The organism is Stenotrophomonas sp. 59, assembly GCF_030291095.1.
GTDB classification, from domain to species: Bacteria; Pseudomonadota; Gammaproteobacteria; order Xanthomonadales; family Xanthomonadaceae; genus Stenotrophomonas; species Stenotrophomonas maltophilia_Q.
Genome location: NZ_CP127408.1, coordinates 114,193 through 171,863 on the forward strand (window position 1 = coordinate 114,193; position 57,671 = coordinate 171,863).

The 57,671-nt window shown below is 67.1% G+C and carries 49 protein-coding genes (2 of these 49 only partly in view); 34 read left to right on the plus strand and 15 right to left on the minus strand.

Translation table 11 applies throughout. The annotated features are described in order from the left end of the window. The 9 genes from QP552_RS00465 to QP552_RS00505 all read left to right on the plus strand — a co-directional run. Positions 1 to 537: the 3' portion of a ParA family protein gene (locus QP552_RS00465; RefSeq protein WP_049446080.1), read on the plus strand. The gene continues 93 nt to the left of window position 1, outside the view; 537 of the gene's 630 nt are visible here — the last part of the coding sequence; its start codon lies beyond the left edge, outside the window; it ends in the stop codon at positions 535 to 537. A gap of 49 nt (positions 538 to 586) precedes the next feature. After that, positions 587 to 1,063 (plus strand): histidine phosphatase family protein, encoded by a 477-nt coding sequence (locus tag QP552_RS00470; protein WP_005407539.1) that lies wholly within the window; start codon positions 587 to 589, stop codon positions 1,061 to 1,063. Between the two features lie 4 nt (positions 1,064 to 1,067). Then, positions 1,068 to 1,685, plus strand: a complete 618-nt coding sequence (locus QP552_RS00475; RefSeq protein ID WP_286074663.1) for a YceI family protein — start codon at positions 1,068 to 1,070, stop codon at positions 1,683 to 1,685. Next, a complete protein-coding gene (locus tag QP552_RS00480) occupies positions 1,682 to 3,733 on the plus strand; it encodes a phospholipase D family protein (protein WP_111113340.1) in 2,052 nt (683 codons plus the stop codon). The genes QP552_RS00475 and QP552_RS00480 overlap by 4 nt, the downstream gene beginning before the upstream one ends. 10 nt (positions 3,734 to 3,743) lie before the next feature. Continuing rightward, on the plus strand, positions 3,744 to 4,178 hold the full coding sequence (locus QP552_RS00485; RefSeq protein ID WP_032128719.1) for a hotdog fold thioesterase: 435 nt from the start codon (positions 3,744 to 3,746) through the stop codon (positions 4,176 to 4,178). Between the two features lie 119 nt (positions 4,179 to 4,297). Continuing rightward, entirely contained in the window at positions 4,298 to 5,089 is a 792-nt protein-coding gene (locus QP552_RS00490) for a lysophospholipid acyltransferase family protein (RefSeq protein ID WP_111113339.1), read from the plus strand. Between the two features lie 52 nt (positions 5,090 to 5,141). Next, complete coding sequence (locus tag QP552_RS00495; protein WP_181454010.1) at positions 5,142 to 6,131, plus strand: alpha/beta fold hydrolase; 990 nt, start codon at positions 5,142 to 5,144, stop codon at positions 6,129 to 6,131. A 56-nt stretch (positions 6,132 to 6,187) separates the two neighbouring features. Further along, positions 6,188 to 8,257 (plus strand): tetratricopeptide repeat protein, encoded by a 2,070-nt coding sequence (locus QP552_RS00500; RefSeq protein WP_286074665.1) that lies wholly within the window; start codon positions 6,188 to 6,190, stop codon positions 8,255 to 8,257. Between the two features lie 10 nt (positions 8,258 to 8,267). Continuing rightward, positions 8,268 to 8,879 carry a YbhB/YbcL family Raf kinase inhibitor-like protein gene (locus tag QP552_RS00505; protein ID WP_286074667.1) on the plus strand — a complete coding sequence of 204 codons (612 nt, stop codon included), beginning with the start codon at positions 8,268 to 8,270 and terminating at the stop codon, positions 8,877 to 8,879. A gap of 74 nt (positions 8,880 to 8,953) precedes the next feature. Here QP552_RS00505 and QP552_RS00510 read toward each other — a convergent pair whose 3' ends face one another. The 3 genes from QP552_RS00510 to QP552_RS00520 all read right to left on the minus strand — a co-directional run bounded on the left by QP552_RS00510 (position 8,954) and on the right by QP552_RS00520 (position 11,253). Continuing rightward, the gene (locus tag QP552_RS00510; protein WP_286074669.1) at positions 8,954 to 9,415 is read right to left on the minus strand and encodes an META domain-containing protein; all 462 of its coding nucleotides are present in this window, start codon (positions 9,413 to 9,415) and stop codon (positions 8,954 to 8,956) included. A 142-nt stretch (positions 9,416 to 9,557) separates the two neighbouring features. Continuing rightward, entirely contained in the window at positions 9,558 to 10,385 is an 828-nt protein-coding gene (locus tag QP552_RS00515) for an META and DUF4377 domain-containing protein (protein WP_111113335.1), read from the minus strand. A 73-nt stretch (positions 10,386 to 10,458) separates the two neighbouring features. Next, positions 10,459 to 11,253: an undecaprenyl-diphosphate phosphatase gene (locus tag QP552_RS00520; protein WP_049429858.1), complete on the minus strand. Its 795-nt coding sequence runs from the start codon at positions 11,251 to 11,253 to the stop codon at positions 10,459 to 10,461. Positions 11,254 to 11,476: 223 nt separating this feature from the next. Between QP552_RS00520 and glnA the strand changes: the two genes are divergently transcribed. The 9 genes from glnA to QP552_RS00565 all read left to right on the plus strand — a co-directional run bounded on the left by glnA (position 11,477) and on the right by QP552_RS00565 (position 34,866). After that, positions 11,477 to 12,886 carry a type I glutamate--ammonia ligase gene (glnA, locus tag QP552_RS00525; RefSeq protein ID WP_106548709.1) on the plus strand — a complete coding sequence of 470 codons (1,410 nt, stop codon included), beginning with the start codon at positions 11,477 to 11,479 and terminating at the stop codon, positions 12,884 to 12,886. 375 nt (positions 12,887 to 13,261) lie between these two features. Beyond that, entirely contained in the window at positions 13,262 to 13,600 is a 339-nt protein-coding gene (locus QP552_RS00530; RefSeq protein ID WP_004134334.1) for a P-II family nitrogen regulator, read from the plus strand. A gap of 21 nt (positions 13,601 to 13,621) precedes the next feature. After that, positions 13,622 to 15,052, plus strand: coding sequence for an ammonium transporter (gene amt, locus QP552_RS00535; protein WP_106548710.1), 1,431 nt, complete (start codon positions 13,622 to 13,624; stop codon positions 15,050 to 15,052). A 361-nt stretch (positions 15,053 to 15,413) separates the two neighbouring features. Further along, complete coding sequence (locus QP552_RS00540; protein ID WP_286075955.1) at positions 15,414 to 17,081, plus strand: ShlB/FhaC/HecB family hemolysin secretion/activation protein; 1,668 nt, start codon at positions 15,414 to 15,416, stop codon at positions 17,079 to 17,081. Positions 17,082 to 17,187: 106 nt separating this feature from the next. Continuing rightward, complete coding sequence (locus QP552_RS00545; RefSeq protein ID WP_286074671.1) at positions 17,188 to 32,004, plus strand: hemagglutinin repeat-containing protein; 14,817 nt, start codon at positions 17,188 to 17,190, stop codon at positions 32,002 to 32,004. 5 nt (positions 32,005 to 32,009) lie between these two features. Then, complete coding sequence (locus tag QP552_RS00550; RefSeq protein ID WP_146260355.1) at positions 32,010 to 32,330, plus strand: hypothetical protein; 321 nt, start codon at positions 32,010 to 32,012, stop codon at positions 32,328 to 32,330. 131 nt (positions 32,331 to 32,461) lie between these two features. After that, the gene (locus QP552_RS00555; RefSeq protein WP_106548715.1) at positions 32,462 to 33,208 is read left to right on the plus strand and encodes an N-acetylmuramoyl-L-alanine amidase; all 747 of its coding nucleotides are present in this window, start codon (positions 32,462 to 32,464) and stop codon (positions 33,206 to 33,208) included. 67 nt (positions 33,209 to 33,275) lie between these two features. Further along, positions 33,276 to 34,442 (plus strand): MltA domain-containing protein, encoded by a 1,167-nt coding sequence (locus tag QP552_RS00560; protein ID WP_111113345.1) that lies wholly within the window; start codon positions 33,276 to 33,278, stop codon positions 34,440 to 34,442. 109 nt (positions 34,443 to 34,551) lie between these two features. Continuing rightward, positions 34,552 to 34,866, plus strand: coding sequence for a hypothetical protein (locus QP552_RS00565; protein ID WP_111113329.1), 315 nt, complete (start codon positions 34,552 to 34,554; stop codon positions 34,864 to 34,866). Between the two features lie 63 nt (positions 34,867 to 34,929). Here the strand turns inward: QP552_RS00565 and QP552_RS00570 are convergent, their stop codons facing one another. Both QP552_RS00570 and QP552_RS00575 read right to left on the minus strand, forming a co-directional pair. Further along, a complete protein-coding gene (locus tag QP552_RS00570; RefSeq protein ID WP_106548717.1) occupies positions 34,930 to 35,226 on the minus strand; it encodes a HigA family addiction module antitoxin in 297 nt (98 codons plus the stop codon). A 13-nt stretch (positions 35,227 to 35,239) separates the two neighbouring features. Beyond that, on the minus strand, positions 35,240 to 35,521 hold the full coding sequence (locus tag QP552_RS00575) for a type II toxin-antitoxin system RelE/ParE family toxin (RefSeq protein ID WP_106548718.1): 282 nt from the start codon (positions 35,519 to 35,521) through the stop codon (positions 35,240 to 35,242). 139 nt (positions 35,522 to 35,660) lie between these two features. Here QP552_RS00575 and QP552_RS00580 point away from each other — a divergent pair, with 139 nt between their 5' ends. The 4 genes from QP552_RS00580 to QP552_RS00595 all read left to right on the plus strand — a co-directional run bounded on the left by QP552_RS00580 (position 35,661) and on the right by QP552_RS00595 (position 39,478). Further along, entirely contained in the window at positions 35,661 to 36,722 is a 1,062-nt protein-coding gene (locus QP552_RS00580) for an ATP-binding protein (protein WP_106548719.1), read from the plus strand. Next, positions 36,715 to 38,163, plus strand: coding sequence for a nitrogen regulation protein NR(I) (gene ntrC / locus QP552_RS00585; RefSeq protein ID WP_111113328.1), 1,449 nt, complete (start codon positions 36,715 to 36,717; stop codon positions 38,161 to 38,163). Before QP552_RS00580 ends, ntrC begins: the two co-directional genes overlap by 8 nt. 93 nt (positions 38,164 to 38,256) lie before the next feature. Continuing rightward, positions 38,257 to 38,826 (plus strand): superoxide dismutase family protein, encoded by a 570-nt coding sequence (locus tag QP552_RS00590; protein ID WP_106548721.1) that lies wholly within the window; start codon positions 38,257 to 38,259, stop codon positions 38,824 to 38,826. A 31-nt stretch (positions 38,827 to 38,857) separates the two neighbouring features. Next, a complete protein-coding gene (locus tag QP552_RS00595; protein WP_106548722.1) occupies positions 38,858 to 39,478 on the plus strand; it encodes a superoxide dismutase family protein in 621 nt (206 codons plus the stop codon). Between the two features lie 134 nt (positions 39,479 to 39,612). Here QP552_RS00595 and QP552_RS00600 read toward each other — a convergent pair whose 3' ends face one another. Further along, positions 39,613 to 40,500 carry a hypothetical protein gene (locus QP552_RS00600; RefSeq protein ID WP_106548723.1) on the minus strand — a complete coding sequence of 296 codons (888 nt, stop codon included), beginning with the start codon at positions 40,498 to 40,500 and terminating at the stop codon, positions 39,613 to 39,615. Positions 40,501 to 40,593: 93 nt separating this feature from the next. On the opposite strand from QP552_RS00600, the gene QP552_RS00605 reads away from it, so the two are divergent. Continuing rightward, positions 40,594 to 41,889 carry an acetyl-CoA C-acetyltransferase gene (locus tag QP552_RS00605; protein ID WP_099551602.1) on the plus strand — a complete coding sequence of 432 codons (1,296 nt, stop codon included), beginning with the start codon at positions 40,594 to 40,596 and terminating at the stop codon, positions 41,887 to 41,889. A 93-nt stretch (positions 41,890 to 41,982) separates the two neighbouring features. On the opposite strand, the gene QP552_RS00610 is transcribed toward QP552_RS00605, so the two are convergent. The 3 genes from QP552_RS00610 to QP552_RS00620 all read right to left on the minus strand — a co-directional run bounded on the left by QP552_RS00610 (position 41,983) and on the right by QP552_RS00620 (position 45,175). Continuing rightward, a complete protein-coding gene (locus QP552_RS00610) occupies positions 41,983 to 43,278 on the minus strand; it encodes a heme biosynthesis HemY N-terminal domain-containing protein (protein WP_286074676.1) in 1,296 nt (431 codons plus the stop codon). Between the two features lie 6 nt (positions 43,279 to 43,284). Beyond that, positions 43,285 to 44,262 (minus strand): uroporphyrinogen-III C-methyltransferase, encoded by a 978-nt coding sequence (locus tag QP552_RS00615; RefSeq protein WP_106548725.1) that lies wholly within the window; start codon positions 44,260 to 44,262, stop codon positions 43,285 to 43,287. Between the two features lie 103 nt (positions 44,263 to 44,365). Continuing rightward, on the minus strand, positions 44,366 to 45,175 hold the full coding sequence (locus QP552_RS00620; protein WP_286074678.1) for a uroporphyrinogen-III synthase: 810 nt from the start codon (positions 45,173 to 45,175) through the stop codon (positions 44,366 to 44,368). Between the two features lie 35 nt (positions 45,176 to 45,210). On the opposite strand from QP552_RS00620, the gene QP552_RS00625 reads away from it, so the two are divergent. The 5 genes from QP552_RS00625 (at position 45,211) to QP552_RS00645 (ending at position 48,295) form a co-directional block, all read left to right on the plus strand. Beyond that, positions 45,211 to 45,678, plus strand: coding sequence for a YiiD C-terminal domain-containing protein (locus tag QP552_RS00625; RefSeq protein ID WP_008266702.1), 468 nt, complete (start codon positions 45,211 to 45,213; stop codon positions 45,676 to 45,678). Positions 45,679 to 45,710: 32 nt separating this feature from the next. Next, positions 45,711 to 46,136, plus strand: a complete 426-nt coding sequence (locus tag QP552_RS00630; protein WP_286074679.1) for a hypothetical protein — start codon at positions 45,711 to 45,713, stop codon at positions 46,134 to 46,136. A 57-nt stretch (positions 46,137 to 46,193) separates the two neighbouring features. Continuing rightward, complete coding sequence (locus QP552_RS00635) at positions 46,194 to 46,631, plus strand: rhodanese-like domain-containing protein (protein WP_004153552.1); 438 nt, start codon at positions 46,194 to 46,196, stop codon at positions 46,629 to 46,631. A gap of 99 nt (positions 46,632 to 46,730) precedes the next feature. Continuing rightward, positions 46,731 to 47,249: a protein-export chaperone SecB gene (gene secB, locus QP552_RS00640; RefSeq protein ID WP_004153553.1), complete on the plus strand. Its 519-nt coding sequence runs from the start codon at positions 46,731 to 46,733 to the stop codon at positions 47,247 to 47,249. A gap of 20 nt (positions 47,250 to 47,269) precedes the next feature. Continuing rightward, positions 47,270 to 48,295 (plus strand): NAD(P)H-dependent glycerol-3-phosphate dehydrogenase, encoded by a 1,026-nt coding sequence (locus QP552_RS00645; protein WP_005407597.1) that lies wholly within the window; start codon positions 47,270 to 47,272, stop codon positions 48,293 to 48,295. A gap of 142 nt (positions 48,296 to 48,437) precedes the next feature. Here the strand turns inward: QP552_RS00645 and QP552_RS00650 are convergent, their stop codons facing one another. Beyond that, positions 48,438 to 48,893, minus strand: a complete 456-nt coding sequence (locus QP552_RS00650; protein ID WP_286075957.1) for a nuclear transport factor 2 family protein — start codon at positions 48,891 to 48,893, stop codon at positions 48,438 to 48,440. 135 nt (positions 48,894 to 49,028) lie between these two features. Between QP552_RS00650 and QP552_RS00655 the strand changes: the two genes are divergently transcribed. After that, a complete protein-coding gene (locus tag QP552_RS00655; RefSeq protein WP_286074680.1) occupies positions 49,029 to 49,697 on the plus strand; it encodes an Ivy family c-type lysozyme inhibitor in 669 nt (222 codons plus the stop codon). Between the two features lie 60 nt (positions 49,698 to 49,757). Here the strand turns inward: QP552_RS00655 and QP552_RS00660 are convergent, their stop codons facing one another. After that, on the minus strand, positions 49,758 to 50,093 hold the full coding sequence (locus QP552_RS00660; protein ID WP_286074682.1) for a hypothetical protein: 336 nt from the start codon (positions 50,091 to 50,093) through the stop codon (positions 49,758 to 49,760). A gap of 467 nt (positions 50,094 to 50,560) precedes the next feature. On the opposite strand from QP552_RS00660, the gene QP552_RS00665 reads away from it, so the two are divergent. Next, positions 50,561 to 51,799 (plus strand): helix-turn-helix domain-containing protein, encoded by a 1,239-nt coding sequence (locus QP552_RS00665; protein WP_286074683.1) that lies wholly within the window; start codon positions 50,561 to 50,563, stop codon positions 51,797 to 51,799. On the opposite strand, the gene QP552_RS00670 is transcribed toward QP552_RS00665, so the two are convergent. Continuing rightward, positions 51,785 to 52,474 (minus strand): DUF2306 domain-containing protein, encoded by a 690-nt coding sequence (locus QP552_RS00670; protein WP_286074685.1) that lies wholly within the window; start codon positions 52,472 to 52,474, stop codon positions 51,785 to 51,787. The two genes, QP552_RS00665 and QP552_RS00670, sit on opposite strands and share 15 nt — an antisense overlap. Before the next feature lie 250 nt (positions 52,475 to 52,724). Between QP552_RS00670 and QP552_RS00675 the strand changes: the two genes are divergently transcribed. The 3 genes from QP552_RS00675 (at position 52,725) to QP552_RS00685 (ending at position 55,511) form a co-directional block, all read left to right on the plus strand. Beyond that, positions 52,725 to 53,096, plus strand: coding sequence for a glyoxalase superfamily protein (locus tag QP552_RS00675; RefSeq protein WP_286074686.1), 372 nt, complete (start codon positions 52,725 to 52,727; stop codon positions 53,094 to 53,096). A 102-nt stretch (positions 53,097 to 53,198) separates the two neighbouring features. Further along, the gene (locus tag QP552_RS00680; protein ID WP_286074688.1) at positions 53,199 to 54,161 is read left to right on the plus strand and encodes a GlxA family transcriptional regulator; all 963 of its coding nucleotides are present in this window, start codon (positions 53,199 to 53,201) and stop codon (positions 54,159 to 54,161) included. A 171-nt stretch (positions 54,162 to 54,332) separates the two neighbouring features. Next, entirely contained in the window at positions 54,333 to 55,511 is a 1,179-nt protein-coding gene (locus QP552_RS00685) for a M23 family metallopeptidase (RefSeq protein WP_286074689.1), read from the plus strand. 115 nt (positions 55,512 to 55,626) lie between these two features. Here QP552_RS00685 and arsB read toward each other — a convergent pair whose 3' ends face one another. Genes arsB through QP552_RS00700 form a run of 3 tightly spaced genes read right to left on the minus strand, consistent with a single transcriptional unit; the run spans position 55,627 to position 57,542 of the window. Continuing rightward, positions 55,627 to 56,658 carry an ACR3 family arsenite efflux transporter gene (gene arsB / locus QP552_RS00690; protein WP_286074690.1) on the minus strand — a complete coding sequence of 344 codons (1,032 nt, stop codon included), beginning with the start codon at positions 56,656 to 56,658 and terminating at the stop codon, positions 55,627 to 55,629. Between the two features lie 13 nt (positions 56,659 to 56,671). After that, positions 56,672 to 57,175 carry an arsenate reductase ArsC gene (locus QP552_RS00695; protein WP_286074691.1) on the minus strand — a complete coding sequence of 168 codons (504 nt, stop codon included), beginning with the start codon at positions 57,173 to 57,175 and terminating at the stop codon, positions 56,672 to 56,674. 37 nt (positions 57,176 to 57,212) lie between these two features. Next, positions 57,213 to 57,542: a metalloregulator ArsR/SmtB family transcription factor gene (locus tag QP552_RS00700; RefSeq protein WP_180851066.1), complete on the minus strand. Its 330-nt coding sequence runs from the start codon at positions 57,540 to 57,542 to the stop codon at positions 57,213 to 57,215. Between the two features lie 17 nt (positions 57,543 to 57,559). Here QP552_RS00700 and arsH point away from each other — a divergent pair, with 17 nt between their 5' ends. Next, positions 57,560 to 57,671: the 5' end (the start) of an arsenical resistance protein ArsH gene (gene arsH, locus QP552_RS00705; RefSeq protein WP_286074692.1), read on the plus strand. It continues 617 nt past the right edge of the window; 112 of the gene's 729 nt are visible here — the first part of the coding sequence; it begins with the start codon at positions 57,560 to 57,562; its stop codon lies beyond the right edge, outside the window.

Genomic DNA, 57,671 nt, shown 5'->3' on the forward strand with positions numbered 1-57,671 from the left:
GCCACGGTGATCGCCGATGCCGACCCGCAGGGCTCCAGCACCCGCTGGGCACAACGGCGTGCCGGGCTGGAAAGCGCGGTGCTCCCCATTGATGTGTATCGGAAGAAGCAGTGGGCACAGAAGCTGCCCGACGGCACCGAAACCGTCATCATCGACGCACCGGCCGGTGCGTTGGCCGACGATATCCCCCATTTCCTTGACGCTGCCGACGCGGTGGTGGTGCCGGTGCTGCCCTCGGCGCTGGACATCGAAGCCATCGTCGGCTTCCTCAACAGCCTGGCCCAGAACCCGCGGGTGCACAGCCGCAAGCTGCCGGTCGGGCTGGTCCTGAACCGCACCAAGCCCTGGACCCAGACCTCGCAGCAGGCGCTGCAGATGCTGGCCGAATGGCCGTACCCGGTGGTCGCGCAGCTGCGTGACAGCCAGAGCTACGTGGTCATGACCGGCCTCGGCCGCAGCCTGTTCGACTACCGCTCCGCCCAGGTGCGCGAGCACCAGGCCGACTGGGAGCCGCTGCTGTCCTGGCTCAAGCTTTGATGCCTGCGTCACTCTTTCTGCTGCATCCTCTTCTTCATGGAAACCCGCGATGCGTGAACTGATCCTGCTGCGCCATGCCCATGCCGAACCGGCTACCCCCGGCCAGGCCGACCTCGACCGGCCGTTGTCGCCGGTGGGGCTGGCCGAAGCCGAAGCCGCCGGCAAGTGGCTGAAGGAAAACAACCTGCTGCCGGACTGCGTGCTGTGTTCACCGGCGCGGCGTACCCGCGAAACCCTGGAAGCCGTGCTCGGCACCATCGGTTACGTGGAAAAGCGCCTGGAAGACCGCATCTACGAAGCCACCCCCGGCACCCTGGCGGCATTGGTGGACGACCGCCGTGATCTGGACCGGGTGCTGATCGTCGGCCATAACCCGGGCCTGGAGCGGCTGGTGGCGTTGATGACCGAGGGCACCAGCAGCGACTACCGTGGCATGCCGCCGGCGGGCATCGCCGTGCTCGGCTTCCCGCGTGAGGCCTCGATCGAGCCAGGCGTGGCCAGCCTGAACGCATTCTGGTGGCCGTGATCCGATGAGCCTGGCGCGGCGCAGCCGCTGTCTGCTGCCCGCGCTGCTGGCACTCGGCCCGGCCTGGGCCGCCGTGCCCGCGCCGACCACCCTGCCACCGGTGGTCGCCGAAGCGCACCGGGTGATGCGCCTGGATACCCAGCGTTCGCAGATCGGCTTCGAGGTGCGCACCCGCTTCGGGCAGCGTATCGAAGGCCTGTTCCCGCACTTCGAAGGGCGCATCGAGATCCTTTCCGACGGCCGCCACCAGGTGCACCTGAAGATGTTCACGCGCTCGGTCGAGATTCCCGGCAAATCACGCTACACCGGATGGATGCGCGGCGAGGAGTTCTTCGATGCCGGCCGCCATCCGGTGGTCGAGTTCGACTCGCTGCCGTACTGGCCGGAAACCGTGGAGAGCGGTGGCGACATCAACGGCCGGCTGACCCTGCGCGGGATCAGCCACCCCGAGACACTGAAGGTCGAGAAGGCGGAGTGTGCCCGACCCGGCTATGATTGCGACGTCGTCAGCCGCGGTACCGTGCAGCGAGGCCGGTACGGCATGGACAGCTGGCAGCTTGCCTTGAGTGACCGAGTGACTTTCGTATTGCGTGCGCGCCTGAGCGAGGCGCCGAAACCGTGAACCTCCTGCTGCGTGTACTGGCGCTGGCAACCGTGTTGCTGGGCAGCGGTTGTGCATCGCTGTCGAATGCCGAGCGCGACCGCGCCGAGGCCATCGCCGTGCAGGCACGTTCGACCGTGGTGGATTGCCAGCGTGCCGACCGCTGTGCACAGGACTCGCCGCTGCGTGCGCTGGCGGGCCGGGCGTTCACCGAATCCACCCCGGAACGACCGCGCCACTACGCCACCCTGCTCGATGAGGGCGAGGGTGCCCTGGTCGCACGCCTGAACCTGCTGCGCAGTGCCACCCGCAGCATCGACCTGCAGACCTACATCTTCGACAAGGACGACAGCGCCCGCCTGGTCATCGATGAACTGCTGGCCGCATCGCGCCGCGGGGTGAAGGTGCGACTGCTGATCGATCAGCTCTCGGCGATCTCCGACCTGCAGATCCTCGGCGCCCTGTCCGGTGCGCACCAGAACTTCCAGCTGCGGGTCTACAACCCGACCTTCGGCAAGGCCCGGCTGAACTACTTCGACTATGCCGGCAGCGTGCTGTGCTGCTTCCGCCGGTTCAACCAGCGCATGCACAACAAGCTGCTGGTGATCGACGATGCGATCGGCGTGGTCGGTGGCCGCAACTACCAGGACGACTATTACGACTGGGACCGCGAGTACAACTTCCGCGACCGCGATGTGCTGATCGCCGGTCCGGAAGCGCGTGCGATGGCGGCCAACTTCGACGCGTTCTGGCGCGCCCACCGCAGCGTCCCGGCCGAGCGCCTGAACGACGTGGGCCGCACCTTGCTGCGCGAAGGCGTGCCAACGCTGCCACCGGCCACCTTCCGCCGCCCGGAACGGGTACAGCGGGTCAGCGCCGAAGCCAACGACACCGAGTTCGTCACCCGTTCCTTCGTCGATACCGCGCTACCGGTGGCTTCGGTGCGCTACGTGGCCGACCTGCCACGCAAGCATCGCCGCGAGAAGGCCGATGCACCGCTGGCCGGCCAGCATGTGACCGAGCCACAGCTGGATGCGCTGATCGCCAGTGCGCAGAAGGAAGTGATCCTGCAGACGCCGTACCTGGTGCTGTCCAAGCCGGCGCAGAAGCTGTTCCGCGAGCTGCGCAAGCGCCCGCAGCCACCACGCGTGGTGGTGTCCAGCAACAGCCTGGCGGCGACCGACAACCCGATCGTGTATGCGCTGTCGTACAAGTACAAGCGGCGCAACATGCGCGAACTGGGCTTCAACATCTTCGAATACAAGCCGTTCCCGCTGGATGCGCCGGTCGATTACCGCAACCTGCTGCCGGACCCGATTGCCGCGCCCGGGGGTGAAGACGAGGGCGACCGCAACCCGCTGATCGGTGGCAGTGCCGCCGGCAGCAACGCACGCAGTGGCAGCAGTAGTGGTTCGGATGCAGGCAGCAAGCAGGGCCCGTTGAACCATCGCCACAGCGATGGTGCCTACGACAACGCGCGCGCGCGCCGTCGCGCCGCCGGCAGCGAGGTGGAAACGCGCCTGCTGCGCACCGAGACGCGGCCGTCGTTCCTGGGCAGCAAAGCGGTCAACAAGCCGTTGCCGGTCACCCGCAAGGGCGCGCGCATGGGCCTGCATGCCAAGTCGCTGGTGGTCGACCGCCGCATCGGCGTGGTCGGCACCCACAACTTCGATCCGCGCAGCGAGAACTACAACACCGAAGGCGCGGTGATCATCGACGACCCGGTTTTTGCCGAGGAACTGGCGCAGAGCATCCTGCGTGACACCCATCCGCAGAACTCCTGGACGGTGGCGCCGCGGGCCAAGCCACCGGTGCTGTCGGGGCTGAACTACAGCGTCGGCAAGGCCTCCGAAGCGCTGCCCATCCTTGATTTCTGGCCGTGGCGCTACGCCACCGACTACGAGTTCAAGCCCGGCCCCGAGTGCCCGCAGCCGCTGCCGCGGCAGGATCCTGATTTCCATCGCTGCTACGTCGCCGTCGGCGACTTCCCCGAAGTCAACGTCGGCCCGAAGTGGCTGCTGGTGCGCATGCTGACCGCATTCGGCGCCGGCCTTGTTCCCATCCTCTGAAGGTACCCGCATGACCCAGGTCTTCCGCGAAGCCGTTTCCATCGAGCAGCTCAACGCGCTCAGCCGCAACACGGCGATTGAATCCCTGGGCATCGTCTTCAGCGCCGCCGGCGAGGACTGGCTGCAGGCCACCATGCCGGTGGATGAGCGCACCCGCCAGCCCTACGGCATCCTGCACGGCGGTGCCTCGGTGGTGCTGGCCGAGACCCTGGGCAGCAGCGCCGGCAACCTGTGCGTGGATACCGGCAAGCAGATCTGCGTGGGCCTGGAAATCAACGCCAACCACGTGCGCGCCGTGCGCTCGGGCACGGTCACCGGTACCGCCCGCGCGCTGCACGTCGGCCGCAGCACCCAGCTGTGGGAGATCCGCATCGAGGACGAGCAGGGCCGCCTGGTATGCATCTCGCGGCTGACCCTGGCGGTGGTGGCTGCCGGTCACGGCTGAGCCCCGCGGGGCTCGTTGACGGCGGCGGAACCCAGCGTTCCCCGCCGATTGCCCCGGTCGATGGCTGTTATGGCCTAAATCGGCTGGCAGCGATGACGGCCCTCCGGTATCGTGCGCGGATGACTTCCCCCACTCCGGCCCCCCGTGGCGGCGTGGCGCGTGTGTGCCGTTACCTGTACCGCGTACCGCTGCTGTTGGTCCACATCATCGTGTTCCTGCCGCTCATCCTGATCGGCATGCTTCCGCCGTGGGGCGAGCTGCGCGTGGGCGAGGCGACCTTCGGCGCCAAGGTGGTCAACTGGTGGCAGGGTGGGCTGATGTGGATCTTCGGCTTCCGCCTGGTGCAGATCGGCAGGCCGTTGCCCGGTGCCGTGCTGTTCGTCGCCAACCACGTCAGCTGGGTCGACATCTGCATCCTGCACAGCCAGCGCATGATGGGCTTCGTCGCCAAGCGCGAGATCGCCAGCTGGCCGCTGGTCGGGTGGCTGGCCGCGCGTGGCCAGACCATCTTCCACCAGCGAGGCAACACCGAATCGCTCGGTGGCGTGATGCAGGTGATGGCCGACCGCCTGCGCGAAGGCAAGGCCGTGGGCGTGTTCCCGGAAGGGCGGACCCGCGGCGGTCACGAAGTGGGCCCGTTCCACGCCCGCATCTTCCAGGCCGCGGTCGAGACCGGCGTGCCGGTGCAGCCGGTGGCACTGGTGTACGGGGTGAAGGGCGACGCGCAGACCATCGTCGCGTTCGGCCCGAACGAAAGCTTCTTCGCCAATTTCCTGCGCCTGCTCGGCGAGCCGGCGCGGCGTGCGGAAGTGCACTTCCTGGCACCGATCGGTGCACAGGACCTGGAAGGCCGTCGGCGCATCGCGGAAACCTCGCGCGCGCGCATCGTGGCGGCCATGAGCACCGGGTGAGGCGGCGGTGGCCCTGATCCCGCCACCTGTCCTGGACGCCGGCACGCCGACGCTGCATGCGGCTGACTACCAGCCACCGCGCTGGCTGCGCAATCCCCACCTGCAGTCGATGCTCAGCTCCAGCCGCATGCGCCTGCAGCGCGGCCTGCTGCTGCTGGCGGCCACCGGTGCGGTCAGCGAGGAGCTGATCCTGGATGGCGGCGATGGCGTTCGCCTGCAGGGCTGGCACAGCCATGTCGAAGGCCGCGAGCCCAAGGGCATCGCGCTGCTGCTGCACGGCTGGGAAGGCAGTGCCGAATCCAGCTACATGCGCATGGCGGCCGCGCGCATGCTGGAGCAGGGCTTCGACGTGGTGCGGCTGAACTTCCGCGACCACGGCAACACCCATCACCTCAACCCCGGCATCTTCCACTCCAACCTGATCGACGAAGTGGTGCATGCCGCGGGCGACATAGCCCAGCGCTGGCCGCAGCTGCCGCTGGTGGCCGCCGGCTACTCGCTGGGCGGCAACTTCGTGCTGCGCCTGGCCCTGCGCGCGCCGGCCGCCGGCGTGCCGCTGCAGCGCGTGGCCTCGGTGTGCCCGGTGCTGGACCCGGCGCTGACGATGGAAAGCATCGAGAACGGCCCGGCGATGTACGACTGGTACTTCCGCCGCAAGTGGGCCGGTTCGCTGCGCCGCAAGCGCGATCTGTTCCCCGAGCTGAGCGACTGCGACGACCGCGTGCTGAAGCTGGACATCCGTGCGCTGACCGCCTGGCTGGTCGAGCGCCACACCAGCTTCGGTTCGCTGCAGGCCTATTTCGACGGCTACTCGATTGCCGGCGACCGCCTGTCCACCCTGCAGGTGCCGGCCGACATCCTGATGGCGCAGGATGACCCGGTGATCCCGTATGCCACCTTCAACAACTGGCAGCTGCCGCGCCAGGCGCACCTGGAAACCGCCTGCTGGGGTGGCCACTGCGGTTTCATCGAGAACTGGCGTGGCGACGGCTTCTCCGAGCGCTGGGTTGCGCAGCGCCTGCAGCGGGTCCTGCGGGCCTGAACCGGCGGCAGCGCGCAGCCCGCTACAATGCGGGTTTGCACTTGAACCGGACTGCCATGCAAGACCAGATCATCCAAGCGTTGCGCCAGAACCAGGCCGACCAGGCCGTGCAGCTGGCCCAGGCGTGGACCCATGACGAACCCGGCCAGGCCAACGCCCACCGCTGGCTGGCGCTTGCGCTGCAGCAGCAGGGCAACGCCGAGGAGGCGATGGAGGCCCTGCAGCAGGCGCTGCGGCTGGCCCCGGACGACGCCCAGCTGCACCTGCAGCATGCCGGCCTGCTGCTGGCACTGCGCCAGTTCGAGGGTGCCGACGAAGCACTGGTGCGCACCACCGGCCTCGATCCGAACTCGTTCTCCGCCTATCTGATGCAGGCGCATCTGGCGATCGGCCGCAATGACTTCGATGAAGCGCAGCGCATCTCGACCCTGGCCGCGCGCGTGGAACCGGACCATCCGGAGCTGCTGACCATCGACGGCATGGTTGCACTGCGCCGCGGTGACGCCGACCGCGCACTGGCGCTGCTGTCGGCCGCCAGCAAGGCACTGCCGGACGATACCCGCGTGCTGTACGCGCTGGGCTTTGCCTACCTCGGCAAGGACATGCTGGCGTTCGCCGAGCAGTCGTTCCGCCGCGTGCTGGAACTCAATCCGTCGCTGTCCTCGCTGCATGGCCTGGTGGTGCAGCTGGCACTGCGCCAGGGCAACGTGCCGGCTGCCGCCGAGGCCATGCAGGTGGCCCTGCAGCAGCCGGAGATGGACGTACCGTCGATGCGCCGTCTGGCGGGTGAGCTGTCGCTGCGCAATGGCCAGCCACTGCAGGCCCTGGACTACCTGCTGCCGCTGCTGGAGACGCAGCCGGAAGACCGCCAGGTGCTGCAGCTGCTGCTGATGTCCTGGCAGCGCCTGGGCCGCGAGGACGAAGCACGCGCACGCCTGGATGCGGTGCTGGACAGCAACGACCAGCTGCACGACGTGTGGCTGGCACGACTGGCCATCGAGCAGGTGGGCAGCGAAAGCGCCGTGACCGCGGTCGAGCGCTGGATGGCGGCCATGCCCGCGCACCTGCCGGCCCTGGAGGCGCGCCTGCGCCTGCATGACATGGTCGGCGAACACGCTCAGGCCGAAGCGATCGCCGAACGCATCGTCAGCCTGGAACCGGGCCGCGTCAGCGGCGAGACCCGCCTGGTCGAAGGCCTGCTGCAGCGCGATCCGGCCGCCGCCGTGGCCCGCGTGCAGGCGCTGATCGAGCTGGCGCCGGAAGACCATCGCGCCGACCTGCGGACGTGGATGGGCGAGATCCAGGACCGCGCCGGGCAGCCGCAGGACGCGCTGCGCACGTGGCTGTCGCTGCAGGCCGACCAGGCACCGCAGCGCTTGCCACTGCCGCCTCAGGCCAAGTCCCCGCCGAGCTGGCCGGACAAGGGCAGCATCGACGGCGATGCCAGCTCCGCGCCGATCTTCCTCTGGGGCGCGCCGGGTTCAGGCGTTGAGCGCGTGGCAACCGGCCTGGCCGCTGCCAGCCCGGTGCTGCGCAGCGACCGCTACACCAACACGCCGCCCGATGACGCGTTCCAGAACTACAACACGCTGCAGGACCTGGCCTCGGGCGTGCTGACGCCGGAGCGGCTGGTGCAGCGCTGGCGTGAACAGCTGCCGGCGCGTGGCCTGCAGAGCGACACCGTGATCGACTGGCTGCTGTGGTGGGACAACGCGCTGCTGTGGGCGCTGCGCCCGCAGCTGCCGCAGGGCCGCCTGGTGCTGGTGCTGCGCGACCCGCGTGACATGCTGCTGGACTGGGTGGCCTACGGTGCCGCCGCGCCGCTGGCGATGACGTCGTTGGCCGAAGCCAGTGAATGGCTGACCCGTGCGCTGAACCAGATCGCCACGCTGCATGAGGACGACCTGTACCCGCACGTGCTGCTGCGCATCGACCAGATCGGCAACGATCCGCAGGCGATGGCCGAACTGCTGGGTCGACTGTTCGAGCGGCCGATGCCACCGGCGGCACAGCTGGGCGCCCCGCGCCTGCCGGCCGGCCACTGGCGCAACTACCGCGACGTGATGAGCGCCGCCTTTGCCCAGCTCACCCCGGTTGCGGTGCGCCTGGGTTACCCGGAAGAGTGAGGAGAGTCCGATGCAGCTGACCAGCCACAGCCTGACCAACGGCGCGCCGATCGATCGTGAGTTCGCCGCAGGCGATGCCAACGGCTTCGCCCCCGACCGCAACCCGCACCTGGCCTGGAGCGGGGTGCCGGCCGGCACCCGTTCGTTCCTGCTGGTATGCGTGGACCCGGACGTGCCGACCGTGCCGGAGACGGTCGGGCGCAATGACATGACGGTGCCGCGCGATCAGCCGCGCTGCGACTTCGTGCACTGGTTGATGGCCGATATCCCGGCCACGGTGCAGGAGATCGCCGCTGGCAGCTGCAGCGACGGCTTCGAGGTGAAGGGCAAGCCCGCACCCGCCGGCCCGGCCGGCAGCCGACAGGGCCTGAACGACTTCACCGGCTGGTTCGCGGGCAACCCGGACATGGCCGGTGACTACCTGGGCTACGACGGCCCGTACCCGCCGTTCAACGACGAGCGCGTGCACCGCTACTTCTTCCGCGTATTCGCGCTGGACGTGGCGTCGCTGGACCTGCCGCAGCGCTTCACCGCCGCCGACGCGTACCGCGCCATGCACGGCCACGTGCTGGCCGAAGCCGCACTGCACGGTACCTACACGTTGAACCCGGCGCTGGGCTGAGCAGCACACAGGGTAGAGCCGGCCAGCGGCCGGCTCTACCTGTAGCGTCGAGCCATGCTCGACGGTTTCCATGATCATTTCACCGGCAGCGGCGCCGGTTCGAACGCCGCGGTGTCGCCCAGCGCGTTGCGCAGTACCAGCGTGCCGCGGTCATCCAGTTCAAGCGTCAGTGCCGGGCTCCGGCTGCTCATCAGCTTTCCAGCGCGTTCCTGCTGCACGACCATGTCACCACGCATGCATCCGGCCACTGTCTGGATGCCGTTCTCCAGGATCAGCTGGTTGCCCTGCAGCCGGTACTGGCTGCTGACGTTGTTGCACAGGTTCAACTCGCTCATGTAACCGTGCCCGAAGCGCAGCGTATAGGGCTCGCGACCGCGGACGAACAACGCACTGATGCGCCTGCCTTTCGCATCTGTGGCGTGGGTGAGCTGCCATGTGTGGGCTTCGAGCTGGGCGGTGGTGGGCGTGCTGGCAGCAGAGGCATCGACGCACACGGCCAGCAGTGCAGCGGCCAAGAGGATGGGGACGTGCTTCATGCCGATCTCCCGATGCATCTAGGTAGTGCCGGCCGCTGGCCGGCAATATCCGCGTGTTGGCAGTGCTCCGCAGGGCAGCCGGCCAGCGGCCGGCTCTACCGACCATGAAGAAGGGCGGCCTTCCGGCCGCCCTTCCATCGTTTTATTTCTTCTCGATGGCCGACTCGACCACCATGTCCAGCACGTACGCCTGCGACGGCGCATCGGCCGGCGGGTTCTTCACCTCGTAGCGCTTGACGCGCACCACGTTGCGCACGCCGTCTTCGTGGGTGTAACCCTCGATGTTGCCGTAGAAGTTCTCGAACTTGCCCGGCTCGCCCTGCTTCAGGCCCTTGTCGTCGAACTTCACTTCACGCACCTGCAGGCACTGGTAGTCCGGGATCAGCGGGTGCGAGCACTTCTCGGTCTTCGCAGCCACTTCCAGGAACACGGTTTCGCCGGCGCCGCCATAGCGGGTTTCAGCGGTCGGTTCCGGGTTGAACACCAGCACGTCGCCCTTGGCAGTGGTAAGGGTCAGCTTGCCGTCGGCATCCTGCGTGGCCTTCAGCTCGCCCTGCAGGCGGCTCGACACGGCCTCGTCCAGCGCCATCAGCGCCTTGTCGGTGCAGGCCATCATGGTGGACGCCATCGCGCCCACGGTCAGCTTGCCGTCGGCCAGGGTGTAGCTGCCGCCCATGTGGTTGCAGGCGTTGCTGACCGACAGGCGGCCGTCGGCGAAGTCCAGGGTGACCGGCTTGTCTTCACGGGCGAACAGCGCGTCGATGCGCTTGCCGTCGGCGCCGGTGGCCTGCTGCAGCAGCCAGTGCTGGCTCTGCAGGCGCTGCGCATCCAGGTGCGCCAGCGTCTGCTGGTCTGCTGCCTTGGCCGCGGCCGGGGCCACGTCGTCGCCGCCGGTGCCGGCCGGGGCCGGGGTCTGGCTGCAGGCGGCCATCAGGGCCAGCGGGAGGAGCAGGGTGAGCTTGCGGTTCATGGTGATTCTCCTTGGGGAACCGTGGGGGAAACGGGGTGGGGCCGGCAACGGGGTTACCGTGCCCCGGCGCTGTTCAGCTGCCGGACGGCAACCACAGCAGCAGCGCCGCGCCCAGCGCGATGCGGTAAATGGCGAAGGCGGTGAACTTGTGCGACTTGATGTAGCCCATCAGCCACTTCACTACGACGAAGCCGGTGACGGCCGCGGCAAGGAAGGCCACGCCCACCTCGGTCCAGTTCTCGCTGCCCAGCTGCCCGGCCCTGGCCATCTCCAGGAAGGTGTAGGCGCTGGCGGCGAACATGGTGGGGATGCCGACCAGGAACACGAACTCGGCGGCGGCGGCGCGGCGGCTCAGGCCCAGCAGCATGGCCAGGAAGATGGCCGAGGCCGAGCGCGAGGTGCCGGGAAACACGCCTGCCACCACCTGCGCCAGGCCCACGCCGATCGCCACTGTCCAGGTCACCTGGTCGCGGTCGGGCAGGCGCGCGGTGTAGGCCTCCACCAGCAGCATCCAGACGCCACCGATGATCAGCGCCCAGGCCACAGGGCTGACCGTCTCCGGCAGCGACCAGCCGGCCTTGCGCACCACCAGGCCGACCACCGCGGTGACCAGGAAGGCGGCACCCAGCTTGAATACGTACTCGCGGTTCTCGCGCTGGTTGAAGCCGGTGGCCAGCTGCAGCAGGCGCTGGCGGAACACCAGCACCACGGCCACGATCGCGCCGGCCTGGATGACGATGTTGAAGAAGTCCGAGCGGGCCCCCAGCCAGTGCTGGGCGATGAGCAGATGGCCGGTGCTGGAGATCGGCAGGAATTCGGTCAAGCCTTCGAGGATGCCCAGCAGCAGGGCGGAGAGCAGGTCGGACATGGACGGTGCGTGCACGCGCGGCGGAAGGAAGAAGGTCGAGAGGATAGACGATCCCTGCTGCACCAAATGGGTGCGTCTGGTGACCGGCGCACCCGTTTGGTGCGCCCCGCTCTGCACCCGCACGGGGCGGTCTTTTTGAAATCAATGACTTGCGGCATCTGAAAAGTTGGCACGGTCGTTGCTGTACCTCAGCAGGCATTCATCCCCATCCGAGGTCGTACCGATGTCCGTGGAAAACGTTGAGAAGCTGATCAAGGACAACCAGATCGAGTTCGTCGATCTGCGCTTTGTCGACATGCGTGGTGTCGAGCAGCACGTGACCTTCCCGGTCAGCATCATCGAGCCGTCGCTGTTCGAAGAAGGCAAGATGTTCGACGGCAGCTCGATCGCCGGCTGGAAGGGCATCAACGAGTCGGACATGGTGCTGCTGCCGGATACCGCCAGCGCGTACGTCGACCCGTTCTACGCCGATCCGACCATCGTGATCAGCTGCGACATCCTGGACCCGGCCACCATGCAGCCGTATGGCCGTTGCCCGCGCGGCATCGCCAAGCGCGCCGAGGCCTACCTGAAGTCCTCCGGCATCGCCGAAACCGCATTCTTCGGCCCGGAGCCGGAATTCTTCATCTTCGACTCGGTCCGCTTCGCCAATGAAATGGGCCACACCTTCTTCCAGGTCGACTCGGAAGAAGCAGCGTGGAACAGCGGTGCCAAGTACGACGGCGCCAACAGCGGCTACCGTCCGGGCGTGAAGGGCGGTTACTTCCCCGTTCCGCCGACCGACACCCTGCACGACCTGCGTGCCGAGATGTGCAAGACCCTGGAACAGGTCGGCATCGAAGTGGAAGTGCAGCACCACGAAGTGGCCACCGCCGGCCAGTGCGAGATCGGCACCAAGTTCAGCACCCTGGTGCAGAAGGCCGACGAACTGCTGCGCATGAAGTACGTCATCAAGAACGTCGCGCACCGCAACGGCAAGACCGTCACCTTCATGCCCAAGCCGATCGTCGGCGACAACGGCAGCGGCATGCACGTGCACCAGTCGCTGTCCAAGGGCGGCACCAACCTGTTCTCCGGTGACGGCTACGGCGGCCTGAGCCAGCTGGCGCTGTGGTACATCGGCGGCATCTTCAAGCACGCCAAGGCGATCAATGCCTTCGCCAACTCGGGCACCAACAGCTACAAGCGCCTGGTGCCGGGCTACGAAGCGCCGGTGATGCTGGCCTACTCGGCCCGCAACCGCTCGGCCTCGTGCCGCATTCCGTGGGTGTCCAACCCGAAGGCACGCCGCATCGAAATGCGCTTCCCGGACCCGATCCAGTCCGGCTACCTGACCTTCACCGCGCTGATGATGGCCGGCCTGGACGGCATCAAGAACCAGATCGACCCGGGCGCACCGAGCGACAAGGACCTGTACGACCTGCCGCCGGAAGAAGAGAAGCTGATCCCGCAGGTCTGCTCCTCGCTGGACCAGGCCCTGGAAGCGCTGGACAAGGACCGCGAGTTCCTGAAGGCCGGCGGCGTGATGAGCGATGACTTCATCGACGGCTACATCGCGCTGAAGATGCAGGAAGTGACCAAGTTCCGCGCGGCCACCCACCCGCTGGAATACCAGCTGTACTACGCCAGCTGACCGGATGCGATGGCGGTGGGCTTCCCCCTCCCACCCGCCGCCATCGCCTCCGTTTTCGCGGCTGGGGAGCCGCAAGGCGGGCGCAGGCCCGCCGTTGTAGAGCGGACCGTTGGTCCGTCTTGGCAGAGCGGACGGTGGTAGAGCGGACTGTTAGTCCGCTGAACTCCAATCCGCTTATCCAGGGGCAAGAGAGAGACCGGATACGCGACCAGGGCCGCCCTCCCTCCCGCGTCGGTCGTGCAAGGAGAGAGGCACGGCCGTCCCGGCCCTGTACGTGTCCGGTGCAACAGCCACGGCCATCACAGTGATGGCCGCTGGTTGCCTGATGCCAACGCGCGCTGGCGCGCTGGCCCCATCCACCATCGGGACATGCGCATGAAACTGATCTCCGCCATCATCCGGCCGTTCAAGCTCGACGAGGTCCGCGAGGCCCTGTCCGACGCAGGCGTGTCGGGCATCACCGTGACCGAAGTGAAAGGCTTCGGCCGCCAGAAGGGCCACACCGAGCTGTATCGCGGCGCCGAGTACGTCGTCGATTTCCTGCCCAAGATCAAGATCGAAACCGTGGTCACCGACGAACGTGCCGATGCGGTGATCGAAGCGATCCAGTCGTCGGCAGGCACCGGCAAGATCGGTGACGGCAAGATCTTCGTCACCGCCGTCGAACAGGTCATCCGCATCCGCACCGGCGAAATCGGTGCCGACGCGCTGTAACCCCCTTCCGGAGATTCCCCCATGAAGATGCGCCTTCTCACCGGGTGGCAAGCCCGGTTCCATGTCGTGTGGCTGTTGATGCTGCTCAGCGCGTTCGCCGTCGGTGCGTGGCCGGGCAGCGCCCATGCCCAGGCACAGGTGTCGCCGCTGCCGAGCGAAACCGTTGCGGTCGAACCGCTGCAGGACCCTGCAGCTGCAGCCGCTGCGCCGGCCGTGGCCGAAGCGGCCGCCGCCTATGATCGTGGCGACGTGGCCTGGATGCTCACCTCCACCCTGCTCGTGCTGCTGATGGTGGTACCGGGCCTGGCCCTGTTCTACGGCGGCCTGGTGCGTTCGAAGAACGTGCTGTCGGTGCTCAGCCAGATCCTGGTGGTGTTCTCGCTGGTGCTGCTGCTGTGGGTGGCCTATGGCTACAGCGCGGTATTCAGCGCGGGCAATCCGTTCTTCGGCTCGTTCACCGAATTCGCCTTCCTCAAGGGCTTCACCCCCGAGTCGGTGGGCAACACGCCGATCAAGGGGCTGCCGGACTATCTGTTCGTCGCCTTCCAGTCGACCTTCGCCGGCATCACCACTGCGCTGATCGTCGGTGCCTTCGCCGAACGCATCAAGTTCCGTGCCGTGCTGCTGTTCTCGGCGCTGTGGTTCACCCTCAGCTACATCCCGATGGCGCACATCGTCTGGGGTGGCGGCTACCTGGGTGAGCTGGGCGCGATCGATTTCGCCGGTGGCACGGTGGTGCACATCAACGCCGGTGTGGCCGGTCTGGTCGCTGCCTGGTTCGTCGGCAAGCGTCTGGGCTATGGGCAGACCGCGCTGAAGCCGCACAACGTGCCGTTCACCTACATCGGCGCGATGCTGCTGTGGGTCGGCTGGTTCGGCTTCAATGCTGGTTCTGCCGCTGCAGCTGACACCGTTGCCTCGCTGGCCTTCCTCAATACCGTGCTGGCTACTGCCGCAGCGGTGCTGGGCTGGACGCTGGTGGAAGCGATCAGCAAGGGCAAGCCGTCGGCACTGGGCGCTGCCTCGGGTGCGGTGGCCGGCCTGGTCGGCATCACCCCGGCCTGCGGCACCGTCGGCCCGCTCGGCGCGATCATCATCGGCTTCGTCGCCGGCGTGGTCTGCGTCTGGGGCGTCACCGGCCTCAAGCGCCTGCTGAAGGTGGACGACACCGCCGACGTGTTCGGTGTGCATGGTGTCGGCGGCATCGTCGGCGCGATTCTCACCGGTGTGTTCAGTGCACAGTCGCTGGGTGGTACCAAGGCGGATCTGGATATCGCGCACCAGGTGTGGGTGCAGGTGGTCAGCGTCGGCCTCACCGTGGTGTGGTCGGCGGTGGTGACCACGCTGATCCTGCTGGTGGTGCGCAGTGTGGTCGGCCTGCGCGTGACCGAGGAAGCCGAGCGCACCGGTCTTGATGTGACCTCGCATGGTGAATCGGCCTACGAGGCCTGACCGGTTTCACGGTTTCAAGGGCGTCCCGCCACTGCTGCGCTGCACGCAGTGGCGGGCGTCAGGTACAGGTTTTCCTTGTGCCACCGGCATCAGTCGACGCAATGACGGAGCTCTGCTGGTTCCAGTGTAGATCCAGGGCTCTGCCCGCTGGCGGAATGCCCTCCGTCGGACATCACACTTTGCCTTGAAGCCTTGCGCCAGCGTGGTTCGCTGGTGCTTTTTCCTGCCACACGATTCCCTTACAGTGCTGCCTCTTCCAGCCGCATCTTCGTCGGTCTGGCAGTCATCAGCAGGGAAAAGCATCGTGGAACAGGGACGTAAAGTACGCAGCCGGGTGTTGCCGTGGCGGTTGTCCGTGGGCGTGGCATTGGCCATCACTGGCCTCCAGGCGCCGGCATGGGCACAGACGGTGTCACCGGAGCAGGAACTGCTCCGGCAGCAGGAGCGCGAGCGCGTGCTGCGTGAACAGCAGGAATCCACACCGGATGTGCGCCTGCAGCCAGCCACCGAAGACCTCGGCCGCCTGCCGGTTGATGAGTCGCCCTGTTTCACCATCACCACCATCGCGCTGCAGGGCGAGCTTGCCGACCGCTTCCGCTGGGCGCTGGCGGCAGCCGATCCCCGCAGCAACCCCGCCACCGGGCGCTGCCTGGGTACGGCGGGCGTGGACATCGTGATGAAGCGCGTGCAGAACGCGATCATCGAGCGCGGCTACGTCACCACCCGCATCCTTGCCGCACCGCAGGACCTGAAGACTGGCGTGCTGACGCTCACGGTCGTGCCAGGGCGCGTCAACGCCATCCGCTTCGCTGACGGAGAAGGTCGTACCCCCGCCCTCTGGAATGCGATGCCGGTGACGCGTGGCGAGGTGCTGAACCTGCGTGACATCGAGCAGGCGCTGGAGAACCTGCAGCGCGTGCCGACCGCCTCGGTGGACATACAGATCGCGCCACCGGCCGATGGCGCGGCCGCCAAACCCGGCGAAAGCGACCTGGTGATCAGCTGGAAGCAGGCGCGTCCGGTACGCGTCAACCTGACCCTGGACGATGCCGGCAGCCAGAGCACGGGCAAGATGCAGGCCGGTGCCACGGTGTCGGTGGACAACCCTGCGGGCCTGAGCGATCTGTTCTACGTCAACGTGGGCAGATCGGTGTTCAACGGCAGCGAACGTGGCACCGAAAGCTGGGCGGCGCACTACAGCGTACCGCTGGGCGGTTGGCTGCTGGGTGCCAACGCCAGCAAGTACGACTATGAGCAGACCGTTGCCGGTGCGTTCGAGAACTACGTCTACAGCGGCTCCAGCCGCAATGCGGAACTGCGGCTGACCCGCATGCTGTTCCGCAACGCGCATGCCAAGACCAGCATGTACGCGCGTGGCTGGTACCGCGAATCGGACAACTTCATCAACGATACCGAGATCGAAGTGCAGCGCCGGCGCATGGCCGGCTGGGAGCTGGGCCTGGGCCACCGTCACTTCATCGGCAAGGCGACACTGGATGTGAACCTGGCGTACCGCAAGGGTACCGGTGCCTTCAACGCGTTGCGTGCGCCGGAAGAGGCGTTTGGCGAAGGCACGGCGCATGGCCGCATCTATACCGCGGACGCGCAGCTGGTCCTGCCGCTGCAGTGGGGCAAGCAGAGCCTGCGCTACATCGGCAGCTGGCGTGCGCAGTGGAACCGCTCGCCATTGGTGCCGCAGGACCGGTTCTCCATTGGTGGCCGCTACACCGTGCGTGGCTTTGATGGCGAAATGTCGCTGACCGGTGAGCGTGGCTGGTTGCTGCGCAATGAAGTGGGCGTGCCCCTGGGCGGCGGCCTGGAGGCCTACGTCGCCGTTGATCACGGGCGTGTCGCCGGCCCGTCCACGGCCCGATTGCTGGGCGACCGGCTCACCGGTACGGCCCTCGGGCTTCGCGGTGGCACCCGCCACATCAACTGGGATGCGTTCGTCGGCAGCCCGCTGTCCAAGCCGCGCGGCTTCCAGACCGCCTACACCACCTTCGGAATGAACCTGGGCGTCTCGTTCTGACGCCTGCACATGACCGGCCTGCGCAGTCCCCTGCGCGGCCAACACGATGCGGTACCGCGCAGCCTGCTGCGCATACAACCCAACAGCACCGAAAGGAATCAGCGCCGTGAACAAAGTCTACCGTCTGGTCTTCAACCGTACGCTCGGCGTCATGCAGGTCGCCTCCGAGCTGGTCAACGCTGCGCACGGCGGGGTAGACCACCGCGGCGGCAATACCGTCGGCACCCTGCGGCCGATCAGTTTCGCGCTCTGGCTGGTGCTGGGCTGGGTGGGATTGGTGCAGCCGCTGTCCGCGCAGCAGGCGCCGGCCGATCCCGGCCGTATTGCCGCCGACCCCGGCGCACCGGCAAACCAGCGCCCGACGGTGATCACCTCGGCCAACGGCACGCCGCAGGTGAACATCACCACGCCCAGCGCCGGCGGTGTGTCGCGCAACACCTACCAGCAGTTCGACGTCGGCCAGCAGGGTGTCATCCTCAACAACTCGCGCGGCGACGTGCAGACCCAGCTGGGTGGCTGGGTGCAGGGCAATCCGTGGCTGGCCACCGGTACCGCGCGTGTCATCCTCAACGAGGTCAACAGCAGCAACCCCAGCCACCTCAATGGCTACGTGGAGGTCGCGGGCGCGCGGGCGCAGGTGGTCATCGCCAACCCGGCCGGCATCCAGGTCAATGGCGCGGGCTTCCTCAACGCCAGCCGGGTGACCCTCACCACCGGCACGCCGATCGTCACCAATGGCGTGCTGGACGGGTATCGCGTGGAAGGCGGCAGCATCGGAGTCGGTGGTGCAGGCCTGGATACCAGTCGCGCCGACTACACCGACATCATCACCCGTTCGTTGCAGGTCAACGCCGGCATCTGGGCCAACCAGCTGCAGGCCAGCCTGGGAAGCAACGTGGTCAGTGCCGATCACAGCAGTGTCCAGGCGCAGAAGCCGACTTCGGCGGCGCCCGTCTTCGCGCTGGACGTGGGCGCACTGGGCGGCATGTACGCCAATCGGATCTGGCTGGTCGGCAACGAACACGGCGTGGGCGTGCGCAACGCCGGCAAGATCGGCGCGCAGGCCGGTGAACTGGTGGTCACCGCCGATGGCCGGCTGGAGAATGTTGGCGCGCTGCATGCGCAGCAGGACACCCGCATCGACGCCAGCGGCGGGATTGCCAATGCCGGCACGCTCAGTGCCGAGCGCGAGCTGCGCGTGCATACCCCGGTAGACGTCGACAATAGTGGTGGCACGCTCAATGCGCGCCGCATCGAAGTGAACGCCGATGCGCTGCGCAATCGTGGCGGCAGCATTGAACAGCTCGGAACGCAGGCGCTGCAGCTGCAGGCGGCCGATGTAAGCAATCTGCAGGGCCGCATCGGCAACGTGGCCAGCGTCTCGCCGGGTACCGGCACCGGTACCCCGCCTGGCACCGGTACGCCCGGAACCGGGACGCCGGGTACGGGCAATCCGGGCACCGGCACGCCCGGCACGGGTACCCCGGGCACCGGCTCTCCGGGCACCGGCACCCCGCCGGTCACGCCGCTCCCGCCCCTGGCAACCGGCATGCTCAACATCGCCGGAACCCTGAGCAACGACGGTGGCCGCATTGAAGCCAGCGGTGACCTGCAGCTCAGCGCCCGCAACAGCCTCGACAACAGCGACGGTACGCTGGGCGCCAGTACCCTGCAGGTACAGGGACAGGCGCTGCGCAACATGCGCGGCACCCTGCAGGTCCAGGGTGCGGCCAGCGCGCAGGTGCAGCAGCTGGACAACAGCGCCGGTCGCATGACCTTCGCCCGTGGCTTCGAGTTGAAGGCGCAGTCGGCGATCAATCGTGGCGGCAGCCTTGCCCACGGTGGCAGCGCCGCGACGACCTGGACGATCGGCCAGCTCGACAACAGCGAGGGCAGCATCTCCAGCAATGCCACGCGCCTGGGTCTGGACATCGGCACCCTGGTCAACACGCGCGGCAGCATCAGCCACGCCGGCAGCGAGGGGCTGCTGCTGCGTGCGGAGGTACTGGAGGGTGTACAGGGCAGCATCGCTACCGCAGGCGCGGCAGACCTGCTGCTGGGCCGTGCCGACCACCGTGGCGCGCAGCTGGTCGCCCGCCAGCTCGAGCTGACGGCACAGGACTTCGACAACCGTGGCGGCCGCTTGCTGTCCACCGGCCAGCAGGCCAGCACGCTCAGCGTGCGTAATCATCTGGACAACAGCGACGGTGGCCTGCTGGCCAGCAATGCCGACCTGCAGATCGACGCAGCATCCTTTGGCAATGCCGCAGGTACCGTGCAGCAGGCGGGTACCGGCAACCTGCGCATCACTACCGCCAACCTGCAGGGCCAGGGCGGCACCGTCCTCAGCAACGGTACCCTGCAGCTGCACGGCGATACCCTCAACCTGCGCAATGGCACCACCGCTGCACAGCGCATCGATGTGCGTGCCGGCGACCTGACCACCGCTGGCGGCACGCTGACCTCGACTGGCAGTGATGCGTTGCGCCTGCAGGTAGCGCGCACCATGGACAACAGTGGCGGCACCGTGGGCGCCAATGGTGCGCTGGACATCAACGGCGGCACCGTCATCAACGATGGCGGCAAACTGATCGCCGCAGGCACCGACACCAGCCGCATCCATGCCAGCCAGCGGCTGCAGAACCAGCGCGGCCTGCTGTCCGGCAATGGCGACCTGGACATCACGGCCGATGGCCTGCTGAACGAGGGCGGCAGCATCGACCACGCCGGCACCGGCACGCTGAAGATCGACGCGACCTCCGTGCATGGGACCGGTGGCAGCATCGCCAGCAACGGTCAGCTGCAGTTGAGCGGGCAGCAGCTGGACCTGCAGAAGGGCAGCACCCGCGCCCGTGACGTAAAGATCGACGCTGCCGGGCTGGACACCAGTGGCGGCAGCCTGCTGTCACTGGGCGAAAATGCGATGCAGCTGCAGGTGCAGGGCCTGCTGCGTAACGACGGCGGCAGCATCAGTGCCAACGGCGCCCAGCAGATCCATGCGGGTGCGCTGTCCAACCGCGGTGGCGCGCTCAACTCGGCCGGTACCGCGGCGTCGCAGATCCGGGTCGACGGCACGCTCGACAACAGCGGCGGCAGCATTGCCAGCAATGCTGGCAACCTGCAGCTGCAGAGCGGCACCCTGATCAACGCAGGTGGCACGCTCAGCCATGCAGGTACCGCCGGCCTGGTCATCGACACCGGGCGCCTGGACGGGGCGAAGGGACAGATCGCCACCGCCAGCGCACTGCAGCTCACCGCGGCCGAGGTCGATCATCAGGGCGCGTCGCTGACCGCCACGCAACTGGACATCACTGCAGCCGGGTGGAACAACCGGGGCGGACGCATCGTCGCCACTGGCACCGGCAGCAATACGCTGCGCGTGCAGGGCACGCTGGACAATGGCAATGGCGGAACCCTCGCCAGCAACGGCAACCTGGACATCCATGCGCGCACCTTCGGCAATGCCGGGGGAACCGTGCAGCAGGCCGGCTCCGGCAGCCTGGCCATCACCACGCAGGACCTGACCGGTGCCGGTGGCACCCTGCTCAGCAATGGTTCGCTGGACCTGCAGGGCGACAGCATCGATCTGCGCGACGGCACCACGACGGCGCAACGCATCAGTATCGATGGTGACAGCGTGATCACGGCAGGTGGTCAGTTGAGCGCGCTGGGCGCCCAGCCCCTTCAGCTGCAGGCCCGCAGCCTGCTCGATAACACCGGCGGAACGCTGGGCAGCAATGGCGCCATCGACGTGCGCGCGGGGCGCTTCGTCAACGACCATGGCAAGCTGATTGCAGCCGGTGAAGCGGCCTCTGCGATCCGGGCTGCACAGCTGGAGAACCGCAGCGGCTCGATCTCTGCCAACGGCAACCTGCACATCGAGGCGGAAACATTGTCAGGGCAGGGCGGCACCATCGGTGCCGCCCGCGCGCTGTCTCTGCAGGGCGGGTCGTTGGACCTGCGCGGCGGTACCGTGGCGGCCGAGCAGCTCGACATCGTGGCCGGCAGCCTGGACAACAGTGCGGGTGCGCTGCGCGCCACCGGCAGCGGGACGCTGGCGCTGCAGGTCAGCGGCCGGTTGGCCAACGACGCCGGCACCATTGCCAGCAACGGTGCCCAGCACATCGAAGCCGGTGAGCTCTCCAACCGTGGCGGCACGCTCAGTTCGGCCGGCAGCGCCTCCACTGAGCTGCGCATCGACGGCCTGTTCGACAACAGCAACGGCGTGCTGGCCAGCAATGGTGCGGCGCTGAAGATCGACGCCGGCAGCATGGCCAACGTCAAGGGCACGCTCAGCCATGCCGGCAGCCAGGGCCTGCTGCTGCGCACCGGGCAACTGGATGGCCAGGGCGGCACCATCGCCAGCGCGGGCGCCATCACCCTGCAGGCGGGCAACGTGGACCATCGCGGCGCCACCCTGCAGGCCGAGCGCATCGCGCTGGACGCAAAGTCATTCGACAACCGCGCCGGCAAGGTCATGGCGACGGGTGCGGAGGGCAGCCGGATCGACGTGGTCGGCAGCCTGGACAACGGTGAGGGTGGCCTGCTGGCCAGCAATGGCGACCTGGACATCCAGGCGGCGGTGTTCGGCAATGCCGGCGGTACCGTGCAGCACGCTGGCGAAGGCGTGCTGTCGATCAATGCTGGAACGCTCAACGGTACGGGCGGCACGCTGGTCAGCAATGGCAGCCTGCTGCTCAAGGGCACCACCACCGACCTGCGCGCAGGTGTGACCTCGGCCAAGCGGATCGAGGTGGATACCGGCACCCTGATCACCGCCGGCGGCACGCTTACCGCGACCAGCAGCGACATGCTGCGGCTGAGCGCGCGCGAACGCATCGACAACAGCGGCGGCACCGTATCCAGCAACGGTGGGCTGGACCTGCGCAGCGCCGTGCTGGTCAATGCTGGCGGTACGCTGCAGTCCGCCGGCACCGCAGCGAGCCAGCTGAGCATCGGCCAGGACCTCAACAACCGTGGCGGCCGCATTCTGGCCAACGGTGGGCTCGGCATCACCTCAGGCAGCATCGACAACCAGGGCGGCACGCTGCACAGCGCAGCACGCCTGGTGGTAAAGGCCGATGGCCTGCTGGACAACAGCAACAAGGGCGTGATTGCCAGCGGCGCGGGCATGCAGCTGGCAGCGGCTTCGCTGGACAACCGCACCGGCAGCATCGAGCAGGCGGGCGACAGCCTGTTGCAGATCGATGCCGACACGCTGCAGGGTCATGCCGGCCGCATCGTCAGCAATGGCGAGCTGCAACTGAAGGGCGAAACCGTCGATCTGAGTGCGGGCACCACGGCCGCGCAGCAGGTCAGCATCGAGGCCGGCCAGCTGGACAACACGGGGGGTACGCTGAATGCTACCGGCAACCAGGCGATGTCGCTGCAGGTACGCGGCGCGCTGGGCAATGACGGCGGCACCATCGCTGCCAACGGTGCGCAGCAGATCAGCGCCGGTTCGCTGTCGAATGCGGGCGGTACCCTGAGCTCGGCAGGTACGTCCGACAGCCGGATCACCGTCACCGGCCGTTTCAACAACGGCGGCGGCACCCTCGCCAGCAATGCAGGCAACCTGCGTGTCGATGCCGGGCAACTGGTCAATGCCGCGGGCCGCATCGTCCATGCGGGGAAGGGCGTATTGACCGTACAGGCCACCCAGCTGGACGGCGCTGGCGGCAGCATCGCCACGGCAGGCGGATTGCAGCTGGATGCGGTGACCGTGGACCATCGCGGCGCCACCCTCACTGCCGATCACTTCGCCCTCAACGCCGACCGCTTCGACAACCAGAACGGCAAGCTGCTGGCGACGGGCACGCAGGCCAGCACCGTGCAGGCCACCACGTCACTGGACAACGGTGGCAACGGCCTGATCGCCAGCAATGGCGACCTGACACTGACCAGTGCAGTGTTCGGCAATGCCGGCGGCACCGTGCAGCAGGCTGGCACCGGCATGCTGGCCATCAACGCGCACACCTTGAATGGCCAGGGCGGCAAGCTGCTCAGCAATGGCGCCCTGCAGTTGACCGGCGAAGCCACTGACCTGCGTGATGGCACGCTGTCCGCGACCCGCATCGCGGTCGATACCGGCACGTTGCTTAACGCGGGCGGTTCGATCATCGCCTCTGGCAGCGATGCATTGAAGGTGTCCGCGCGCGAGAGGCTGGACAACAGCGGTGGCACGCTTGCCGGCAATGGCGCGCTGGATCTGCGCAGCGCGCAGCTGCTCAACAACCGGGGCACGATCCAGGCTGCTGGCGGCGGTAGCAGCACCCTGGCGATCACCCACGCGCTGGAGAATCGCGGTGGCCGCATCCTGACCACAGGAGACGCTACCCTCACAGCAGGCGCGTTCGACAATCGCGGCGGCATCGTACACAGCGATGGCAACAGCGCATTGACCGTGCGCGTCGACGGCCTGCTCGACAACAGCGACAAGGGCACCCTGTCCGCCGGAGGCGCACTGCTGACCGAGGCTCAGTCCATCAACAACGACGGTGGCACCGTGGCTGCTGGTCAGGACATGCAGCTGACCAGCGCCGATGCGCTGCGCAACCAGGGCGGCCTGGTCCAAGCTGGTAAGCACCTGCAGGTCTCGGCCAGCGGCCTGAACAACAACAGCGGCCGGATCATCGCCAACGACCTGCAGCTGGATACCCGCGGCCAGGCGCTGGACAACCGCAGCGGCATCATTGCCAGCCTTTCCGGAAACGCAGAGCTGCGCAGCGGTGCCCTGGACAACACCGGCGGCCTGCTGCAGTCGGCGGCAGCCCTCAGCATCAACACCGCCGGACAGCGGCTGATCAATGCCAGTTCCAATGGCAACGGCATCGTCAGCAGCGGCACGCTGCAGATCCACAGCGGCGATCTCGACAACCGTGGTGGCGCGGTGTCCGCCAAGGCCGGTGCCGACGTGCAGGCCACCAACATCGACAACAGTGGCGGCGGCTCGCTGGTGAGTGCGGCCGACCTGCTGCTGCGCGCGCAGCAGCTGGCCAATACCGGTGGCAGTGTGACCGCCGGCGGCAATGCCGACATCGGCTTGCAGGGTGCGCTGCTCAACAGTGGCGGCCTGGTGGCCGCGACCGGCCGCCTCGACCTGCAGGCCGGCCATGTCGACAACCGCAATACGCTCAGCCCGGGCAATGGTCCTGCACTGGGGCTGCAGGGCAAGACCCTGCAGGTAACCACCGGCAACCTGGACAACCAGAACGGCCAGGTGATTGCCGACAACCTCGTGCTGCAGGTGAACCAGCGCCTGGACAACAGCGGTGGCCTGGTGTCGGCGGCCCTGAGCTCCGACGTCCGCGCCGATACCCTGGTCAACAGCGGCGGCACCCTGGTGGCCGGCAGGCAGCAAACCCTCCGCACCCGCGAGATCATCGGTGACGGCCGGCTGATGTCGCAGGGTGACATGACCCTGGAGCTGGGACAGAGCCACACCAACCGTGGCGAGATGGTGGCCAACGGCACGCTGAGCCTGTCCATCCAGGGCAACCTGGACAACACCGGCAAGCTGGCCGGCGCCAACGTCAACATCAATGCGGGCAACATCACCAACGCCTCCACCGGCGAGATCAGCAGCATCGGCCTGACCCGCCTTGCAGCGGGCGGCGCACTGGTCAACTACGGCCTGCTGGACGGCAACGTCACCCATATCACCGCTGCGACCGTCGACAACATCGGCAGCGGCCGCATCTACGGTGACCGCGTCGCCATCCAGGCGGGCTCGCTCAACAACGTGGCAGCCAACATCGGTGGCGTGGACCGTGCAGGTACCATCGCTGCACGCCAGCGCCTGGACCTCGGCGTCGGCACGCTGACCAACAGCGGCAAGAGCCTGATCTTCAGCGATGGCGACGCCGCCATCGGCGGTGCCCTGAACGGTCTGGGCGCGGTAGGCAGCGCGCAGAAGGTCGACAACATCGGCTCCACCATCGAGGTCAGCGGCAACCTGGACCTGTCCGCGCTGGCGGTGAACAACATCCGCGAGAACGTGGTGGTGGAGAAGGTCACCACCGTGCATGCACCGGTGCGGCTGGAACAACCCGGCTGGTTCAAGAACGCCAACAACAACAACCGGGATTTCCGCGCTACCTCGAATTACCAGCCGTATGAGATCTACTACCTCAATCCGGCGGACATCCTCGAAGACACCCCCTACGTCACTCCGGATGGCCAGCAGATCCGCAAAGCGGTGATCCGGCTGTCCAGCAACACCAGCGCCTATGCGTTCGCCCGCGGTGGCGTGCATGGCGCACGCGCGTCACGTGAACGCCTGAACGTACAGGACGGCACCGTCACGATCTATTACGTCGGCCGTGCCGACAACCGCAACAATCCCGATCAGCTCGGCGCGGGCGCGGAAGATCCCTTCCGCGATCTGGCGACCCGTGGTCCGGGTTCGCCGCCGATCGAGTACGTGACCGATACACTCCGGTACAACAACGCCTACGGCACCTGTACCACCACCTGCGTGCAGCTCATCACCTATCCGGACTATGACAATCCGGACGCGACGCTGATCAACATGCAGCGTCACCCGCAGGAGACCAGCGGCAACGAGAAGACCCGCATTGCCACCCGCACCACCGTGGAAGACGTGGTGGTTTCGGCAGGCAACAACGCCGTGATCAACGCGGGCGGCAACATGCGGATCAGCACCGATCGGCTGGAGAACCGTTTCGCCAACATCGCCGCGGGTCGCGACCTGGCCATCGTCGGCCTGAACCGCGATCAGTCCGAGGTGATCAATGCTGCCGAGCAGCTGACCCGTACCAGCACCTTCGACAACCAGTCCATCACCTACGGTGGCTCCTCCAGCCGCTGGAAGGCGGCACCGATCACCGAGAAGACCGGTGCGCTGGGTTCGTCGATAACCGCCGGTGGCAAGCTCACCATCGATGTCGGCAACCTGCGCAACGACAACAACGGGGGCAGCAACCCCAACGCCGGTGGTGGCAAGGGCACCGCGCAGCTGGATACCAACGGCCGCGGTGCAGGTGCGGTCGGCCCCGGCGCGGGCAGCGTGCAGGGGCCCGGCCAGAGCACAGGCCAGGGTGCGGGCAGCGTGGACGCACAGGGGCCGGGCACCGCTGGCGCGGCGCAGGGAGCCAACGGTGGTCATCAGCAGGCGGTCGCCCAGACCGACGGCGTGCGCGCGGATGCGGCGGGTGCCCAGGGCCCCGGCCAGGCCGGCAACGCCGGGGCTGGTGCTGGCACGGCGCAGGACATCAGTGCCGCCCAGGCCGGGCAGGCCAATGCCAACGGCCCGGCGGCGGTGCGCGCCGGAGAGCATGCCGGCAGCGGTGGCAATGCCGCAGTGGATGGCAAGCAGGCCACGACGACATCCGGTGCTGATCCGCGCGTGGTGGTCACCACCAGCCCGAATGCCAGTGCACCCACCGCCAGCCTGTTCAATGTAGATGCCAACCGTGGCAACCACATCGTGGAAACCGACCCGCGCTTTGCCAGCTATCGCGATTGGCTCAGCTCGGATTACCTGCTGCAGCGGGCAGGCTTTGAGCCCTCGCAGACGCAGAAGCGCCTGGGCGATGGCTTCTACGAGCAGAAGCTGGTGCGCGAGCAGATCGGCGAACTCACCGGCCGCCGCTTCCTTACCGGCCACGCCAGCGACGAAGAGCAGTACCGCGCGCTGCTGGAGGCCGGTGCCACGGTCGCCAGCGAATGGGGCCTGCGCCCCGGCGTGGCGCTGACCGCCGAGCAGATGGCACGCCTGACCAGCGACATCGTCTGGCTGGTGGAAAAGGACGTCACCCTGGCCGATGGCTCGGTGGTGCGCGCACTGGTGCCGCAGGTCTACCTGCGGGTGATGCCGGGCGACCTCGGCAACGACGGTGCATTGCTGGCCGGCGCGGAGGTGGACGTCAAGCTGCGCGGCGACCTGGTCAACAGCGGCACGATTGCGGGCCGGCAGCTGGTCAGCATCGACGCCGGCAACATCCGCAACCTGTCCGGTGGCCAGATCAGTGGTGCCCAGGTGGGCCTGTCGGCGCGGCAGGACATCGACATCATCGGCAGTACCGTCAAGGCCACCGATGCGCTCGCACTGAAGGCCGGCGGCAACATCACCGTGGCCTCGACCACCACGGAATGGAAGGACCAGGGCGATCGCCTGTCGCAGCAGAAGACCACGCTGGATCGCGTAGCCGGCCTGTATGTCACCAATCCCGGTGGCGAAGGCGTGCTGTCGGTGGTGGCTGGCGGTGACATCGGCCTCAAGGCGGCGGAGATCCGCAATGCCGGCACGCATGGCATCACCCAGCTGGCTGCTGGTGGCAACCTGGACCTGGGCGCGCAGACGCTGGGCCAGAGCAGTGCGCTGAACCACAACAACCGCAATCACACCAGCAACAGCCAGACCACGCATGCGGTGACGTCGATTGAGGGCGCTGGCGATGTGGTGCTGGCCGCGGGCAAGGACATCAACCTGGCCGCAACCCGCATCAAGGCAGATGGCGGCATGGCCCTGCAGGCCGGTGGTGACATCAACAGCCAGGTGCTGGTGGACAGCCGCAGCAGTGATTTCAGTGCCGGTGGCAAGCGCAGCTCGCTGCAGATCAGCCAGAGCGACGAGGCCGTGCGTGGCAGCCAGTTGCAGGCTGGCGACAATGTAGTGCTGAGGGCGAACCGCGATATCAACCTGACTGCAACCCAGGTCGCCAGCTCGGATGGCACGCTGAGCGTGGCGGCCGGTCGCGACGTCAACCTGCTTTCGGCCAACGAAACGCATGACTTCAGCCTGGACAGCTACGACAAGAAAAAGAAAACCCTGTCGAGCACCACCACCACCCGCCATGCCGAGAGCAGCGACAGCTATGCCATCGGCACCGCGCTGCAGGGCAAGGCGGTCAACGTCAACGCGGGCCATGATCTGACCGCGGTCGGTGCGGTCATCGATGCCACCGGCAATGTGACTCTGGCTGCCGGCAACAATGTGCTGATCGCTTCCGCAGAGGATCAGCACAGCAGCGAGTCCAGCCAGAGCAGGAAGAAGTCCGGCTTCACTGGCGGCTTCTCCAACGGCACCGCGTCCATTGGCTACGGCAGCTCGAAGAACAGCAACAGCATGGCCGAGCAGTCGACCACCCAGGTCGGCTCTGCGATTGCTTCGCGCGACGGCAACGTGCTGATCAATGCCGGCAACCAGCTGACGATCGCCGCGTCCGACGTGGCCGCAGGCAAGGACCTGACCCTGGTCGGCAAGGACATCAACCTGCTTGCCCGCCAGGACACGGTGGACACCCAGGCCAGCCAGTCGAGCAAGTCCAGCGGGTTCTCGGTGGGCGTCACCTACGACCCGGCCAAGGCGTATCGCACCGCACGCGACAACGCCACCGACGGCATGGCCGACAGTGGCACGATGATGGGCCGGATCACGCGTACCGCTGAAGGCGTGGCGGCCGGCGTGTCGGCGGCGGTGCTGCCGGCGATCACGGCCGGCAGCCAGCGCTCGAACAGCAACCAGAGCCACTCCACCAGTGAGGCCCGGGTCAGCAACCTCAATGCGGGAGGCAATCTCACGTTGATCGCCAATGGCGGCTCGATCACCAGCCAGGGTGCGCAGATGTCGGCCGAGGGTGACGCCGCGCTGTTGGCCACCAAGGACATCGTGTTCGACGTGGCGCACAACACCGAGCGCAGCGGCAGCGACAGTCGTGGCAAGGGTTGGGGTATCGCCACCAACTCGGCAGGCCTGCCGTTCGGCACCAACAACTCACGCAGCGATGGCGCCGGACAGAGCGACACCATCACCGGTACCCAGCTGTCGGTGGGTGGAGGCGTGCGCATGGCCACCACCGAGGGTGATATCCGCCTGACCGCCGCCAACATCGCCGCCGAGAAGGACGTCAATATCCGCGCTGCGGGCGACCTGACGATCCGTAGCGGGCAGGACACGGTCAGCAATGCCAACCGCTCGGACAGCAAGGCGATCGGCACCGTGCAGATCTCCGATACCGAGAAGTTCTCGGGCTGGCATCGCGAGCAGCATCGCGATGACAGCGCGCAGGTCTCGCAGGTGGCCAGCACCGTTGGCAGTCTCGGCGGCAACGTCAACCTCACCGCGGGTGGAAAGTACACGCAGACTGCCAGCAACGTGATCGCGGCCAAGGATGTGAACATCACTGCCGCCGAGATCGAACTGCTGACCGCCGACGAGAGTGGCCACTACTCGCAGAGCGACAAGGACCTGAAGATCGGTGCCTTCGCGCGGGTCAGATCGCCGTTGATCGATCTGCTCAACAATGTCGATGCCGCGCGCAAGTCCGACGGTCGCTTGCAGCAGATGCAGGGCCTGGCCGCTGGCGCCAATGCCTACCAGTCGGCCAGTGCGATCGCAGGCATGGCCAAGGGCGCTGGTGGTGGCACGCTGCTCAGTGCGGAGGCGGGAGTGGGCTTCAAGACCTCCAGCAGCAGTGCCGATGGCAGCAGCCAGGTCTCGCGCGGCTCCACCATCCAGGGCGGCGGCAACGTCAACCTGACCAGTACCGGTGGCGACATCCACGTGGTGCAGGGCAATCTTAGTGCAGGTAACACGCTCAGTCTGGATTCGGCCGGCGATATCCTGCTGGAAGCGGGCAAGGCGCATGTGGCCGACCGCAGCAAGAGCAGCAATGCCGGCGCCGAAGTCGGCGTGGGTGTTGCGGTGGGTGCGCAGACCGGCGTGTACGTCTATGCCGAAGCGAGTGTGGGCAGCAGCAAGTCCAATGCCGAGAGCAGCACCTGGCAGAACACCACGCTGACCGGCAAGAACATCTCGATGAAGGCCGAGGGCGATACCACCCTTCGCGGCGCGACCGCCACCGCCGACCGCATCGACGTCAAGACCGGTGGCACGCTGACCATCGAATCGCTGCAGGACGTCGCCGAGAGCATGTCCAAGAACAGCCAGGTAGGTGGCCGCGTGCAGGTGTCGTTCGGCACCGCGTGGAATGCCGACGGCAACGTCAGTTCCGGCAAGGCCAGCGGCAGCTATCAGGGCGTCGGCCAGCAGAGCGGCCTGTTTGCCGGCAATGGCGGCTACCACGTCGATGCCGGCCACGTGAACCTGGTGGGTGGCGCGATCGCCAGCACCAGCGCGGCCAACAGTCAGTTGACCGCACAGACCCTGACCTTCACCGATTTGAAGAACGAAATGGACTACAAGGCCAGTTCGGGAAGCATCAGTGGCGGCGCTGGCGGGGCGGTCAACAACTGGACCCCGATACCGGGTACCACGACACCGCACGGCTCACCGGGCGTACCGATGAGCGAAAAGGGTAGTGACAGCAGCACCACCCATGCCACGTTGACCGAGGGCAACATCACGATCGGCGGTTCCCGGACCACGGCAGCTGAGCTGGGTATCAATATCGACGCCAGTGCGGCGCACCGCGCGCTGGATGCCCTGCCTGACACCAACAAGCTGCTGGCGGACCAGCAGGCGATGGCATCTGCGATGGGGACGGTGGCCGCGACCGCGCAGCGGATCCGTGCCGACATGGATGCCGCCATCGACGTGATGAAGCAGCAGAAGGAGGACGCGAAAGCGACCTTGGACAATCCTGAGCTCAGCTCGCGCCTGAGTCCCGAGGAACGTGACATCCTGATCATGACGGTTGTCCAATCCCAGCAGGAGATCGAGCGCCTGAAGAAGGCCGGCGTGATGGTGAGTGCAATCAGCGGCGGCCTGACCGGAAGCGCAGGTGGGGCTGGCAGCATCGCAGCCGGCACTCTGGCTCCTGTGCTGTCCTACCAGATCGGGCAGTACTTCAAGGAGAACGCCATACGCAACATGGTGGATGGTGGCAATCGAGGCGAAGAAGGAAGCGCCACCCATCTGCTGACGCACGCCCTATTGGGCGCGGCGGTTGCCTCTGCGGGAGACAAGAACGCACTCGTAGGTGCAATCGCGGCCGGGGGGGCAGAGGCCATTGCGCCCGCGCTCTCCAAGCTGATGTACGGCAAGGACAGCAAGGATCTGACCGCCGCAGAGAAGGATGTCGTCAGTACGATTGTCGGAGCGGGTGGAGCGATCATCGGGTCCCTCAAGGGGGGCCTGGCAGGCAGTGCCGCCGGTAGCGAAGCTGCGAAGAATGCACTGGAAAACAACTGGGAGGAGGTGGGCCACTATTCGACGATGGCGGTCGTCCTCTATCTCGCCGGCGTCAAGGAGCAGGATGCGCGCGCATTGGCACTGGCAGCATGGGCTCCAGACACCGATTCGCGCAATGCAATCACCGATGAAAACATCAGGGGTGGCAAGGATCCGAGCATGCCGCAGCAGTACAACCACCTGCTTACTGGACTGAGTGATCCCGAGAAGGTCAAGGTCGTACAGGCGTACTGGACCGCCAAGGTTGGCGAGATCGTGGCTGCGATCAAGAAGAACGAAAACAACCCGGAGGAGAAGAAGCGGATCCTCCGCGATCCGGAAACACAGCGTGCCCTGCACGCGATGGGGGATTCGTTTGCACATGTCACGACGGAAGGAAAGCACTTCAATCCGGTGTACGGTCATCTTGTCCCCTCTCTCTTCGGCCCGAATCCGGACAGCCCGAAAGCCCATCCCGAGGCGTATGTGAATTACAGCCTGGCGATCTACGAAGCCGCGACCGGATCCTACAAGTCCACGTCGCTGCGTGACTCGTCGTACGTGCAGGATCTGGCACGCAGGGTGACGCTGGAGGCCGAGCCGGAGCGGCAGAAGGCCATCCTTGATACGGCGGCGGCCTTCTACACCACTGCCAGGACATCCGGGCTGGTGAATGCGCCGATCGGCGACTGCGGGATCCTCTGCCAATGGACGCCTGCCACAAAGGCAGTCAACTCCAAATTGGGGGACATCTACAATGAGGGGCGGCCGCAGGGGCCATTTGCACCCATCATTGATTGGAACAGGTTCAATCAACTCGGTAGGTAATGAACATGCGCGGCGCAATCAAGGTAACGAAGTGGTGGGTCAAGCTTCTGTCGAGCGTCAGTGCATTGACCTGGCTTTTCCTGCTCGTCCTTTGGGGAGCGGTCACCTTCAATCGGAACACTGACAATTCCCTCGGAATCTACGAGCTATCCGCTTTGCCGGGCGTAGAAGTGCTCTTCTGGGTCTGCTTCTTCGGGCAGCCCCTGTTGACCGTGGTGATGTTCATCCGGATGGCGTTGCGGCACCGTTTCGCGTTTTTCGAGCTCCCACTCGCGATCGTGGTCTGGGGCCTGTTCCTGTACAACCTGTCGTTCTTCCGAGGTTGAGCGGCACGCCGGCTGGCCGGGCGCTGGCCTGATCCGTCCCCGCTGTTCCCATGCGGACAGCGGGGCCATCGGTGGTGTCGTTCGGCGCGTGGGGTCGAACGACGGCCGCAGTCCATGGTTACAATCTGCCCATGATCAGCCCCCGCCTTCTGGTTTCCGCACTGCTGGCGCTGGCCTTGGCGGCCTGCACCGCTACTGCGCCCGTGCAGCACAACCCGCTCGCCACCTGGGTGCCGTCACCCAACCAGAACGCGCGCACGCCGGTCATCATCGTCATCCACCACACCGAGCAGAAGTCGGTGCAGCAGAGCCTGCATACGCTGCGTACCGCCAACAGCGGTGGGCCGGTCAGTGCGCACTATCTGATCGGTGCTGATGGCCATCGTTACCAGCTGGTCGCCGATGAGCGCCGTGCCTGGCACGCCGGTGCCGGGCGCTGGGGCACCATCACCGATCTCAACTCGGCCTCGATCGGCATCGAGCTCGACAACGATGGCCGCAGCCCGTTCACCCCGGCGCAGATCGAGTCGCTGGTCGTGCTGCTGCGCGATCTCACCACCCGCCTGAACATCCCGCCGCGCCAGGTCATCGCCCACGCCGACCTGGCGCCGACGCGCAAGCAGGATCCGAGCCGCTTCTTCCCTTGGCAGCAGCTGGCCGAGGCCGGCTTCGGGGTGTGGCCGCGCGCCGCCGACGGCGCGGCACCGGAAGGCTTCGACGCGTGGAATGCGCTGGCCCGCTTCGGCTATCCACTGGACAACCGCGAAGCCACCGTCGCCGCCTTCCACCGCCGTTTCCGTGGCCGCGACGACCTGCCGAAGACGCTGGATGCCGAGGACGCCCGCATCCTGCATTCGCTGCTGCTGCAGACGCCGTGACTCCGCGCATGAACGCTTGACCAGGCGCTGGGTTGCCGCCCAGCGGCCGGCACTCCACCATGGCGGCATGATCGATTCCGCCACCTTCTTCAAGCGCAAGCACTGGACTCTGTTGGCAGCGGCCGTGCTCGCCGGCTGCTCCACCACCGCCCCCCGCACCGGATCCGAAGGGTCGACGGCCGTCACACCGCCTGCGGCCACCTACGCCAAGGCCACATGGAGCGCATTGCCCCCGGTCTCCGATACCGATCTGCAGGCCGGTTTCGTTGCCTGGCGCAGCAGCTGCACCCGCCTGAAGAACGATGCCGTCTGGGCCAAACCCTGCGCCACGGCCGCTGCGGTTTCAGACAAGGATCCGGCCGCGATCCGCCAGTTCCTGCAGCGCGACCTCGATGTCTACGCGCTGCGTGCCGGTGGCCACCAGGCCGACGGATTGATCACCGGCTACTACGAGCCGATCTACCCCGGCAGCCTCACCCGCACCGACAAGGCGACGGTGCCGGTCTACGGCACGCCCGACGATCTGATCGTGGTGCAGCTGGACAGCCTCTACCCGGAACTGAAGGGTAAGCGCCTGCGTGGTCGCGTTGAGGGCAAGGTGCTCAAGCCCTACGACGACGCCGGTACCATCGCGGCCAAGGGCGCCAAGGCGCCAGTGCTGGCCTGGCTGACCGACCCGATGGACCTGCAGCTGCTGCAGATCCAGGGCTCCGGCCGGGTGCGCCTTGCCGATGGCAAGCAGGTGCGGCTGGCCTACGCCGAACAGAACGGCCACCCCTACCGCGCCATCGGCCGCTGGTTGGTGGACCAGGGCCAGCTGAAGAAGGAAGACGTCACCATGGACGCGATCCGCGCCTGGGCCCGGGCCAATCCCGCGCGCGTTCCGGAACTGCTGCGCAGCAATCCCAGCTACGTGTTCTTCGTGCGCAACCCGGACAGCCCGGAAGGCCCGCGCGGTTCGCTGAACGTGCCGCTCACTGCCGGCTACAGCGTGGCGGTGGACCGTACCGTGGTGCCGCTGGGCAGCCTGCTGTGGCTGTCTACCACGCGCCCGGATGGCACCCCGGTGGTGCGCCCGGTGGCCGCGCAGGACACCGGCGGCGCCATCGCCGGTGAAGTGCGCGCCGACCTGTACTGGGGCAGCGGCGATGCCGCCGGCAAGCTGGCCGGTGACATGAAGCAGAAGGGCAATATCTGGATGCTGTGGCCGAAGGGCGTGCCTCTGCCGAACTGATCCAGCAGGGGTCGGATCTCTTTCCAAAGGAAAGGGCTCTGACCCCCGGATGCCTGATAATGGCGTCATTCCGAACTTTCCGGCCGCGCCTGCGGCCAGGACCCCTGCAATGACCTACGCAAAGCACAACGCAAAATCCGGCGCGAAGTCCGCCGCAAAGAAGTACTACAAGCACTGGGCCGAATCGGGCCTGGGCAAGGGCAACGTGCTGATGGAAGCCCGCGGCGAGAAGATCGTCCGTCAGGTGGAGATCTACGGCACGACGGCTGTGTGGGCCGATGAACACGCGCACAGCGATGACCGCTTCCCGCTGGCCGACCAGCCGGTGTCCTTCCTCGATTTCGACGAGGACGACGAGATCTCCCCGCGCGAGTTCGAAAGCGCCTGGAAGAAGGCGCGGCTGGCGACCGGTTACCCGGTGTAACGCTGCCCCAGCCGGGGTCGGATCCCTTTCCGAACGGAAAGGGCTCTGACCCCGGATCATGGCTCACGCAGCTGCGTCGTACGGCTGGATCCGAGCTAGCACGTCGGCCAGCTTTTCCTTGGTCATCGCGGCATCGAAGTCGGCCTGCAGGCCGATCCAGAACTTGTCGGAAACGCCGAAGTAGCGGGACAGGCGCAGCCCGGTGTCCGCAGTGACTGCGCGATCGCCGGAGACGATCTCGCCGATACGGCGTTGTGAGACGCCAATTGCCTTGGCCAGCCGGTATTGGGTGATGCCCAGAGGCTCCAGGAATTCATGCAACAGGATCTCGCCGGGAGCAGGGTAGGGGGCGGTTCGCACTCGCGCGACTCCTTCAGTGGTAATCGACAATTTCGACCTCGGCAGGTCCTTCCCGAGACCAGACAAAGCACAGCCGGAACTGGTCATTGATGCGGATGCTGTACTGGCCGCGCCGGTCCCCATGCAGCGATTCCAGTCTGTTCGCTGGCGGCAGACGCAGATCCCGCAGATCAGCTGCCACGTTGAGCATGGCCAGCTTTCGCAGCGCGGCAGCTTCAATGTGGCGCCATCTCTGCACGCGATGACCTTCAAACAGTGCCTGCGTACGTTTGCAGGCAAATGATTGGATCGGCATGTTGATAACGTATGACGATAGTATCGTAAGGCGTTAGTATCCTTCAGGCAAGCATGGCGCGTAATTCCCGGGCGCGACGACTGGCGACGCATTCGATGCGATCTGATGCTGGACCCCCGTTTTGCACTACATTGGTGCAATGTCCGACCCCGCACCCCCGCCTTCCCTCGATGCCCTTGGCACGCCGCTGGCCTGGGCCGGGGCCGACGGCCGCATCATCGGCTGCAACCCGGCCTTTGGCCGCTGGCTGGGCGTCAGCGGGCGCCGCCTGCTGGGCCAGCCGCTCGCCGCGCTGGAAGTGCAGGGCGAGGCCTTGGCCCATTTCCTGGCCCGCGACGAGCGCGACAGCCTGCGCCTGAACCGGCTGGCGCTGGCGGTGCCCGGCGAGGCGCCACGCTTCGCCGAGGGCTGGATGAGCCGCCGCGACGACGGAGGCTGGCTGCTGGAGGCACACCCGGTCGATGAATTCCCCGGGCTCGACCCTACCCAGGCCCTGCCCAGCGCGCTCAGCGCGGCACTGAAGGGCCTGGCCCACGAGCTGCGCAATCCGCTGGCGGGGCTGAAGGGGGCCGCCCAGCTGCTGGCCCGGCGCGCGGCCCAGCGTGATGCCAGCGAACGCGAGCTGATCGAGCTGATCGGCTCGGAGATCGAACGCCTCAACGGCCTGCTCGACCAGCTGTTGTCGCCAGCCCCGGCGGCCCCGCACGCCGAACTGAACATCCATGCCGCGCTGGAACGCGTGCTGCGCCTGGCCGAGAGTGAAGCCGGTTGGGCGGTACGCCTGCAGCGCGACTACGACCCCAGCATTCCTGAATTCCACGGCGACGCCGACCGCCTCACCCAGGCGGTGTGGAACCTGGTGCGCAACGCGATCCAGGCCGGCGCCGGCAACATCACCCTGCGCACCCGCGTGGAGCATGGCGTGCGCATCGCCGAACAGCTGCATACGCTGGCGCTGCGCCTGGAGATCGCCGACGATGGCCGTGGCGTGCCGGAGGAACTGGCCGAACACCTTTTCCTGCCGCTGGTCAGTGGTCGCGCCGAAGGCACCGGTCTGGGACTGGCGCTGGCCCAGCAGGTGGCGCGCGAACACCGCGGCACGCTCACCTACCGCTCGCGCCCGGGCCATACCGTGTTCACCTTGCTGCTGCCGATCGCCAACGGCACCGCCCCTGCCGAAGAGGCCCCGCGCGATGCCTGATGCTTCCACCCCCGTACAGCGTATCTGGGTGGTCGACGACGACCGCGCTGTTCGCTTCGTGCTGTGCACCGCGCTGCGCGAGGCAGGCTACCAGGTCGTTGATTTCGACAGCGCCGCGCCCGCCCTCCAGGCGTTGAGCGAAGGCCCACCGCCGGCGCTGCTGTTCACCGATGTGCGCATGCCCGGCGACGACGGCCTGGTGCTGCTGGACAAGCTCAAGGCCGCATTGCCGCAGCTGCCGGTGGTGGTGATGTCGGCCTATACCGATGTGGCCAGCACCGCCGGTGCGTTCCGTGGCGGCGCGCATGAGTTCCTGTCCAAGCCATTCGACCTGGACGATGCGGTGGCGCTGGCGCAGCGCGTGCTGCCGGCAGTGGCACCGGCGCTGGCCGCGCCCACGCCTGCGGCGGAAACGCACAGCGACCAGCCGCCGCAGCTGGTCGGCGATACGCCGCCGATGCGCGCGCTGTTCCGCGCCATCGGTCGCCTCGCACAGGCGCCGCTGGCGGTGCTGATCACCGGCGAGACCGGCACCGGCAAGGAACTGGTGGCGAATGCGCTACATCGCGAATCACCACGCGCGCACGGTCCGTTCGTTGCACTCAACACTGCCGCGATCCCGGCCGAGTTGCTGGAAAGCGAGCTGTTCGGCCACGAGGCCGGTGCGTTCACCGGGGCGCAGCGTCGCCATATCGGTCGTTTCGAGCAGGCCGACGGCGGCACGCTGTTCCTCGACGAGATCGGCGACATGCCGCTGCCGCTGCAGACCCGCCTGTTGCGCGTGCTGGCGCAGGGCGAGTTCTTCCGCGTCGGTGGCCGAGAGCTGATCCGCGTCGATGTGCGCGTGGTTGCCGCCACCCACCAGGATCTGGAAGGGCTGGTCGCGCAGGGCAAGTTCCGCGCCGACCTGCTGCACCGTTTGGATGTAGTGCGCCTGCAGCTGCCGCCGCTGCGCGAGCGCCGCGAGGACATCGCGCAACTGGCCAGCACCTTCCTGGCCGCCGCCGCACGCAAGCTGGACACGCCACCGAAGCGCCTGACCGCCGCCGCCCTGCAGGCGCTGCGCGAACACGACTGGCCGGGCAACGTGCGCGAGCTGGAGAACGTGTGCTGGCGGATGGCCGCGCTGGCCGCCGCCGACACCATCGGCGTGGCCGACGTCGATACCGCGCTCAATCGCGCGCGTGGCCGCCGCAGCCCTGCGCACGGCGCCGATCCGGGGCAGTGGGAAGCGCTGCTGGCCGAGTGGGCACGCCGGCAGCTGGCCGAAGGCGTGGAGGGCCTGCATGCGCAGGTGCGCGAGCGGGTCGACCATGCGCTGCTGGAGGCCGCGCTGCAGATCACCCATGGGCGCCGCGCGGAAGCCGCTGCCCGCCTCGGCCTCGGCCGCAATACCCTTACCCGCAAGCTGGGCGCCGGGCGCCGCCGCGGGGGCCATTGAACGGCCCCTGCACGCGATCCTCGCGCCCGCTTGCCGAACCGTTGATCGTTCATGGACGATGCCGTCCGTAGTGTCACCTGCAAGGAGTCTTCGATGCGTCTGTCCTTTGCCATCCTGCCGTTGTCCGCCGCCGTGCTGCTGTCTGCCTGTGGCAGTGCGCCGAAGAAGGCCGAGCCCACCCCGCCACCGCCGACTGTGGTCAGCGCCGCGAAACAGGCCGAGGCCAATCTGTCGCCGGCCTCAGCCAGCATCGTCAGTGGCCGCCTGGCATTGATGGTGGAGCCTGGTGGCCTGCACATCACCGGCCTGATTGGTGGCCTGCAGCCCCTGCAGCAGGCCGGCTTCCACATCCATGAGCGCGGCGACTGCAGCGCGGTGGATGCCAGCAGTGCCGGCAACCACTTCAACCCCGGTGGCGCCGCGCATGGCCGCGCCGGCACCGGCAAGCACCACCTGGGCGACATGGACAATCTGCGTGCCGACGCCCAGGGCCGCGCCAACGTCGATATCCACCTCAAGGGCGTTACCCTTGGCGGAGGCGCCGCCACCGATATCGCCGGACGTGCACTGGTCGTGCACGCCAACGCCGACGACTATCGCAGCCAGCCCGCCGGCAATGCCGGCGTCCGCATCGCCTGTGGCGTGATCCGGGTTGTCCGCTGATCACTGCAGGCATCATCCAGGGAGAGATTCCATGCGTTTGATCCACACTTCGCTGTTTGCCGCCATCACCGCGCTGGGCCTGGCGGCCTGCGGCCAGCAGCCCGCCGCGCCGCAGGCGGAAACCCCGCCGGCGGCGCCGGCTGCCACCACTGAACCGGCTGCCGCACCGGCACCGGCCGCCGCACCGGCTGCCGATGCTTCGGCCACCGCCGAGCTGGCACCGACCCAGGGCAACGAGGCCAAGGGCAGCGTCACCTTCAAGGTGGTCGACGGCAAGGTCCACGTGACCGGCCAGATCAGCGGCCTGAAGCCGGGCAGCGAGCACGGCTTCCACATCCACGAGAAGGGTGACTGCAGCGCGCCGGATGGCATGAGCGCCGGCGGCCACTTCAACCCGGGCCACCAGGATCACGGCAACGTTGCCACCGATCCGCACCACGGCGGCGACATGCCCAACATCAAGGCCGACGACAAGGGCGTGGCCACCATCGACGGCCCGGTGTCGAGCAACGTGAACATCGGCAAGGGTGATGACTTCGACATCATCGGCCGCGGCCTGATCGTCCATGCCGATGCGGATGACTACAAGACCCAGCCGACCGGCAATGCCGGCGCGCGCCTGGCGTGTGCAGTGATCCAGAAGGCCCCGTAAAGGCGCACGTGCCGCCTGTAGAGCCGAGCCCACGCTCGGCTGCTCTGCAGGCGGCCTGAACCGAGCATGGGCTCGGCTCTACAACACAACGTACAGGTAGCGCCGGGCCATGCCCGGCGGAATACGTCCGTCGATCAGCGCGCCAGCAGCTCGCGCGCGTCCTGCCCGGCTTCGCAGTGCACGAACAGCACCGGCACGCCGTGCGCTTCCAGCACCGCAGCCATCTGCCGCTGGCGCATCAGGAACTGCTCGTAGATGCCTTTCAGGCGATCGCAGTCGTTGTTGCCGTGGTTGTAGTGCGCGCACCAGCCGGCCGGGTCGAACAGTGCCATGCGTGCCTCGCCGTGGGTGTAACGCAGCAGGGGCTCGGGCGCGGCGTTGAGCCACTCGTCCTCGCCCGGCGCCATGATCGCGGTCTCGATCAGCGGCCACAGCGCGGCCAGGCCCTGGTTGTCGTACTGCATCGACATCATCGCGGCCAGGTCGTTCACGGTGAAGTAGCGTGCGTGCTCGATGCGGGCGCCGAACGTGTTCTGCGCCATCAGCGCGGTATCGGCATGCGCCATGCCGTTGGCCAGCAGCGTTTCTTCCAGCGCGTTGGCAACAGCATTGGTGGTGGCCACGTCGCTGCCGGTCAGCAGGAACGGCACCACGCGCAGGCCACCGCCCACCAGGCTGGCATCGGCCTGGAAGGGCAGCGGCACGTCACCCTGGGCGTCGGTGCCGAAGGCCAGCAGGCGCGGGCCCTGGTTGCGGCCCGGGGCGCGCATCTGCAGTTCTTCCAGGCGGCGATGGATCGGCCAGCCCGGGCGCAGCACTTCGGCCGGGTCGAAATGGGCGGCGGCGAACACCAGGTCCAGCTCGGCCACCTGCGGCACCAGCTTGGACAGGTCGCGGCCGACGCGATCGGCCAGTTCACCGGCCTGTTCGGCGCTGAGTACCGCCTGGCGGGGGATTTCGCCGCCGGCCAGTTCCAGGGCCAGCACGCCAAGGGCATTCATCGCGGGGTCGGGTTTGCTCATGGTTCCACGGTTGGCCCATCACAGGGCGGCAGCTACACTTGGCTCCATTATGCCTGCTCCGTCGTGCAGGCCATGTTGCAGACACCCTCATCCATGCCAGGTATCTCCATGCCCAACGCTCGTCCCGTCGCCATCCTCGGTGGCGTCCGCATTCCGTTCTGCCGCCAGAACACCGCGTATTCGGATGTCGGCAACCTCGGCATGTCGGTCCGTACGCTGGGCGCGCTGGTCGAACGGTTCGGCCTGCACGGCCAGCAGCTCGGTGAAGTGGCGATGGGGGCGGTGATCAAGCACTCCAGCGACTGGAACCTGGGCCGCGAAGCCACGCTGTCCTCCGGCCTGTCGCCGCTGACCCCGGGCATCACCCTGCAGCGCGCCTGTGGTACTTCGCTGGACAGCATCATCACCGTTGCCAACAAGATCGCGCTGGGCCAGATCGAATCGGGCATCGGCGGCGGTTCCGATACCACGTCCGACGTGCCGATCGTCTACGGCAAGAAGCTGCGTGCGCGCCTGCTGGCTGCCAACCGTGCCAAGAGCACCGGCGACAAGATCCGTGCGCTCACCGCCGGCTTCAAGTTCTCCGAACTGAAGCCCGAGTTCCCGGGCGTGGCCGAGCCGCGCACCGGCAAGAGCATGGGCGACCACTGCGAGGACATGGCCAAGGAGTGGAACATCTCGCGCGACTCGCAGGACGAGTGGGCGGTGTCCTCGCACAAGAAGCTGGCTGCCGCTTACGAGCGCGGCTTCTTCAACGACCTGATCGCACCGTTCCGTGGCGTCGAGCGCGACAACATCCTGCGCCCGGATACCTCGCTGGAAAAGCTGGCCACACTGAAGCCGGCCTTCGACAAGGTCTCCGGCCGTGGCACGCTCACCGCCGCCAACTCCACCCCGCTGACCGACGGTGCCGCTGCGGTGCTGCTGGCCAGCGAGGAATGGGCGCGCGCACACGGCCACGAACCGCAGGCCTACCTGCGCGACGCGCATGTGTCGGCGGTCGATTTCGTGCATGGCGAAGGCCTGCTGATGGCGCCGACCGTGGCCGTGCCGGAGATGCTCAAGCGCAATGGCCTGACGTTGCAGGACTTCGACATCTACGAGATCCACGAAGCCTTCGCTGCGCAGGTGCTGTGCACCCTGCGTGCGTGGGAGAGCGAGGATTACTGCCGCAACCGCCTGGGCCTGGACGCACCGCTGGGCCGCATCGACCCGGACAAGATCAATCTGCTGGGTTCGTCGCTGGCCACTGGCCACCCGTTCGCCGCCACCGGCGCACGCGTGATCGCCACCGCGGCCAAGCAGCTGGCCGAACGTGGCGGTGGCCGCGCGCTGGTGTCGATCTGCACCGCTGGCGGCATGGGCGTAGTGGCGATCGTCGAACGCTGATCGCATCCATCGAACAACAAAAAACGCCGCCCATCGGGCGGCGTTTTTTTCTCCGGTGGGTGCCGACCGTTGGTCGGCACACCTCAGCCTTGCTTAAGGCAACCGCGGGTTGCCGAATTCGTCGCGCTCTTCGTGGGCGTCATACACCGGCGGCTGCACCGCGATCGGCTGCTCCTCCACCGTGGCCCGCGACGGCGCTTCAATGCCGCGCACCAGCTCCAGGCTGTCCTCGCCGCGCTGCAGGCGCAGCGCATTGGCCAGGCACTGCGCGGCCAGTGCGTGCTCGCCACGCTGCGCGAACAGTTCTCCCAGTGCTTCCCATGCCGGTGCACCGGCGCCCGCGGCGATGGCTTCGTGCAGGAACGCATCGGCGGCATCCCACTGCTGCTGGCCCAGTGCCACGCGGCCCTGTGCCAGGCGCAGCGCGGCCGAACTGTCGTGCACGTTGCGCCAGCGCGCCAGGTTGGCTTGTCGCGTGGCCAGGCGCTCGGCCGGCAGGCGGCCATACAGCGCCACCAGTTCGTCGTCCCAGCGATGGTCCAGGGCCTGCTCCAGCGCCAGCAGCGCGGGCTCGTCCCAGTTCAGTGCCACCGCGCGGCTGGCATAGGCGCCCACCACGTCCGGAGTGGGGCGCAGCGCCTTCGGCGTGGCTTCCCACTGCGCGGCCAGCGCATTGACGTCGGCCGCTTCCAGCAGCGCCTGTGCCGCCAGTCGTGCCTCCAGTTCGCTGTTCGATTCCGGCGGCAGCACCTTGCTCTGGCGCAGCGCACCCAGCTGGCCATAGGCCTCGTGTGCGCGGCCGGCACGCGCCAGCGCTTCGGTGCGCAGCCACAGGCCACGCGGCGGCAGCGGTTGGATCGCGGCTACGTCCAATGCGTTGATGGCATCCACAGGCAGGTCGCGCGCCAACAGCTGTTCGGCGCGCAGCAGCGCCTGCAGCGTGGCATCGCTTTCGCCCAGGCGCTGCAGCAGTGCTTCACCGGCGGGGCCATCGGCACGCGCCTGCGCGCTGCGCACAGCGTTGGCCAGCGCCACCGCGCTCACTTCCGGATCCTTGGCAGCGCCATCCAGCAGTTTTTCGGCACGCTGCCACTGGCCATGTTCGTAGGCCTGCAGGCCGTCGATCAGGCGCACCCGGCCCTGCTTGCGGCGGTAGCGGCCCCAGGCCCGGAACGGTGCGGCAATCAGGCTCCACAGCAGCCACAGCACCAGCACCGCGATCACCGACAGCAGCGCTACCTTCGGCAGGTTGCTGTGATAGTCGTAGCCGCCGTAGCGCAGGGTCACTTCGCCGAAGCGGTTGAGGTCATCGGCGCCGAGCCATTGCGCGGCGACCACGCCGATGGCCACGGCCAGCAACAGCACGACCAGGGATTGCAGGGGTTTCATGCGGGACTACCTCCGGTCGGTCTGGGTGCGCAGTTGCTGCAGGGTGCTGCCAAGAACGGCGTTGCTGGCCTGCAGCGGAAGCTCGCGCAAGGCCTTCAGTTCAGCACGTTGCGCGCGCAGGGCCGGTGAATCCGGCCAGCGTCGCTGTGCCCAGTGCTCCACGCGTGCCAATGCGGTATCGCGGCCGGCGCGGTCGCCACGTTCGATCGCAGCGCGCGCCAAGGTCAGTTCCAGTTGCAGTGCATCGTCGGCATTGCGGCGTTCGGCAGCGGTCAGCGGGCCGTTCTGGCGGCTCGGTGTGATGTCCACGAACGGGGCCAGCGTCGATTGCCACCACGGTTTTGCGGTGTCGGTCGCAGCGTTGCCGGGTACCTGCGAGGGCAGCCCCTGCAGTGCCCTGGCCAAGGCATCCAACCGCTGCAGCGACTGCACGCGCGGGCCGGCGCCCAGCGCATCGAGCGCGTCGCGCTCCTGCACCAGCGCCTGGCGCAGGTTCAGGCCCTCGCTGTCGGGCAGATCGGCCAGCGCGGTGGCCGCCTGCGCGTACAGACGGCGCGCGCCGTCCACGTCGTCGGCGTAGTTGAGGCGCTGCGCGGCCTGGGTCAGCAGCAGCTCGGCCTCATCGCGCTGTACCGCCTGCCGGCCCTGGTTGGCGCTGTCGGCCAGCTTGGCCAGGTTCTCTTCCAGCAGTGCACTGCGCTGCGAGAGGCCCAGCATCTCGTCGCGCAGCACGCGGTTGGTGGCCGCCGCATCCTGCAGGCGCTGGCTGGTCGCGCGCTGGTCACGGCGCAGCGCGTCCAGCGTGGCTTCCAGGCCCTGCAGCTGCACGGCGGTGGTCTGCGCCTGCGCGTGCTGTTCTTCCTGTTGCTGCTGCCAGAAGTACCAGCCGGCATAGCCGCCCGCACCGAGCACGACCACCCCGGCCAGCGGAAGCAGCCAGCGCACGGGTCGATGGGGTGGAGCAGCGGGCGGAGTGTCGTTCATCGGGCTTCCTTGTCGGCTGTGTTGCCAGTCGGTTCCGGCAGGCCGCGTTGTGCACAGCATCACTGTTGCCGACGGCAGCGGCAAGCGTGACGCACGTCCCTGTTCAGGTCGCTGCCGGGCCGGTGAGCGTGGCGTGTGCAGCGGCGACCAATTGTTCAGTAGTCGGCCCGGCACTGCGCACGACCCGGTGCAGGCCAAGGCTGCGAGCCTGTTCACCCAGCCGGTCACTGGCGACCACGATGCTGGCGTGTGCCCGCAGACGCCGCTGCAGGGCGGCCGGAATCTGCCGCCAGAAATGCTGAAGCGCTTCCCCACTGCTGACCGCAAGCACCCAGGGGGACGCTGAACGCGCCAGCCGGGCCAGCGCACGGGGCGGCAGGCGCAGCAGACGGCGCTGATAGACGTCGGCGCGTTCGAGGGTAGCGCCCGCCGCCTGCAGCTGCGCAGCAATCAGGCCGCGTCCACCGGGGGCGGTGACCAGGCCGATGCGCAGGCCCTGCACCTGCGCCAGAACCGGCAGGGCGAGCAGGCCTTCGCTGTCCATCCGCTGCGGTGCATGCACCTCGGCAACGCCCTCTGCCCGCAGTGCGCGCGCGGTGCCTTCGCCCACCGTCAGCCAGGGGCTGCGCTGCGCGTCGGCCAAGGGCAGCAGCGCGGCGGCTGCGGCCACCGCAGCCGGGCTGGTGAACACCACCCGATCGCAGTTCAGCGCGCGTTGCAGCTGGCGCACCACTGGCGTGCCCTGCAGGCGTTGCAAGCGCCAGGGCGGCAGGGCCACTAGATGCCCGCCCAGCCCAGCAACGGCGCGGCGCAGCGACGCATTCTGGCCCCGCGGGCGCAGCGAAATGAAGGTCCAGCCCGCCTCGGAACCGGCAGCGCCAGTGGGTATCGTATGGTCGGCCATTGCCTGCATTATGCGGGCCCTTCGTTGTCGTGGTCGCTGCTCCGATGTCCGTTGATGCCCTGACTTCCTCGTTGGCCGCCCTGCAGGACGTGCTGGACTGCATGCCGGCGGTCCGCGCCATGCAGATCCAGCTCGACGGCTATGCCGACGGCGTGCTGCGCATCACCGCGCCGCTGGCCGCCAACGTCAACGACAAGGGCAACGCCTTCGGTGGCAGCCTGGCCTCGGTGCTGACCCTGTCGGGCTGGGCACTGGTCAGCCTGCGCCTGCGCCTGGCCGGCCACGATGCCGAGGTCTACGTGGCCGACAGCAACCTGCGCTACCTGGCCCCGGTCTACGAAGACCTGCATGCCCATGCCGAAGCGGCCGAAGCCAGCGGCTGGGATGCCTTCCTGAATACCTTCCGCCAGCGCCGCAAGGCCCGCATCAGCATCATCGCCACCCAGCCCGGCGCCGATGGCAAGCCGGCCGCCGAGTTCAGCGGTCGCTTTGTTGCCTTCGCCAAAGGGTAGGATGGCAGGCTGACGTTCTGGGGAAACCACCGATGCGCCGCCTCATCCAGCTCCTGATCTGCTCCCTGCTGCTGGCCAGCGCCGCAGCCTCGGCCGACGACCTCAGCCGCAAGCAGCGCAAGCTGCTGGAAGAGACCCAGATCGCTTACGGGGCGACCATCCGCTGGGGCAGCATGGACGATGCCATCGGCTACCTCGACCCCAAGCAGCGCAAGGAAAAGCCGCCCACCGAGTTCGAGCTCAACCGCTACGCGCAGCTGCGCGTGTCGTCCTACCGCGAGCGCAGCAGCGCGGCGCTGGAAGGCGGCCTGGTCGAGCGCCGGGTCGAAATCGGGGTGATCAACCAGAACACCCAGGCCGAACGCACCGTGATGGTGGTCGAGCGCTGGCGCTGGGATCCGGAGGCCAAGCGCTGGTGGCAGACCGCCGGCCTGCCGGACCTGTGGAAGGGGCAGTGACGGGCCGCGTCCGGCTTGTGCGACAATCGGCGCCCGCTTAATCGACCCGTGACCTGAGTGAATTACGAAGAGTTGCTGGCCTTTGCAGGCCGAAACCCGATGCTGTCCGCGGCCCTGGTCGGCCTGACCGTGGCCATCATCGTCACCGAGATCCGCCGCCTGTTCCGGGGCTTCAAGGGCATCAAGCCCGCCGAACTGACCCAGCTGATGAACGCGGGCGGCACGGTGGTGGTCGACCTGTCGGCCAGCGGTGACTTCGAGAAGGGCCACATTGCCGGCAGCCGCAACGCCCAGGCCAGCGCGTTTGGCCCGGACAACAAGCTGGTGGCCAACGCCAAGCAGTCGCCGGTGGTGCTGGTGTGCCGCAGCGGCAACGCCTCGGAAACCGCCGCCAAGGCACTGAAGAAGGCCGGCTTCGAGAAGGTCTACGTGCTCGACGGCGGCATTCCCGCCTGGCAGCAGGCCGAGCTGCCGCTGGTCAAGGGCCGCAACTGATTGCCGCAGGTGGCGGATCCGGCCTTGTATGGGCCTGATGCCGCCCCCATCGCAGTAATTCGACCATCGTTTTCATTGCATTCATTGGAGTTACTGGAAATGTCCGAAGAGATCACCAACGGCGCCGCTGCGCCGGTCGATGCCGCCACCGGCCCCGCTTTCACCGTCGAGAAGATCTACGTCAAGGACGTCTCCTTCGAGTCGCCGAACGCTCCGACCATCTTCAATGACCAGGTGCAGCCGGAGCTGCAGCTGAACCTGAACCAGCAGGTGCAGCGCCTGGGTGAGAACGCCTTCGAAGTCGTACTGGCCGTCACCCTGACCTGCCAGGCCGGTGAGCGCACCGCCTACGTGGCCGAAGTGAAGCAGGCCGGCGTGTTCGGCCTGGTCGGCCTGGACCCGCAGTCGATCGACGTGCTGCTCGGCACCCAGTGCCCGAACATCCTGTTCCCGTACGTGCGCCAGCTGGTCAGCGACCTGATCCAGGCCGGCGGCTTCCCGCCGTTCTTCCTGCAGCCGATCAACTTCGAAGGCCTGTACGCAGAAACCCTGCGCCAGCGCCAGGAGCAGGGCGACGCACCGTCGCTGGCTGACTCCGAGCCGGCCGGCAACGCCTGATCCCTGCTGCGACGTCACGGATGAGCACTACCGCTGACAAGATCGCCGTGCTGGGCGCCGGTTCCTGGGGAACCGCGCTGGCCAGCCTGCTCGCACGGCATGGTCACCCGACCGTGCTGTGGGGGCGCGACGCTGCCGTGGTCGAAGCCATCGACCAGCGCCACGAGAACCCGCGTTACCTGCCGGGCATCCCGCTGCCGGACAGCCTGCGTGCCACCACCGACCTGGCGTCGGCGGTGGAGGGCGCGGCCTGGATCCTGGTGGTGACGCCGTCGCACGCCTTCGGTGAAACCGTGCGTGCGCTGGCGCCGCTGCGTCCGGCCGGTGCCGGCGTGGCCTGGGCCACCAAGGGCTTCGAACCCGGTTCGGGCCGCTTCCTGCATGAAGTAGCGCGCGAAGTGCTGGGTGAGGACGTGCCGCTGGCCGTCGTCACCGGCCCGTCGTTCGCCAAGGAAGTCACCCAGGGCCTGCCGACTGCGATCACCGTGCACGGCGACGTGCCGGAGTTCGCGCAGACGGTGGCCGAGGCGATGCACGGCCCGGCGTTCCGCGCTTACACCGGCGACGACATGGTCGGTGCCGAGCTGGGCGGTGCGATGAAGAACGTGCTGGCCGTGGCCACCGGCGTGGCCGATGGCATGCAGCTGGGCCTCAACGCCCGTGCCGGCCTGATCACCCGTGGCCTCAACGAGATGCTGCGCCTGGCCGCTGCGATCGGCGCCAAGCCGGAAACGCTGATGGGCCTGGCCGGCCTCGGCGATCTGGTGCTGACCTGCACCGGCGACCTGTCGCGCAACCGCCGCCTGGGCCTGGCCCTGGGCCGTGGCCAGACGCTGCAGGATGCTGTGCGCGAAATCGGCCAAGTGGTCGAGTCGGTGCAGACCGCCGACGAAGTGATGCGACAGGCACGCCGCCATGGCATCGACCTGCCGATCTCCGACCGCGTGCGCGCCGTGCTGCACGGCGAGCAGACGCCGGAAGAAGGCCTGCGCGCATTGCTGGCGCGGGAACAGAAACCGGAATACCCGGACACGCTGTTCAAGTGAATCGAAAAACCCCGGCCACGCGCCGGGGTTTTTTGTGCACGCCCCATCCACGCATGGCGTGGATCTACGACGGAAACCGCTTGTGGTAGCCGCCAACCTTGGTTGGCGCCAGGTAGCGCCGGGCCATGCCCGGCGGAAACCATCACCGCGCGCGCGGCGGTGCGTTGCCGTTGTCCATGTCCGAGAAGATCAACCACGGCCCTTCGCCCACGCGCTTCAGCGTCAGCGTGAACTTGCCGGTGTCCCCCACGTTGTTGCCGTAGCTGTACGCACCGATGATGTAACCCGTGTTCCCTTCCACCGCATACGCCAAGGCACGCAACCGCAACGGGCTGCTGCCCTGGCCGGCATACGCGGCCTCGATCGCGCTGCGCCCGCGCACCGGTGGCTGGTTGCTCTGCAGCACAAAGCCATCCTCGGCGAACAGCGCGGCCAGTGCCTTGGCATCACCCGTGCGCCACGCCTGCTCGTAGTCGCGCAGCACGCGCTCCAGCGGTGCGGGCAGGGCTGCATCGGGCAGGCGCGGCGCAGGCGTCGTGCCTTCAGCTCCGAACGTCATTGCCGGCGTTGCCAGCAGCAGGGCACTGCAGAAGATCATGGCGAGTCGAGTGCGGCGCATGCGTCCGGCTCCAGGCGATGACGGGAAGCTACGGACGCATCCTAGCGCGGTGCTGGTTAGAATCACGCGGCCGCCGATTCGGCGGATGCAGCGCAGATCAGACAAGGACATGCGATGAAGATGCGAATCACAGGGATGGCGATGATGGCCGCGCTGCTGGCAGCCTGCGGGCAGGCACCGGAGAAGACTGGCGAGACTGCACCTGCTGCGGCGCCAGTGCCGACCACCGAAGCACCCGCGGCCACGGTGGACGAGAAGGAACCGTCCGTCGAAGACGGCGTGGACCCCTCGGTGTGGGACAACGAAGGCGAACCGGAAGACCCGAGCGCCGGCGGCGAACTCACCTGCGCGGACAACCCGCTGGCGACCCACTTCTTTACTCTGGTGGGCGGCAACACCGTGGATGACTGCGGCCGCAAGGACCCGAAGGTGCTGGAGGCCTTCAACGCGCTGATGAAGGGCACCGCAGCTGCCGAATCCAGCGACAAGGAGATTCCCTCGCTGCGCGAACGCCTGTTGAGCGGCCCCAGCGGCCCTGGCGAGCTGGTCGTGCTGCAGGGCGAGCCGTGGTGGTTCTACACCGCCTGCCAGGCCCACGACTGCCCCGGCACCGCGTTGGCGATGTTGTATTCGCCCGACCAGTCGAAGATGGTCGGCCGTCTTACCGCGCGCTGCCGTGTCTGGTGGCTGGGCGAGCCGGATGCCGAACAACGCGCGCTGATTGAACGCGAGCGCCCGCTGGACGAAGCGCTGCTGAAGAACGAGGGCGATGCCTGCGAGTAATGCAGAGCCCGCGGTAGCGCCGGGCCATGCCCGGCGGAACAGCAGGCGACACTACCCGTATCACTCCTCCGGCCGCATGCGCATGCCGATCTGCGCGTTCAGCGCCAGCGAGGCCATGGCCAGCCCCTCCAGCACGCGATCACCCACATACTCGGCGTCTGCGCCGTTCTGACGCACGCGCTCAGCGGCCAGCAGCAGTTCCAGCGTCACGCGCTGGCCTGCCAGCGCGCAGTCCGCATCGGCCAAGGCCATGCGGCGTCCGGGCATCTGGTGACGCTCCGGCCAAGGCTGCCCATCGGCAGCGGCGCCCTTGCAGATGCGGTCGAGCGTGGCGATGAAACCGTGCGGATCGTCCGGGTGGGGTGCTTCCGAGGACGCGTCCGCGCTGGCGGGCACGTACTGCGTGCGCAGGCGGGAGGAGTCGGGTGTGCTCTTGGCAGGTGCTCCGTGCAGGACAGACGGCAGCCGCCACGCAAAGGTGGCGGGCGGAGACGTGGTTCGAAAACCGGGCGCTTGTTGAAACCGGCAGGCACAAGGCCTCCACGCTCCGCCCGCCATAACCGGCAGACGGATTGCCCGCCGACGCCACGAGGAGTGACGCCGACGGGCAAGCGTTGTCAAACAAGCGCACGGGTTTTCGAAGCCCGGCCACCCTTTTCCGGTGGCCCGCCATCTGTACCGCCGCCGCTGCGCAACGCCAATCAGAAGTGGTGCAAACAGCGTTTGATCGAAGACGCTTTCAGCATTCTTGCATGCTGTTAAGTGGCCGCAGACCGGGGCGCCGCAATGGCCGCAGCCGCTTGGGCAATATGCGACACGGATCGAACTTGGCTTCCTGGCGTGCGGTGCACGCAGCGGGATGAATGCGACAAGGCGCGCCCATCGAAGGCACGGCCTATGCCGTTTGTCCTGTTCTTCCCCCCCGAAATGGACTGCTAAGCTGCGGCCCATCCCACCGCCAACCGCCCCCTTACATGGCTTTCTGGATCGTCGTCTTCGCCATTGGCGCCGCACAGGCCGCGCTGCTGGCGTTGGCCCTGTGGCGCCGCCCGGTCAACGCCGGGGCGAACCGGGTGCTGGCGGTGTGGATCGCACTGATCGGCATCGATCTGGCGGTGAAGGCGGTTTACTGGAACCCGTCCTACCCCACGGCCGGCAAGGCGCTGCGCTTCGTCGGCCTGTTCCCGTTCCTGTACGGCAGCCTGTTCTATGTCTACGTCAGGGTCCTCACCGAAGCGCGGGCCGCGCGCTGGCGCGACAGTGTGCATTTGTCCGGGTTCATCATCGTGCTGGCCCTGCATGCAGGTTTCTTCCTGCGTGGGTGGGTACCGCCCCAAGGTATCCACGCGCGTCTGCTGACGGGCATTGATGAACTGGAATGGATGCGGTTGAACATCGTGCTGTACGCGTACAGCCTCAGCTATGTGATCGCTGGTCTGCTACGGGTCTGGCGTTACCGGCGCGGGCTGCTGCAACGACGTTCGGATGCCGATCGGATGTCGTTGCACTGGATCGATGCGATGGCGATCTCGCAGATTGCCATCTGGTTCGTTGCCACCCTGCAGTGGCTGGTCCGGATTCCCTGGATCGACTATCCGTTGATCTACGGCCTGGTCGCGGCCTGGGTTTTCCTGATGGGCTATTTCAGCCTCACCCAGGTGGCCGTGGTGGTGGAACCGGCCATTGAACCCCCGCCAGCCGAGCCCGACACGGCGTCGAGCGCTGAGGACCCGCGCTTTGCCGATGTCGAGACACGTCTGTCGCAACTGATGACCGATCAGCAGCTGTACCGCGAACCGGCGCTCACCATCGGCCAGCTGGCCAAACGTTCCCGCTACCCCGAATACCTGGTGTCGGCGGTGATCAACCGCCGCTTCGGCGAGAACTTCTGGGACTACATCAACCGCCAGCGGATCGAAGCCGCCGCTGCCCATCTGGCCGACGGTGCCGACACCCGGACCATTCTCGATATCGCCTATGCCTGCGGCTTCACGTCGAAATCGACGTTCAACGCGGCGTTCAAGCGCCAGCTGGGTGAAACGCCCAGCGTCTTCCGCAAGCGCCATGCGATGTCTGGCGCCCCGGAATCACCGAGCCGCTGACAACGCCGTGGCCGATGAGCGCCGCGGCCATCGCAATACCAGTTCGCAGACCGCCAGGTTGAACAACCAGCATCCCCAGGCGGCGGCCAGATACACCGGGGCGAAGGGTAGATGCAGTACGCCCAGCCCGATGCCCAGGATCAACCGGAACGATACTGCCGAGGCGGTGAGGGCAATGCTGCGCCACATCCACTGCCGGTGCCTGGCGAGGCTACCGGCCAGCGCGTGGCCGATGCCGATACCGGTTGTGGTCAGCCATGCCACGGCGAGCAGGCCAAAGGCGATGCCGGTGGGTGCGCCGCCTTCGGCATGTAGTGCCAGCGAGAATCCGGCCAGCCCGGCGATCAGTACCCCGCCTGTGTACAACCCGCCACTCAGCCGGTGCAGGCTGGGGGCGTGCCGCTGGATCCATCCGTTCATCTGCAATGGCGCCAGCAACAAGGCCAGCCCGCCGCCGAAGAGGTGGGCGGGAACATCCAGGCCGGATGCTGCGAACTTCATCTGCAGGGGATTGCCCGCGTGCGGCTGGCCGTACAGCACGGTGAAGGCGTAGGCCGCCACGGCGGCGCAGAGCAGGGTGAAGACCAGCCCGGCCGTCCAGCGGGCGGCCTTCGGAAAGCGGTGTGTCATCTCGGAACCTCGGTGTTGGCGGAGGTTCGAGCGTGCGTGCGGCATGCTGAAAAAGCGTCCGGATCGGCGGAGTCGTACCTGGACGCCGCGAAGAGACAGGACCAGGACCGCCGATGAACGGTGCCGGCGATGGCTGCCAGGTTCGCACGCTGTGTCAACAGACGGTCGGGATCCTTGCCTGTCCCGACAATACAAACCGGGTGGCGGCGGCAACCTGGGAGCCTGGCACGCAGCCCTGAGTCTGGCCGGACGCTATCATCGACCAGCACCTGGGCATGAAAGGGGTCCCAAGCCTATGAAGATCGAGTCCATCTCTCCGATCCTTTCAGTAGAACACCTTGCAGAATCGATGGACTTCTACCGCAACGTACTGGGGTTCGATCTGGCATGGTCGTGGGGCGATCCGGCCGACATGGCCGCGGTTTGCCGGGATGGTGTGGAGATCGCCCTCACGCAGCGGGCCGGCAGCAAGCCTGCAGGTGCTGCACATATCCATCTGCGCGTATCAGGCATAGACGACTATTACGAAACCCTTGTGGGCCTGGGAGTCACGATCATCGTCCCCATAGGAGACAGACCCTACGGCATGCGTGATTTCCGGATAGCAGACCCAAGCGGCAACGAACTCAGCATTGGCCAGGACATCTGCAACAGGGACAGCGCCTGACAGCTATCAGGTGATGACCGCTTCGCGGATATGCTGTCAGCCTTGCTGCCAACTCCCGAAGGACGACCTGTCATGGAGCGGGTTCCCACCCGAAAGGTCTGCATGCTTGCCTACGCCGGTGCCCAGTCACTGGATATCAGTGGGCCGATGGAGGTGTTCGCGCTGGCAAGTCGCCAGGCCCAGGAGGACGGTCCTGGCAGTGGTCCGATCTACGCGGTAAAGCTGCTTGCCATGGACGCACAGCCCATCGTGATGTCTTCCGGCATTCGCCTGCTGCCCGATATGGTATATGCGGATATGCCTGATGACACCGATACCCTGCTGGTCTGTGGAGGCATGGGGAACTCGCTGGATATCGTCAGGGCTGATCGGATGCTGGTTGCATGGCTGGGCTCGGTTGCATCACGTGTGCGGCGGGTTGCATCGGTGTGCAGTGGTGCGCTCCTGCTGGCAGAAGCAGGCGTGCTTGATGGACGCCAGGCCACCACACACTGGAGCGATGCAAGCGAATTGCGTGAGCGTTACCCGAAGGTAAGGGTGCAGGCCGACGCGATCTATACCAGGGACGGCCCCGTGTGGGCGTCGGCCGGAATCACTGCAGGAATGGACATGGCCCTGGCCATGGTCGCGGAGGACCATGGCCCCTCGCTTGCGCTCAAAGTGGCAAAGCGCATGGTCATGGCCAGCAGGCGCTCAGGCGGGCACAGCCAGATCAGCCGCCAGTTGCAGTCCCTGGACCTGCCCGACGCGTTCCAGAAACTGGAGCAGTGGATGCGGGAGAACCTGCATCTTCGTTTGGGCGTGGACGAGCTCGCGCAGCGTTCCCACATGAGCCCCAGGCAGTTCAATCGCCGGTTCGTTGCTGCGTTCCGTCTCACTCCCCGGAAGTATGTCGAGCAGCTGCGCGTCGATGCAGCCAGACTGTTGCTGGAGGCTACCCGGAAGGACGTGGGGTGGATTGCCACTGAATGCGGATATGGATCGGCCGATGCACTGCGGAGGGCCTTCCTCCGCCAGATGGGCCAAACACCCAGCGCGTACAGGACAGGGTTTGGTTCCCGGTGATATGTCTCGATTCGTCGGGTTCATGTCCGCATCTGCCCGTGGACATCCGCTACGTTACCGGCCTTGCATCACGGAGGCACGTTCCAGCATGAAGAGGCGCGTTGGGTCCACTTCTGATGTGAGCCGTTCCCACAGTGTTTCTGTGCTCATTCCCCTCCAGGACAACATGTGATGAGCTCCACGTTGCGTTGCCTCGGTCTTCTTGCGGGTCTCAGCCTCGCCATGCCCGCCCGTGCATCATCCGTCGAGCAGCTTCCGCTTCCGGTGGGGTGCCAGGTCGTCCAGCGAACCGATGCGGCGGGCCGAGCGGTAGATGTGGCCGAGCCCGCATTTCCTCCGGTCCAGCTCGAGGTCCGTACGCCTTTCGCACCCAGCGCCTTCAGTGCGGGCGGCTATCGCTATCTTGTCTACGAACTGCAGCTGCAGAACCGATCCGAAGACGCGTTGCACATCAACGCGCTGGATATTCTGGCGTCCGCGCCAGACGGCGCTGATCGCCTGCTCACTGTTTCCGGAAACACCCTGCGTGACCAGATGACCCTTGTCGGCGGCGGCGCCATCGATGCCGCGCATACGTTGCAGGCGGGGCGAGCCGCCACGGTTTTCCTCTGCATCGCCTTCAATGATGCATCGTCGGTGCCGGAGCGGCTTGTGCATCGCATTGCCCTGGATGGCGCGGTAGCCGAAGGCCCCGAGCTGGGGACACGACATGGCGTCGTGAAGGTGTTGTCCAGTCCCGTCCGCGGCAGTCACTGGCTGGCCGACAACGGTCTGGCACTGGACCGCCACCATCGGCCGGGCGTGTTCGTCGCCGGTGGCGTCGCGCAGATCTCGCGCCGATATGCCATTGACTGGAAGCGCCGTATCGATGGCGATCTTCTGAACGGTGATCCGCGGGATGTGCGGAGCTACCACGCCTACGGGCAGCCGGTGTTCGCAGTCGCCGACGCCACGGTCGTCGAAGCCAGGGGCGGGTTCCCAGACAACATACCCAGGACATCGGCAGGATTCACTCCTGCAGTGCCGTTGAGCATGGAGTCGTTGGCAGGCAACTCGGTGGTGCTTGACCTGGGTGAAGGCCAGTTTGCGCACTATGCACACCTTCAACCTGGAAGTGTCACCGTCAAGGCCGGCCAGCGCGTTCGGCGCGGAGAACCATTGGCAAACATCGGCAATTCGGGTGATGCACGCTGGCCTCACCTGCATTTCCAGGTGACCACCGGGCCCGGAATCATGAGCAGCGAAGGGATTCCCTTCGTGCTTGATCACTTCCGCATCAAGGAGCCCTCTGGCAAGTGGGACGCGAGGCGCAGCGAGTTTCCGCTGCCCGAGCATGAGCTGGATTTCTGATACCGAAGGCGAGCAAAGGCACCGCCGTCTGGCGGCTCACAACCGTGGCCAGATGGTCCGGGGAGAAGATCTGCTGCCGGCCAGCAGCAGACCTGCCTGGCAGCGTCCTGCGCTGTCAGCGCTCCGCACGCTTTTCATACCAGCCCTGGGTACGATTCACGATCCGCACCACGGACAGCATCACCGGTACTTCGATCAGCACGCCGACGACCGTGGCCAGCGCCGCCCCCGACTGCACGCCGAACAGCCCCACCGCTGTCGCCACCGCCAGTTCGAAGAAATTGCTGGCGCCAATCAGTGCTGAAGGGCCGGCCACGCAATGGGCCACGCCCAGGCGACGATTGAGCAGGTAAGCCAGGCCGGAAGTGAAATAGACCTGGATCAGGATCGGCACGGCAATCAGCGCGATCACCAGCGGTTGCTCCACGATCTGCCGGCCCTGGAAGCCGAACAGCAGTACCAGTGTGAGCAGCAGGGCGCACAGCGAGATGGGCCCCAGCTTGCGAAGCACCCGCTGCAACGCTGCCTCGCCACTACGCATCAGGATCCAGCGCCGCAGCAACGCAGCCACCAGCACGGGCACTACAATGTAGAGGCCCACCGACAGCAGCAGCGTATCCCACGGCACGGTGATCGCCGACAGGCCCAGCAGCAGTGCAACCACCGGTGCGTAGGCAACCACCATGATCGCGTCGTTCAATGCCACCTGGCTCAGGGTGAAGTTGGCATCACCGCGGCACAGGTTGCTCCACACGAACACCATCGCGGTGCAGGGCGCGGCTGCCAGCAGGATCAGCCCGGCGATGTAGCTGTCGATCTGTGCTGCCGGCAACCAGTCGGCGAAGGCATGGCGCAGGAACAGCCAGCCCAGCAGCGCCATCGAGAATGGCTTCACCGCCCAGTTGATGAACAGCGTTGCGCCGATGCCCTTCCAGTGCTGCTGCAGCTGGCGCATCGCAGTGAAGTCGACCTTCAGCAACATCGGGATGATCATCAGCCAGATCAGCGCGGCAACCGGCAGGTTGACCTTGGCGATCTCTGCGGATGCCAGCGCGGCAAAAGCGCCGGGCAGGAAGTGACCCAGCAGGGTGCCAGCCGCAATGCACAGCACCACCCACAGGGTCAGGTGTCGCTCGAACAGGCTCATGGCAGTGGCGCCGTCACGGCGTACCGTCGGTCGGCAGCAGCTGGCCGATCCGGTCCAGTGCGTGCTGCACTGCCTCGCGGTCGGACCACACCGATTCGGGCAGCGCGAGCAATGCACGCAGGCGCAGCTTCACGATGGCATGGGCCAGCGCGAAGGCTGCGGCCTTGTCGGCATCGCTGCCCGCTACGGCCGCCGGATCGGGCAGGCCCCAGTGGCTGCGGATGAAGTCACCGAACACCACCGGGCAGGCTTCGGTGGCCGCCGAATCGCACACGGTGATCACCAGGTCCATCGGGGCCGCGTCCACGAACACATCCCACGATTTGCTGTGCAGGCCATCGATCGGCATGCCTTCGGCCTGCAGCTGCGCCAGCGCGAACGGGTTGACCTGGCCGGTGGGCTGGCTGCCGGCGCTGAAGGCGGCGAAGCGATCGCCGCCCCAGGCGCGCAGGGTGGCTTCGGCAAGCACGCTGCGGGCGCTGTTGCCGGTACAGAGGAAGAGGACAGAACGGGTCATGGGGCAATCGCCTCGATGGGGCAGGTCGTGTGCGGTGTCAGCACTTGCACGCGGGAGCTGCGGGCACGCACTCCTCGCTGGGTGAACCCGCGCAGCAGTTGTGCGTGAGGTACTCGATCAAGCCGTTCATGGCATCGAAGTTGGCCCGATAGCAGACATGGCGGCCCTGGCTTTCGCTCTCCACCAGCCCGGCCTGCACCAGCTCCTTCAGGTGGAAGCTGAGCGTGGCTGGGGGCACCTGCAGGGCGGTGGCGATGTCGCCTGCCATGCGTCCTGCCGGGCCGGCCTCCACCAGCAGGCGGAAAGCGGCCAGGCGGGTGGCGTGACCCAGGGCAGTCAAGGCGGCGATTGCATTCAATGTTTCCATATTTCTAGAATAGTCGAATGAATAAGCCAGTCACAAGTGCCCATCTGCCGAACCTGGTGGACGGCTCGCTGCCCCAGCCCGATCACCACCAGCTCGCCGCGGCAGATCCGGGGCCGCCACGCATCCTCC

Bases quoted from the DNA above. Each gene is read 5' to 3' on its own strand.
- arsB (WP_286074690.1), bottom strand. From the start codon at position 56,658: ATGAGCCTGTTCGAGCGACACCTGACCCTGTGGGTGGTGCTGTGCATT.
- ntrC (WP_111113328.1), top strand. From the start codon at position 36,715: ATGCCTGATGCTTCCACCCCCGTACAGCGTATCTGGGTGGTCGACGAC.
- QP552_RS00695 (WP_286074691.1), bottom strand. From the start codon at position 57,175: ATGACCCGTTCTGTCCTCTTCCTCTGTACCGGCAACAGCGCCCGCAGC.
- QP552_RS00590 (WP_106548721.1), top strand. From the start codon at position 38,257: ATGCGTCTGTCCTTTGCCATCCTGCCGTTGTCCGCCGCCGTGCTGCTG.
- QP552_RS00520 (WP_049429858.1), bottom strand. From the start codon at position 11,253: ATGTCCGACCTGCTCTCCGCCCTGCTGCTGGGCATCCTCGAAGGCTTG.
- QP552_RS00605 (WP_099551602.1), top strand. From the start codon at position 40,594: ATGCCAGGTATCTCCATGCCCAACGCTCGTCCCGTCGCCATCCTCGGT.
- QP552_RS00505 (WP_286074667.1), top strand. From the start codon at position 8,268: ATGCAGCTGACCAGCCACAGCCTGACCAACGGCGCGCCGATCGATCGT.
- QP552_RS00680 (WP_286074688.1), top strand. From the start codon at position 53,199: ATGCTTGCCTACGCCGGTGCCCAGTCACTGGATATCAGTGGGCCGATG.
- amt (WP_106548710.1), top strand. From the start codon at position 13,622: ATGAAGATGCGCCTTCTCACCGGGTGGCAAGCCCGGTTCCATGTCGTG.
- QP552_RS00470 (WP_005407539.1), top strand. From the start codon at position 587: ATGCGTGAACTGATCCTGCTGCGCCATGCCCATGCCGAACCGGCTACC.
- QP552_RS00515 (WP_111113335.1), bottom strand. From the start codon at position 10,385: ATGAACCGCAAGCTCACCCTGCTCCTCCCGCTGGCCCTGATGGCCGCC.
- QP552_RS00670 (WP_286074685.1), bottom strand. From the start codon at position 52,474: ATGCCGCACGCACGCTCGAACCTCCGCCAACACCGAGGTTCCGAGATG.
- QP552_RS00560 (WP_111113345.1), top strand. From the start codon at position 33,276: ATGATCGATTCCGCCACCTTCTTCAAGCGCAAGCACTGGACTCTGTTG.
- QP552_RS00615 (WP_106548725.1), bottom strand. From the start codon at position 44,262: ATGAACGACACTCCGCCCGCTGCTCCACCCCATCGACCCGTGCGCTGG.
- QP552_RS00685 (WP_286074689.1), top strand. From the start codon at position 54,333: ATGAGCTCCACGTTGCGTTGCCTCGGTCTTCTTGCGGGTCTCAGCCTC.
- QP552_RS00510 (WP_286074669.1), bottom strand. From the start codon at position 9,415: ATGAAGCACGTCCCCATCCTCTTGGCCGCTGCACTGCTGGCCGTGTGC.
- QP552_RS00550 (WP_146260355.1), top strand. From the start codon at position 32,010: ATGCGCGGCGCAATCAAGGTAACGAAGTGGTGGGTCAAGCTTCTGTCG.
- QP552_RS00475 (WP_286074663.1), top strand. From the start codon at position 1,068: ATGAGCCTGGCGCGGCGCAGCCGCTGTCTGCTGCCCGCGCTGCTGGCA.
- QP552_RS00645 (WP_005407597.1), top strand. From the start codon at position 47,270: ATGAGCACTACCGCTGACAAGATCGCCGTGCTGGGCGCCGGTTCCTGG.
- QP552_RS00650 (WP_286075957.1), bottom strand. From the start codon at position 48,893: ATGATCTTCTGCAGTGCCCTGCTGCTGGCAACGCCGGCAATGACGTTC.
- QP552_RS00630 (WP_286074679.1), top strand. From the start codon at position 45,711: ATGCGCCGCCTCATCCAGCTCCTGATCTGCTCCCTGCTGCTGGCCAGC.
- QP552_RS00625 (WP_008266702.1), top strand. From the start codon at position 45,211: ATGTCCGTTGATGCCCTGACTTCCTCGTTGGCCGCCCTGCAGGACGTG.
- QP552_RS00580 (WP_106548719.1), top strand. From the start codon at position 35,661: ATGTCCGACCCCGCACCCCCGCCTTCCCTCGATGCCCTTGGCACGCCG.
- glnA (WP_106548709.1), top strand. From the start codon at position 11,477: ATGTCCGTGGAAAACGTTGAGAAGCTGATCAAGGACAACCAGATCGAG.
- QP552_RS00575 (WP_106548718.1), bottom strand. From the start codon at position 35,521: ATGCCGATCCAATCATTTGCCTGCAAACGTACGCAGGCACTGTTTGAA.
- QP552_RS00490 (WP_111113339.1), top strand. From the start codon at position 4,298: ATGACTTCCCCCACTCCGGCCCCCCGTGGCGGCGTGGCGCGTGTGTGC.
- secB (WP_004153553.1), top strand. From the start codon at position 46,731: ATGTCCGAAGAGATCACCAACGGCGCCGCTGCGCCGGTCGATGCCGCC.
- QP552_RS00600 (WP_106548723.1), bottom strand. From the start codon at position 40,500: ATGAGCAAACCCGACCCCGCGATGAATGCCCTTGGCGTGCTGGCCCTG.
- QP552_RS00610 (WP_286074676.1), bottom strand. From the start codon at position 43,278: ATGAAACCCCTGCAATCCCTGGTCGTGCTGTTGCTGGCCGTGGCCATC.
- QP552_RS00655 (WP_286074680.1), top strand. From the start codon at position 49,029: ATGAAGATGCGAATCACAGGGATGGCGATGATGGCCGCGCTGCTGGCA.
- QP552_RS00530 (WP_004134334.1), top strand. From the start codon at position 13,262: ATGAAACTGATCTCCGCCATCATCCGGCCGTTCAAGCTCGACGAGGTC.
- QP552_RS00595 (WP_106548722.1), top strand. From the start codon at position 38,858: ATGCGTTTGATCCACACTTCGCTGTTTGCCGCCATCACCGCGCTGGGC.
- QP552_RS00620 (WP_286074678.1), bottom strand. From the start codon at position 45,175: ATGCAGGCAATGGCCGACCATACGATACCCACTGGCGCTGCCGGTTCC.
- QP552_RS00500 (WP_286074665.1), top strand. From the start codon at position 6,188: ATGCAAGACCAGATCATCCAAGCGTTGCGCCAGAACCAGGCCGACCAG.
- QP552_RS00665 (WP_286074683.1), top strand. From the start codon at position 50,561: ATGCGACAAGGCGCGCCCATCGAAGGCACGGCCTATGCCGTTTGTCCT.
- QP552_RS00485 (WP_032128719.1), top strand. From the start codon at position 3,744: ATGACCCAGGTCTTCCGCGAAGCCGTTTCCATCGAGCAGCTCAACGCG.
- QP552_RS00565 (WP_111113329.1), top strand. From the start codon at position 34,552: ATGACCTACGCAAAGCACAACGCAAAATCCGGCGCGAAGTCCGCCGCA.
- QP552_RS00700 (WP_180851066.1), bottom strand. From the start codon at position 57,542: ATGGAAACATTGAATGCAATCGCCGCCTTGACTGCCCTGGGTCACGCC.
- QP552_RS00555 (WP_106548715.1), top strand. From the start codon at position 32,462: ATGATCAGCCCCCGCCTTCTGGTTTCCGCACTGCTGGCGCTGGCCTTG.
- QP552_RS00675 (WP_286074686.1), top strand. From the start codon at position 52,725: ATGAAGATCGAGTCCATCTCTCCGATCCTTTCAGTAGAACACCTTGCA.